The sequence below is a fragment of the Henriciella aquimarina genome (assembly GCF_002088975.1).
Classification (GTDB): Bacteria; Pseudomonadota; Alphaproteobacteria; order Caulobacterales; family Hyphomonadaceae; genus Henriciella; species Henriciella aquimarina.
Genome location: NZ_NCST01000003.1, coordinates 1 through 40,593, shown reverse-complemented (window position 1 = coordinate 40,593; position 40,593 = coordinate 1). Strand labels below are relative to the sequence as shown.

The 40,593-nt window shown below is 64.8% G+C and carries 42 protein-coding genes, 2 pseudogenes and 1 riboswitch; of the genes and pseudogenes, 18 read left to right on the top strand and 26 right to left on the bottom strand.

The window, feature by feature from the left end; translation table 11 throughout:
- Window positions 1–776: pseudogene (locus tag B8784_RS00735) on the top strand (penicillin-binding protein 1C); the annotation flags it as partial.
- Here B8784_RS00735 and B8784_RS00730 read toward each other — a convergent pair.
- A complete protein-coding gene (locus tag B8784_RS00730) occupies window positions 773–1,168 on the bottom strand; it encodes a GFA family protein (protein WP_084395718.1) in 396 nt (131 codons plus the stop codon). The pseudogene B8784_RS00735 and the gene B8784_RS00730 sit on opposite strands and share 4 nt — an antisense overlap.
- 9 nt (window positions 1,169–1,177) lie before the next feature.
- Window positions 1,178–3,811 carry a hypothetical protein gene (locus B8784_RS00725; protein ID WP_084395717.1) on the bottom strand — a complete coding sequence of 878 codons (2,634 nt, stop codon included), beginning with the start codon at window positions 3,809–3,811 and terminating at the stop codon, window positions 1,178–1,180.
- Between the two features lie 261 nt (window positions 3,812–4,072).
- Between B8784_RS00725 and B8784_RS00720 the strand changes: the two genes are divergently transcribed.
- Window positions 4,073–4,867, top strand: coding sequence for a sterol desaturase family protein (locus B8784_RS00720; RefSeq protein ID WP_233355908.1), 795 nt, complete (start codon window positions 4,073–4,075; stop codon window positions 4,865–4,867).
- Here the strand turns inward: B8784_RS00720 and B8784_RS00715 are convergent.
- From B8784_RS00715 to B8784_RS00700, 4 genes are all read right to left on the bottom strand, one after another.
- Entirely contained in the window at window positions 4,864–5,559 is a 696-nt protein-coding gene (locus B8784_RS00715; RefSeq protein WP_084395715.1) for a TlpA family protein disulfide reductase, read from the bottom strand. The genes B8784_RS00720 and B8784_RS00715 overlap by 4 nt on opposite strands.
- A 115-nt stretch (window positions 5,560–5,674) precedes the next feature.
- Window positions 5,675–5,998, bottom strand: a complete 324-nt coding sequence (locus B8784_RS21800; RefSeq protein ID WP_084395714.1) for a hypothetical protein — start codon at window positions 5,996–5,998, stop codon at window positions 5,675–5,677.
- 31 nt (window positions 5,999–6,029) lie between these two features.
- Window positions 6,030–6,356, bottom strand: coding sequence for a hypothetical protein (locus B8784_RS00705; protein ID WP_084395713.1), 327 nt, complete (start codon window positions 6,354–6,356; stop codon window positions 6,030–6,032).
- 44 nt (window positions 6,357–6,400) lie between these two features.
- Window positions 6,401–7,609, bottom strand: a complete 1,209-nt coding sequence (locus B8784_RS00700; RefSeq protein ID WP_084395712.1) for an acetyl-CoA C-acyltransferase — start codon at window positions 7,607–7,609, stop codon at window positions 6,401–6,403.
- 145 nt (window positions 7,610–7,754) lie between these two features.
- Here B8784_RS00700 and B8784_RS00695 point away from each other — a divergent pair, with 145 nt between their 5' ends.
- Entirely contained in the window at window positions 7,755–8,117 is a 363-nt protein-coding gene (locus tag B8784_RS00695; protein ID WP_084395711.1) for a DUF4112 domain-containing protein, read from the top strand.
- Window positions 8,118–8,179: 62 nt separating this feature from the next.
- Window positions 8,180–8,698, top strand: coding sequence for a DinB family protein (locus B8784_RS00690; RefSeq protein WP_084395710.1), 519 nt, complete (start codon window positions 8,180–8,182; stop codon window positions 8,696–8,698).
- On the opposite strand, the gene B8784_RS00685 is transcribed toward B8784_RS00690, so the two are convergent.
- Window positions 8,685–9,149, bottom strand: coding sequence for a hypothetical protein (locus tag B8784_RS00685; protein WP_084395709.1), 465 nt, complete (start codon window positions 9,147–9,149; stop codon window positions 8,685–8,687). The genes B8784_RS00690 and B8784_RS00685 overlap by 14 nt on opposite strands.
- A gap of 12 nt (window positions 9,150–9,161) precedes the next feature.
- The gene (locus B8784_RS00680; RefSeq protein WP_084395708.1) at window positions 9,162–9,545 is read right to left on the bottom strand and encodes a DUF6152 family protein; all 384 of its coding nucleotides are present in this window, start codon (window positions 9,543–9,545) and stop codon (window positions 9,162–9,164) included.
- A 158-nt stretch (window positions 9,546–9,703) separates the two neighbouring features.
- Between B8784_RS00680 and B8784_RS00675 the strand changes: the two genes are divergently transcribed.
- The gene (locus B8784_RS00675) at window positions 9,704–10,096 is read left to right on the top strand and encodes a VOC family protein (RefSeq protein WP_084395707.1); all 393 of its coding nucleotides are present in this window, start codon (window positions 9,704–9,706) and stop codon (window positions 10,094–10,096) included.
- 103 nt (window positions 10,097–10,199) lie between these two features.
- Here B8784_RS00675 and B8784_RS00670 read toward each other — a convergent pair whose 3' ends face one another.
- Complete coding sequence (locus tag B8784_RS00670) at window positions 10,200–10,502, bottom strand: CC_3452 family protein (RefSeq protein ID WP_143435223.1); 303 nt, start codon at window positions 10,500–10,502, stop codon at window positions 10,200–10,202.
- Window positions 10,503–10,768: 266 nt separating this feature from the next.
- Here B8784_RS00670 and B8784_RS00665 point away from each other — a divergent pair, with 266 nt between their 5' ends.
- The 7 genes from B8784_RS00665 to B8784_RS00635 all read left to right on the top strand — a co-directional run bounded on the left by B8784_RS00665 (window position 10,769) and on the right by B8784_RS00635 (window position 18,749).
- Window positions 10,769–12,079: an acyl-CoA dehydrogenase family protein gene (locus B8784_RS00665; protein ID WP_084395705.1), complete on the top strand. Its 1,311-nt coding sequence runs from the start codon at window positions 10,769–10,771 to the stop codon at window positions 12,077–12,079.
- An 87-nt stretch (window positions 12,080–12,166) separates the two neighbouring features.
- On the top strand, window positions 12,167–13,366 hold the full coding sequence (locus B8784_RS00660; RefSeq protein ID WP_084395704.1) for a vWA domain-containing protein: 1,200 nt from the start codon (window positions 12,167–12,169) through the stop codon (window positions 13,364–13,366).
- Window positions 13,367–13,452: 86 nt separating this feature from the next.
- A riboswitch (glycine riboswitch) is annotated at window positions 13,453–13,547 on the top strand.
- Between the two features lie 188 nt (window positions 13,548–13,735).
- Window positions 13,736–14,890: a glycine cleavage system aminomethyltransferase GcvT gene (gene gcvT, locus B8784_RS00655; protein ID WP_084395703.1), complete on the top strand. Its 1,155-nt coding sequence runs from the start codon at window positions 13,736–13,738 to the stop codon at window positions 14,888–14,890.
- 11 nt (window positions 14,891–14,901) lie between these two features.
- Window positions 14,902–15,297 carry a glycine cleavage system protein GcvH gene (gene gcvH, locus B8784_RS00650; RefSeq protein WP_084395702.1) on the top strand — a complete coding sequence of 132 codons (396 nt, stop codon included), beginning with the start codon at window positions 14,902–14,904 and terminating at the stop codon, window positions 15,295–15,297.
- Window positions 15,297–16,640 carry an aminomethyl-transferring glycine dehydrogenase subunit GcvPA gene (gene gcvPA / locus B8784_RS00645; protein WP_084395701.1) on the top strand — a complete coding sequence of 448 codons (1,344 nt, stop codon included), beginning with the start codon at window positions 15,297–15,299 and terminating at the stop codon, window positions 16,638–16,640. Before gcvH ends, gcvPA begins: the two co-directional genes overlap by 1 nt.
- Entirely contained in the window at window positions 16,641–18,212 is a 1,572-nt protein-coding gene (gene gcvPB, locus B8784_RS00640; protein ID WP_084395700.1) for an aminomethyl-transferring glycine dehydrogenase subunit GcvPB, read from the top strand.
- A gap of 249 nt (window positions 18,213–18,461) precedes the next feature.
- Window positions 18,462–18,749, top strand: coding sequence for a hypothetical protein (locus B8784_RS00635; RefSeq protein WP_199288568.1), 288 nt, complete (start codon window positions 18,462–18,464; stop codon window positions 18,747–18,749).
- An 89-nt stretch (window positions 18,750–18,838) separates the two neighbouring features.
- Here the strand turns inward: B8784_RS00635 and B8784_RS00630 are convergent, their stop codons facing one another.
- The 8 genes from B8784_RS00630 to B8784_RS00595 form a co-directional block, all read right to left on the bottom strand.
- Window positions 18,839–19,432 (bottom strand): F0F1 ATP synthase subunit B family protein, encoded by a 594-nt coding sequence (locus B8784_RS00630; protein ID WP_084395699.1) that lies wholly within the window; start codon window positions 19,430–19,432, stop codon window positions 18,839–18,841.
- A 9-nt stretch (window positions 19,433–19,441) separates the two neighbouring features.
- Window positions 19,442–19,984, bottom strand: a complete 543-nt coding sequence (locus B8784_RS00625; protein ID WP_084395698.1) for a F0F1 ATP synthase subunit B family protein — start codon at window positions 19,982–19,984, stop codon at window positions 19,442–19,444.
- A gap of 91 nt (window positions 19,985–20,075) precedes the next feature.
- The gene (locus tag B8784_RS00620; protein ID WP_084395697.1) at window positions 20,076–20,312 is read right to left on the bottom strand and encodes a F0F1 ATP synthase subunit C; all 237 of its coding nucleotides are present in this window, start codon (window positions 20,310–20,312) and stop codon (window positions 20,076–20,078) included.
- A 116-nt stretch (window positions 20,313–20,428) separates the two neighbouring features.
- Complete coding sequence (locus B8784_RS00615; protein WP_084395696.1) at window positions 20,429–21,199, bottom strand: F0F1 ATP synthase subunit A; 771 nt, start codon at window positions 21,197–21,199, stop codon at window positions 20,429–20,431.
- Window positions 21,199–21,594: an AtpZ/AtpI family protein gene (locus B8784_RS00610; RefSeq protein WP_158085531.1), complete on the bottom strand. Its 396-nt coding sequence runs from the start codon at window positions 21,592–21,594 to the stop codon at window positions 21,199–21,201. The genes B8784_RS00615 and B8784_RS00610 overlap by 1 nt, the downstream gene beginning before the upstream one ends.
- 127 nt (window positions 21,595–21,721) lie before the next feature.
- Window positions 21,722–25,183 (bottom strand): chromosome segregation protein SMC, encoded by a 3,462-nt coding sequence (smc, locus tag B8784_RS00605; RefSeq protein ID WP_084395694.1) that lies wholly within the window; start codon window positions 25,181–25,183, stop codon window positions 21,722–21,724.
- A 22-nt stretch (window positions 25,184–25,205) separates the two neighbouring features.
- Window positions 25,206–26,030 carry a DsbA family protein gene (locus B8784_RS00600; protein WP_158085530.1) on the bottom strand — a complete coding sequence of 275 codons (825 nt, stop codon included), beginning with the start codon at window positions 26,028–26,030 and terminating at the stop codon, window positions 25,206–25,208.
- 67 nt (window positions 26,031–26,097) lie between these two features.
- On the bottom strand, window positions 26,098–26,643 hold the full coding sequence (locus B8784_RS00595; protein WP_158085529.1) for a DUF721 domain-containing protein: 546 nt from the start codon (window positions 26,641–26,643) through the stop codon (window positions 26,098–26,100).
- A 19-nt stretch (window positions 26,644–26,662) separates the two neighbouring features.
- On the opposite strand from B8784_RS00595, the gene B8784_RS00590 reads away from it, so the two are divergent.
- Complete coding sequence (locus B8784_RS00590) at window positions 26,663–27,724, top strand: A/G-specific adenine glycosylase (RefSeq protein ID WP_084395691.1); 1,062 nt, start codon at window positions 26,663–26,665, stop codon at window positions 27,722–27,724.
- 152 nt (window positions 27,725–27,876) lie between these two features.
- Here B8784_RS00590 and B8784_RS00585 read toward each other — a convergent pair whose 3' ends face one another.
- Entirely contained in the window at window positions 27,877–29,610 is a 1,734-nt protein-coding gene (locus B8784_RS00585) for a cation:proton antiporter domain-containing protein (RefSeq protein ID WP_084395690.1), read from the bottom strand.
- Between the two features lie 166 nt (window positions 29,611–29,776).
- On the opposite strand from B8784_RS00585, the gene B8784_RS00580 reads away from it, so the two are divergent.
- On the top strand, window positions 29,777–30,376 hold the full coding sequence (locus B8784_RS00580; protein ID WP_084395689.1) for a LysE family translocator: 600 nt from the start codon (window positions 29,777–29,779) through the stop codon (window positions 30,374–30,376).
- Between the two features lie 19 nt (window positions 30,377–30,395).
- Here the strand turns inward: B8784_RS00580 and B8784_RS00575 are convergent, their stop codons facing one another.
- The 4 genes from B8784_RS00575 to B8784_RS00560 form a co-directional block, all read right to left on the bottom strand.
- Entirely contained in the window at window positions 30,396–31,481 is a 1,086-nt protein-coding gene (locus B8784_RS00575; RefSeq protein ID WP_084395688.1) for a site-specific DNA-methyltransferase, read from the bottom strand.
- Between the two features lie 204 nt (window positions 31,482–31,685).
- Window positions 31,686–32,819, bottom strand: a complete 1,134-nt coding sequence (locus B8784_RS00570; RefSeq protein WP_084395687.1) for a PA0069 family radical SAM protein — start codon at window positions 32,817–32,819, stop codon at window positions 31,686–31,688.
- 97 nt (window positions 32,820–32,916) lie between these two features.
- Window positions 32,917–33,330: a BLUF domain-containing protein gene (locus tag B8784_RS00565; RefSeq protein WP_084395686.1), complete on the bottom strand. Its 414-nt coding sequence runs from the start codon at window positions 33,328–33,330 to the stop codon at window positions 32,917–32,919.
- An 85-nt stretch (window positions 33,331–33,415) separates the two neighbouring features.
- On the bottom strand, window positions 33,416–34,021 hold the full coding sequence (locus tag B8784_RS00560) for a TIGR04282 family arsenosugar biosynthesis glycosyltransferase (protein WP_084395685.1): 606 nt from the start codon (window positions 34,019–34,021) through the stop codon (window positions 33,416–33,418).
- A gap of 63 nt (window positions 34,022–34,084) precedes the next feature.
- Between B8784_RS00560 and B8784_RS00555 the strand changes: the two genes are divergently transcribed.
- Window positions 34,085–34,651, top strand: coding sequence for a hypothetical protein (locus B8784_RS00555; protein WP_143435222.1), 567 nt, complete (start codon window positions 34,085–34,087; stop codon window positions 34,649–34,651).
- On the opposite strand, the gene B8784_RS00550 is transcribed toward B8784_RS00555, so the two are convergent.
- Window positions 34,648–35,331, bottom strand: a complete 684-nt coding sequence (locus tag B8784_RS00550; protein WP_084395683.1) for a TIGR04283 family arsenosugar biosynthesis glycosyltransferase — start codon at window positions 35,329–35,331, stop codon at window positions 34,648–34,650. The two genes, B8784_RS00555 and B8784_RS00550, sit on opposite strands and share 4 nt — an antisense overlap.
- 116 nt (window positions 35,332–35,447) lie before the next feature.
- Between B8784_RS00550 and B8784_RS00545 the strand changes: the two genes are divergently transcribed.
- The gene (locus tag B8784_RS00545; RefSeq protein ID WP_084395682.1) at window positions 35,448–35,924 is read left to right on the top strand and encodes a hemerythrin domain-containing protein; all 477 of its coding nucleotides are present in this window, start codon (window positions 35,448–35,450) and stop codon (window positions 35,922–35,924) included.
- 139 nt (window positions 35,925–36,063) lie between these two features.
- Here B8784_RS00545 and B8784_RS00540 read toward each other — a convergent pair whose 3' ends face one another.
- Window positions 36,064–36,861: a uracil-DNA glycosylase gene (locus B8784_RS00540; RefSeq protein ID WP_084395681.1), complete on the bottom strand. Its 798-nt coding sequence runs from the start codon at window positions 36,859–36,861 to the stop codon at window positions 36,064–36,066.
- A gap of 95 nt (window positions 36,862–36,956) precedes the next feature.
- Here B8784_RS00540 and B8784_RS00535 point away from each other — a divergent pair, with 95 nt between their 5' ends.
- Together B8784_RS00535 and B8784_RS00530 are read left to right on the top strand one after the other, a co-directional pair.
- A complete protein-coding gene (locus B8784_RS00535; RefSeq protein WP_084395680.1) occupies window positions 36,957–38,639 on the top strand; it encodes an electron transfer flavoprotein-ubiquinone oxidoreductase in 1,683 nt (560 codons plus the stop codon).
- Between the two features lie 17 nt (window positions 38,640–38,656).
- Complete coding sequence (locus B8784_RS00530; protein ID WP_084395679.1) at window positions 38,657–39,280, top strand: hypothetical protein; 624 nt, start codon at window positions 38,657–38,659, stop codon at window positions 39,278–39,280.
- Here B8784_RS00530 and B8784_RS00525 read toward each other — a convergent pair.
- Entirely contained in the window at window positions 39,176–40,234 is a 1,059-nt protein-coding gene (locus B8784_RS00525) for a glycosyltransferase family 4 protein (RefSeq protein ID WP_084395678.1), read from the bottom strand. The two genes, B8784_RS00530 and B8784_RS00525, sit on opposite strands and share 105 nt — an antisense overlap.
- A pseudogene (locus tag B8784_RS00520) lies at window positions 40,231–40,593 on the bottom strand (4-(cytidine 5'-diphospho)-2-C-methyl-D-erythritol kinase); the annotation flags it as partial. The gene B8784_RS00525 and the pseudogene B8784_RS00520, both read right to left, overlap by 4 nt.

Genomic DNA, 40,593 nt, shown 5'->3' with positions numbered 1-40,593 from the left:
TGGCGCTGGGCGGGGCCGGGCTGACGGCGCGCGAGCTGGTCGTGATCTATGCCGCGCTCGGCGATGATGGTCATGCCAAGCCTCTCGTCTGGGATGCCGACAAGGAACCGGCGATGCACGAGGCCAAGGGCTACCGCCTGATGAGCCCGGACAGCGCGCACAAGATCCTGCGGATCCTCAAGAATGCGCCGACGCCGCCGGGCCGCATGCCGGGGCGGCTGACGGCGAATGCACCGCAGATCGCCTTCAAGACCGGCACCTCCTATGGCTTCCGCGATGCCTGGGCCGCCGGCGTGTCGGGCGATCATGCGATTGTCGTCTGGGTCGGCCGCGCGGATGGCGCGCCGCGTCCGGGCGCGACCGGGCGCACCACGGCGCTGCCCATCCTGTTCGAAGCCGCCGACCGGGCGGCCTATCATCTCGGCGGCAATGGCGGAGCGAAGACGCGGCTGATGAGTGACCGGGCCGCAGAGGCGAAAGGCGCGCTTGCCCGCTTCGAACGCGGCGGGGAGCGACCGCAGATCCTGTTTCCGCCGAAAGAGGCCGAACTCTGGTCGGGTGAGATCAATGGCAAGCCGGCCCGGCCCTTCGTGCTGGCCGGGCGCGGCGAAGGCCCGCTGCGCTGGTATATCGACGGAGAGCCGTGCCCGACCGACGATTCCGGCGCGCCCGTCTGGGCCCCGGACCGGTCCGGCTTCTATGAGGTGAGCGCGGTCGACCCGGCGGGCCGCGAGGCGAGCGTGCAGGTGCGCGTCATCGGCGCTTCGGCCGGCTAGGGCCGTCCGGGCAGGTCGTTGAGATCGTCCAGCCAGGAGAGGCGCCGGCGCATCCAGATCTGGTAGGTTGGTGCGATCCGTTCCGGTTCATCGAGGCAGCCGATCAGCAGGCTGATCAGCGCGTCGCCGGGCTCGAATGTGCAGAGCGAGGTGCCGCAGACCGAACAGAAGCCGCGCTCGATGCCGGGCGAGGATTCATACCAGGCGGGTTCCCCTTGTTCCCATTCAAACCCTTCGACGGGAAAGTTCACGAAAGCGGCCGCCGGCGCGCCGGTGGCCTTCCGGCAGGTCTCGCAATGACACCAGTGGGGCGACTCCCAGGGGCCGGTCGCGCGGAACCGGACGGCGCCGCAGAGACAGCCGCCCGGATAGATCCCGCCAGAGCCAGCCATCCCTGCCGATCAGGTCCAGGGGTTGAAGCGCGTCTTCGGACGGGCCGGGGCCTGGTCCTGCTCGGCTGTCTGCTCTTCCTCGCGATTGTCATTGTCGACATGGGAGAGAGCGTGCTCGGGCTCTTTCGGCGCTTCCTGCGGCGAGACCGCATCGAGATCCTCATCGGAAACGCTGGCCTCGACATAGCTGTCATCGCTGCCGGGCTGATTGTCGAGATTGGTCACATCCGGAATGTCGCTCGAGGAGTCCTCGCCATAATCGGTGGGATAGTCTTCGGTCGCATCGATGAGGACAGGGCCCGGCGTGACGGCTTCCGACGGTTGCTGCGTGCCGGCCGGCTTGGGTGAGCTTGGCGTGAAGCCTGTCGCGGTGGCACCGAAGCCGAGCCCGGCGCTGAGCCCGCTGAGCGAGAGCGTGCGCGGCTGGGCCGGTTCCGGCTCAGCCGTCGGGGCGTCCGGCGTGGGCGTGGAGAAGGCCGGTTCGACCGGGGCCTCTGCCGCCGGGGCGTCAGGCGCTTCGGGGGCCGGTGCCTCTTCCGTGCTAGCCGCAGCCGCCGCTGGTGTCTCTTCATAGGTGAGCGGCGTCTCATCTTCAGGCGTGACCGCCGCCGGGGTCTCTTCAACCAGGCTGGCGGACGCAACGGTTTCCTCAACCGGGGTGTCCTCGGCCTGGACCGGCTCGGGGTTTTCCGCCACGGCCGGCTCATGGCTCACTTCCGGCGCCTGCGCAAAGGCGGGCGTTTCGTCCGGGGCCGCCGGTTCGAAGCCCGTGGTGGACGGCTCTTCGGCGGCCTGCGTGGGTTCAGCAAAGCTCGGCGTAAACTCTGTCGTCGGCTCGGCTTGGGGATCGGAAAGGACCGTCTCGCCGGGCAGGTCGTCCATGGCGAACTCTGTGTCCGTCTCAATGCCTTGTTCCGTGTCCGCTTCCGGCTCCGGCGAGGAGGGCATCGACATCATGGTCGCCGCCGCTCCGATCTCGGAGTCGACTTCCGCGTCGGCCGGGGCGTCCTCGGAGGCTTCGGCGCCAACGGCTTCGAGACCGGCCGCGCCGAAGGGCACATAGCGCACGACATTGTCGGCTTTGGTTTCGGCTTCAGCCGTAACCGGCGTTTCTTCGCGAGGCTCTTCGGTCTCCGCCGGTTCCTCGGCGGCGGCTGCCTCAACCGGGGCGAGCGGAGGCTCGCTGGGTGTCGTCTCCGGCGCGGGGGCGGCCTCTGGCGTTTCGGTCTCGGTGCCGAGCGTGCTCCATGAGGGCGCCGGGCTGTAGGTCTGGGTGTCTTCAGCCGGAACGTCCGGGGCCGGTTCGTTCAGCTCGCCGGCGTCGCTTGCGGACGCGGTCTCTTCCTCGCTCGTGGCTTCGACCGGTGTGTCCACCGGCTCTTCGCTGGCGGCTTCGACGGGCGTTTCGAAGTCCGGCGTGGCCGCTTCGATCTCGGCTTCCGCTTCGGCCTCATCCACGGCCGGAGCGGCCGCTTCCGGGGCGAGCTCGTTCGGCGCCTCGGCACCAAACGGTGTGTAGGACATGGGCGGCACAGCATAGGACGGGTTGAGCGACGGGGCCTCATCCGCTTCGCTTGCGCTCGCCTCGGCGGCGTCTTCTGTCTCTTCCGTGTCCGTTTCGGCCTCAAAGGCCGGCATGGTTTCGGCTTCCGCCTCTGCCGCGGCCGGCGCGTCATCCTGCTCGGCCTCGGCAGCCGGTTCCTCGGCGGGCGTTTCCGCCGGCGCCACCGTGGCGGCCTGGATGTCGGTGCCGTTTACCTCGTCGGCGAGACGGGCCACCGCGCCGCCGACATCTTCGGCGTCGTCATCGTCTTCCTCGGTCTCATAGGCCATGGAGACGGGCGTTGTGTCGCTGGCGGTCTCGTCGTCGTCTTCAGAAGCTTCGTCAGCGGCGGCGAAAGCCGTCTCTTCGTCTTCTTCCGGTTCGACCAGCGCCGTTTCGGGCACGCTTACATCGACGAGGTCCTCATCGGAATCCGTCGTTTCAAGCGTGTCGTCCGTGCTCTCGGGCTCGACGGCTTCGATCTCTTCCGGCTGCAGGGCGGTGGTGTCATCGCCGGCATCCTCAATCTCGTCCGGGGCCGCCCCGGTGACCGGCAGAACCGTCTCGTCGGCTTCACCCTCTTCAACCGGCTCAGCCTGCGTTTCGGCTTCGGCCTCGGCTTCGACAGGCTCGCTCGTCTCCGCGTCGGTTTCGCTCGCTTCGGCTTCAGCTTCCGTTACCTCGGTGTCGGACTCGCTTTCGGCAGCCGCCGCTTCGGCGGTGTCTTCTTCCGCCACTTCAGGCTCGGCGGTCTTGGGCTCAGCGGCATCATCCGAGAGACCGGCCAGCAGCGTGTTGATCGCGGCTTCCGTGCCGCGCGCCTCGCGGCAGGCATCGCGGGCAATCGCCGCGACGAGATCGCCATAAGTGCCGCCTTCGGCATGCGGCGTCGCGTTCAGCACGGTGGCGCTGGCATCCTCGAGCGCCTTGCCGGCTTCCGTCGACAGCAGGATATGCGGCGGTTCGGGCGTCAGGCGGACGGCATAGCCTTCCGTCGAATAAAGGACATCCCCATTATCCTTCTCGATCCAGTCGATCTTCTTCTGCGCCGTCATGGCGGCGAGGCGATCAATCAGCTTTTGAGTGGATGGATGAAGCATCTGGCAGATCCAGTCTCTTTTTTCGGTTACAGGTCCGGCTTTTCGTCTAACGCCTCAGACGCGAATGATCAAAGTGTCGAGGCGGTGAGAAATGTGAAATTGTGGTCACAACACACAATCCGGGCAGGCCTGTGGCAAGGGCTGAATTTTCTTTGCGCAGGCACAGTGTCGTTAGGCGGCCTTTGAAGGCTGCCGCGCCACCCCAGATAAGTGCAGGAAAGGAAAAGACAAAACCCTGTGAGTCCCGACCTGATCATACGGATGAGCGTCTTTCTTGGCGTGTTTGCGACGCTTGTCGTGATGGAAATCCTGTTTCCGCGCCGCCGGCCCGGCCTGTCACGATTGCAGCGCTGGCCGGGCGCGGGCGTGCTTTTCATCACCGGCGCCGTGCTGGGGCGTCTCGCGGTGCCCGCCGGACTGGCAGGCCTAGCGCTATGGGCAGACGGGCAGGGGATCGGCCTGTTCAACCTCGTGGACGCGCCGGTCTGGCTGGTCGGTCTGGTCTCGCTGGCGCTGATGGACCTCGCTGTCTGGGCCCAGCATCTCGCCATGCATGCCGTGCCGGTGCTGTGGCGGATGCACCGGGTTCACCATGCCGACCCGCATATCGATGTGGTGACCGCGCTCCGGTTTCACCCGGCCGAGATTCTCGTCTCGCTTGTCTGGAAGGCGGGGGTCGTGATCGCCTTCGGCATTCCGGCCTGGGCGGCGTTCACCTTTGAAATCGCGCTCAATGCCTTCGCGCAGTTCAACCATGCCAACTGGGCGCTGCCGCAGCCGGTCGACCGCGTCCTGCGCCTGCTCGTCGTCACGCCGGACATGCACCGCGTGCATCATTCGACCGACCACGTTGAATCCAATCGCAATTTCGGTTTCTGCCTGTCGGTCTGGGACCGGCTGTTCCGCCTTTACAAGGCGCAGCCGGCGGCTGGCCATGAGAGGATGGAGATCGGCCAGGCCGACTGGCGCACGGCGAAGGATCAGGCGCCGCTGGCGCTGCTGACACAGCCACTCAAATCCCCGCACCCGCCGTCGCGGGCGGCGCCGGATCGCTAGGTGTTGTCCTCTTCCGGGGCTTCGTCCTGCGCGGCGTTATATTCGCGCTTCACCTCGGCAATGTCCTTCAGGAAATCCTTGACCGGTTCGCCATTCTCGGCGGCCGACAGTTCCGAGCGGAAGCCCTGGACCGTCCGGTCGGGCGCGACGATGAGATAGCTTGGCGTCCACCGGATGGAGAGCGTCTTGCGGATCGAGGCATCCGGATCGAGCAGGGTGGGGAAGCTATAGCCCTTCTCCTCGAAATAGGCCTCGACCGAGCCATAGCGGCCATAGGCCTCGTCGACGCGCTTGGCGCTTGGCGGGGTGTGGATGGAGAGGAAAGCCAGGTCCGGATCCTGCGCGATCGCACTCGCCAGCGCGGCGACATAGGGCGCATCGGCCATGCAGTCGCTGCACCACAGGCCCCAGACCTCGATCACCGTCCACTGGTTTTTGAGTTCCTGCGTGGAAAAGAGCGGCCCGGCCACCATGGTGCCGGAAAAGTCCGGGATCGGCTTGCCGAGATATTCATAGGTGAAGGGCCGGCCATAATCGTCGCGGGGGACGTCGCCCGGCTCGGTTTCGGCGGAGGCCGGCACAGGGGTTTCCGGCGTGATGAAGCCTGTCGCCTTCTCGGTATTGGTCGTGTCGCCGCCGCCGCAGGCGGTGATCAGCGCGAGGGCGGATGTGGCAATCAGGGTGCGGATCATGGAATAAGGCTCTGTTTTTTCTCTGTCATCAGAAAAACTAGGAGCCTGTTTCCATGAAAAAAGCCCCGGCGCATGGGCCGGGGCTTAACTGTCTGATTAGCTGAGGTAACAGCCCTTAGCTGCCAGGCGCGCGCGTGCGAAGGGCATCGCGCTGGATGTCGGACGTATAGCCCTGGCTCGCACTTGTCCTCGCCGCCCACATGGCGCGGGTGGCGCAGACGCGTTTCGGGATGGTCGAGCCGATCTGGTCTTCGCGCCGGCAGACCTCTTCATCGGGGTCGAGCCCCTGCGCCTTGAGGTCAGCCCGGATTTGAGGTGTGACCTGCACGACCTGGGCGCCGTTGGACAGGGTGGCCCTCTGGCCGGACTGCCCATTGGTGCAGCCCGCTGCGATCAGGCCGAGACCGGCCAGGCCGGCAGCGAAGAAGGATACTTTCATTCAAGTGTCTCCAGTGAAGAAAAAAGACGGCTCAGGTGCCTGCATTCGGGTCGCGGGTGCGCAGGGCATCACGCTGGATGTCAGACGTGTAGCCCTGGCTTGCACTTGTCCTCGCCGCCCACATGGCGCGGGTGGCGCAGATCCGCTTCGGAATCGTTGATCCGATCTGATCCTCGCGTTTGCAAACCTCTTCATCGGGGTCGAGCCCCTGTTGTTTGAGATCTGCCCGGATTTCAGGCGTGACGTGCACGATCTGCGCCCCGTTTGACAGGGATGCACGCTGGCTGGCCCCATTGGTGCAGCCACCAGTAATGAGGCCGAGCGCCATGACGCCGGTGAGAAAGGCCAACTGTTTCATGAAGGTCTCCGGTGAGCGGGTGCTGACCCGAAAGCCTACATGACCTAGCTGTAAATCTCAAATAGACCGGCCGCGCCCATGCCGCCGCCGACACACATGGTCACGACGCCCCATTTGGCGCCGCGCCGGCGGCCTTCGAGCAGGATGGAGCCGGTGCAGCGCGCGCCGGTCATGCCGAAGGGGTGGCCGATGGAGATCGAGCCGCCATTGACGTTGTACTTTTCCGGATCGATGCCGAGACGGTCACGCGAATAGAGGCACTGGCTGGCGAAGGCTTCGTTGAGCTCCCACAGGTCGATATCGTCGACCTTCAGGCCATGACGCTCCAGCAGGCGCGGCACGGCGAAGACCGGGCCGATGCCCATCTCGTCCGGGTCGCAGCCGGCGACGTTGAAGCCGACGAACCGGCCGAGCGGCTCGAGATTGCGCTTCTTGGCCTCGGCGGCTTCCATGACGACGACGGCGGCAGCGCCATCCGACAGCTGCGAGGCGTTGCCGGCGGTGACATACTTGCCTTCCTTGACGACCATGCCGCCGGAGAAGACCGGCTTCAGGCCGGCCAGCGTCTCATAGGTCGTGCCCGGACGGTTGCAGTCATCCCGGTCGGCGACGACGTCCTGGAAGGTCTCTTCGCCGGTTTCCTTGTTCACCAGCTTCATGCGGGTGTTCAGCGGCACGATTTCCTCGGCCATCTTGCCCGATTCCTGGAAGGCGGCGGTGCGGCGCTGGCTCTCGGCGGAGTACATGTCCTGGGCTTCGCGGGAAACGCCATACCGGTCGGCGACGATCTCGGCGGTTTCGATCATGGTCATCCAGATCGCCGGCCATTCCGACATCAGCTTGTCTTCGGTGTAGCGGTAGGTGTTCATGTGGCCCGAGCGTGAGACGAGCGACAGGCTCTCCACACCCCCGCCGATGGCCATCGTCGCACCTTCATTGATGACGGTATGGGCCGCGTTCGCGATGGCCTGCAGGCCGGAGGAACAGAAGCGGTTGATCGTGGCGCCAGCCGTCGAGGAAGGGCAGCCGGCCCAGAGAGCGGCGTTGCGCGCGACGTTGTGGCCGGTCGCACCTTCCGGCTGGGCCGAGCCCAGGAAGACGTCCTCGACCTCTTTCGGATCGATGCCCGCGCGGTCTATGGCGCCCTTGATGGCGTGGCCCGACATGGTGATGCCATGGGTATCGTTGAGGGCGCCGCGGCCGGCTTTGGTCAGCGCGGTACGCGCGGTTGAAACAATGACAGCTTCTCTCATGTCTGGTCTCCTCCGGGATGAGCCTTGGTTATGTTGCGCGGCAACCTAGCGGCGGCAGGGAAAATAGGCCAGCCCCTATCATGCGGCGTTTTGTGCTGCAGAATGTGGGTGGAACCTGCCGCCGCCACAGGAGCTATTTCTTCAGATGAAACAGACGCATGAGACTGAACGAGAGACGACCGACATCGACAAGCTGGCCCGGCTGCTGGACTCGCAGTTTCGCGTGCCCGGCACGCAGATGCGCTTCGGGCTGGATGGCCTGATCGGGCTTATCCCCGGCATCGGTGACGCCATCTCGGGCGGGCTTGGGCTCTATATCGTCAAACGGGCGCGCCAGGAGGGGGCGTCGGGCTTTCTCATTCTGCGGATGCTGTCCAATCTGCTGATCGACACGATCCTCGGCGCCATCCCGCTGGTGGGCGACCTGTTCGACTTCGGCTTCCGCGCCAATCTGAAGAATGCCCAGCTCCTCCAGAAACACCTCGACAAGCGCCATGCCGGCGGTTGAGGGGCTGGCGGAGCGGTCCTCGGTCTCTTAAATTCGGGGCCGGTCTATCGAGGGGATTTTCCATGATCGGGGTCGAGCATCCGCGTCTCATGGCGCGCTATAATCGCTGGCAGAACACCAGTCTCTACGAGGCTGCCGATACCCTGTCCGATGCCGGGCGGCGCAAGGACCGGGGCGGCTTCTTCCGCTCCATTCACGAGACGCTGTCGCACATTCTCTGGGCCGACCAGATCTGGCTGTCGCGCTTCGGCGCCTGCGAGGCACCGGATGTGGGTATTGCGGACTCGCCGGCCTTCCATGCCGACTGGACCGGGATGAAGGCGGCCCGCCAGGCGATGGACGAGACCGTCCTGACCTGGGCCGACAGCCTGGACGAGACAACGCTCGCCTCTGATCTCACCTGGTTTTCAGGCGCCGCACAGGCTGAAGTGTCAAAGCCGGTCTGGCTGCTGGTCACGCATATCTTCAACCATCAGACGCATCATCGCGGCCAGGTCCATGCCATGCTGACCGCGGCAGGGGCAAAGCCGGACGATACCGACATCTTCCTGATGAAGGACGAGACCTTCAGGTCCCGGTAAACGCAATCAGGCGGCCACAGATAAGGGCCGCTACCCAGCAACCGAGCGATGCCGCGCCGAGCAGTGTGCGCGCAGGGCCCTGTTCACGCTTAAGGATGCCGGCCCATTGAGCGCCAAGCGCGATGCCCGTCCCCAGAGCCACAAAAAAGAGTTTGATCTGGAAGGCCGGATTGGCGGCGTATTCGGCGGGGCGAACCGAGAACAGGAAAAAGCCGGTGATCACGGCAAGGCACAGCCCGGCCATGGCAACCTGCGGCAGCACATGTGTGAGCGGCTCAAGCGGCGCCCGTTTCCACATGCCGAGCAGTCTCAGGTCGAGCGGGACGATGGCGCCAACGATCAGGCTGATGCCGAGAACGTGTGCCGTGCTGGCTGCGGCATATCCCCAGCGCGAGCCGCGCATGTAATCTGCGACCGGCGTCTGTGCGATGAGTTCGAAAAGGGCGTTCACGCTGACGGAGTGTCAGTCGCGGTCGGGATAGAGCGCATGCTCTTTGCCGTCGATGAAGACCCGTTCTGCCTTCAGGAGGCGCTCGCCTTCCTGGCTGGACGGTTCGCCGACAATGCGCAGCTCGCTGCCGGGGGCATAGTCTTCGTCCGTCAGGCCGGCGCGGTCATTGCGCCAGGGCTGACCGACTTCAATCGTCCAGATCTCGCCATCGACATCGAGTTTCAGTTCTCCATGAGGATTGCCGAGGCTGGCTTCCGTGACGGTCCCGGTCACGTCCATGTTCTCTCCAGTCGTCCAGGACCAGCCATGGTGGGCGAGCGCGGGGGCGGCGAAGAGGGTGGCGGTGGCCGCACCGGCGATGAGGGCGCGGAAGTGGGAAAGGGCGTTCGGTTTCATCGGGGATATCCTTGCTCAGTTACTGAGCAAACGCCTGCCTCGGCAGGCCGGTTCCACTTCGCCCGAGGCCGTCTGGACAATCCGCTTTCGAAGATGGCTGGCGCATTTCCGATTTTTGACGCACATTCTTTTTTCAACTGGAGAGGGGAAAGGACGTCATGTCCAATATCATTGGTGTCGGTGGCATTTTCTTCCTGTGCGAGGACCCGGACGCGACGACCGCCTGGTATCGCGATGTGCTGGGGGTCGGGATGAATGAATATGGCGGCTTCGACTTCCTGCATGAAGCCTCGGCCAGTGCCTATCCGACCGGCGCGCGTACCGTGTTTGCGCCCTTCCAGGCCGGGAGCGACTATTTCAAGCCGTCCAATCACGACACCATGTTCAACCTCATGGTCGACGATCTGGAGGCGGTCCTGAACCGCATCGAAGCGGCCGGGGTGGCGCAGACCCAGCCGCGCGAAACCTATGACTATGGCAAGTTCGCCTGGATCATGGACCCGGACGGGCGCAAGGTCGAACTCTGGGAGCCGGTCGAATCCGGGCTGTAGCCGGCGCGGCCCGACCCTGCGCTAAACCGGGTTGCCAAGAAAAAAGGCCGTTCTCATGAGTGAAGAACGGCCGGAGTGTTCAGAGAGTGAGACGAAAGTTCACTTATCGTTTCGCTGACTTGTTGCACTCGGCAAGGTCTTCCGCCGAAAGGCTTTCCTTGTCATTGCTGAAGCCAGCAAGCTCGCCAACTTCCGAGGCGACCTTCTTGCAGGTCCGCACCGTGACGGTGCGGCGGTTCAGTTCCGCCACGCAAGTATCCTGATTGCAGTCCCACAGGGCCTTGGCGGCGATGATGCGCTCCGAGGAGTCCTGGGGCTGGGCAAGCTTGGCGGTGAAATTCGTGCCGGCCAGGGCCGGCAGGGTGAAGACGGCGGCAGCCGCCATGAGGGGGAGGAAACGGGACATGGGAGGAAACCTTCTCTTACAGGCTTTTGGCGTGGCGTGTTCATCTTGTCTTTGGCCACACTCTCATTCTATGAGTGCTGAATAATTTGTCAATCGTTCAGTGTTAAGAAAATTTCTATAGCTTTTCCGGCGTCGGCCTGATGGCGCGGGGCGAAAAAACTTTGTCCGCTTGACGCAACGGCGCTGATTGAAGCGCTCCGGCTGCCCGGTATCCTCGCCTGCAAGGACAAGACAGCATCCTCAAAGGACAAAAAGGGAGGCCGCCCATGGATTTCAACATCCCCAAGGAGATCGCCGACTATCTGGTCGTGCTCGACAATTTCATCGAAGAGAAGATCAAGCCGCTCGAGCAGAAGGACGACAATATCCGCTTCTTCGACCATCGGCGCGAATGGGCGCGGACCGACTTCGAGAATGGCGGCATGCCGCGCCCGGAATGGGAAGAGCTGCTGACCGAGGCCAAGAAGCTCGCCGACGAGGCCGGTCATCTTCGCTATGCGCTGCCGAAGGAATTCGGCGGCCAGGATGGCACCAATCTCGGCATGGCTGTCATCCGCGAACACTTCGCCCGCATGGGGCTCGGCCTGCACAATGACCTGCAGAACGAGCACTCCATTGTCGGCAATTTCCCGCAGATCCTGATGCTGCGCGACTTTGCCCGCGATGACCAGAAACACCTCGCCGAGGCCGCGCTGAAGGGCGAGTTCAAGGCCTGCTTCGGCCTGACCGAGCCCAATCACGGCTCCGACGCCACGCATATGGAAACCCGCGCGCAGCGGGCCAAGAAAGACGGCCGGGATGGCTGGCTGATCAATGGCGAGAAGATGTGGATCACCGGCATGCACGTCGCCTCCCACATCATGCTGTTCTGCCGCACCAGCGGCGAGGATGGCGACGCGAAGGGCATCACATGCCTGATCGTGCCGGCCCGTGACCCGGCCATCGAGATCGACGAGTATATGTGGACCTTCAACATGCCGACCGACCATTGCCGGTTTCGCATCAAGGATCTCTGGGTGCCGGAAGATGCCGTCTTCGGCCCGCCGGAAGGCGGCCTCGCGCTTGCCCAGCACTTCGTTCACGAAAATCGCATCCGCCAGGCGGCAAGCTCCTGCGGGGCGGCGATGTTCTGCATCACCGAGGCGATCAACTATGCCAATGAACGCCGGCCCTTCGGCAAGGCGCTGTCGCACAATCAGGGCATCCAGTTCCCGCTCGTCGAACTGGCGACCCAGGCGGAGATGCTGCGCCTCCTGATCTTCAAGACGGCCTGGCAGATCGACCAGATGTCGAAGCCGGATGTCGCCATCTATCTCTCCGACAAGGTGTCGATGTGTAACTATTACGCCAACCGCCTCTGCTGCGACGCGGCCGACCGGGCGATGCAGGTGCATGGCGGCATGGGCTATTCGCGCCACAAGCCGTTCGAGCACATCTACCGCCATCACCGCCGCTACCGGATCACCGAAGGCTCCGAGGAGATCCAGATGCGCAAGGTCGCCGGCCACCTGTTCGGCTTCATGGGCCCCAACAAGGGCAAGAACCGCAACGAGCCCTTCGACTTCGCAATCCGGTAAACTCGCGCATCAGGCGAAATTGGCACAAGGTTTGCTCTTGTTCCGGGAAAGGCCGCTGTGTGGCCGGTTTTGGGACGGGGCAAATCGATGTGGGACTTCATTCGGGATTTCCGCCGCGACGAAAAGGGCGTCGCGGCTGCCATCTTCGCGCTTGTGGCGGTGGCGATCTTTCTGGTGGCCGGGTTCGCGTTGGACATGCAGCGTACGGTGACGGCCGAGACACGGCTCCAGGCTTCGCTCGATGCCGCCGCGCTGGCCGCCGCCAAGACGCTCGAGAATGCCTCGGCCAGTGACGAGGAGATCCGGGCCGTCGCAGTCTCGGCCTTTGCCGCCGACATGCTGACCGCCAATACCGATGTGCACTGCGCCGATCCGACGGTTACCATCGACCGGGACGGGGGCCGCGTGAAGGTCGCCTCCGGCTGCGATGTCGAGACGACCTTTGCGTCGCTGATCGGACGCGATGCGGTCTCTTTCGAGGACCATGCCATGGCGCGTGCGGCGATCACCGAGCTCGATGTCGCCTTCATGCTGGACGTTTCCGGCTCGATGAAGGGCAGCAAATTGAATGCGCTCAAGACCTCTGCCAGCGATGCCATCGACCTGCTAATCAATGACACGACCGGTGACCGCGTCCGCGTCGCCTTCAACACCTATGCGACCTCGGTCAATGCCGGTGAGTATGCCGAAAAGGTCATGAAGCTGCCCTCCTGGATGCCGGCGAAGACCTGCGTTTCCGAACGGGCGGGCAGTGCGGCCTGGAGCGATGACGCCCCGGGGCTTGGTACATGGCTCGGCCTTGATGCCTGGTCGTGCCCGAGCTCGTCGATCGAGCCGCTCACCTCGGACGCCGCCGCGCTGAAGGCCGGGATCGACACGTTGACGGCCGGTGGCAACACCGCCGGTCATCTGGGCGTCGCCTGGGCCTGGTATCTCATTTCGCCGGAGTGGGCCGATATCTGGCCGGCCGCTTCGCGCCCGCACGCCTATGGCGCGCCGAACACCAAGAAGGCTGTCGTCCTGATGACCGATGGGGTGTTCAACACGGCCTATGTATGGTCGCTCGGCGACAGTTCGAGTCAGGCAAAGAAGCTCTGCGAGGAAATGCGCGGCAGCGACATTCTCGTCTATGCCGTCGCTTTCGATGCACCCAAGAGTGCACAGGACACGCTGAAGGCCTGTGCCGGCGACGCCGATCGCTATTTCGAGGCCGAGGATGGCGACGAGCTCAATGCCGCCTACAAGGCCATTGCGAGCCAGCTCACAAACCTTTCACTGACCGAATAGGCTTTGGGCAAAGCCGGTCTCTCGCAGCCGGGATCAAGACTTTGCCTTGCCGAAAGCGCGATTCCAAAATAGATATGGTGTCAGTAACGCATCTCCCCGGGAGAGAGTGGGCCGTCAAACGCCCGCCGCCGAAGGCGCAACCGCCCCGGAAACGCTCAGGCAGAAGGACCGGGAGAGAGTACAAAACGCTGGAAAGAGGCAGATGCGGGTCATGTTTCGCATCGCAGGCCTCGCCGAAGGAGCAAGTTCTTTCAACGCCCCAATGACCGGGCAAGGTTGAAGGACGGAATCTCTCAGGCGCCGAGACAGCGGGGGCGGTCACTTCCTCGATAGGCGAGGGCTGGTGGCCGTTGATCCCCGAGAGGCGCCATGGCGGACCAGATAACAGACGATCTCAAAAAGACCCCGCTGCACGGGCTCCATGTTTCGCTGGGTGCGAAAATGGTCCCGTTCGCCGGCTATGACATGCCGGTGCAGTTCGAGGGCGTGAAACCCGAACATCTCTGGACGCGCACACAGGCCGGCCTGTTCGATGTCTCGCATATGGGCCCGTGCTTCCTGACGCTGGCCGAAGGTGTCAGCGACAAGGCCGAAGCCCATGACAAGATTGCCGCGCTGATCGAGGAACTGGTGCCGAGCGCCATCTCCACGCTGAAGCCCGGCCAGGCGCGCCTGTCGGTGCTGCTGAACGAGAATGCCGGCATCCTGGATGACCTGATCATCACCCGCCTGCCGGACGAGCATCAGAACGGCCGGCTCTACATCGTCGTCAACGGCGCGGTGAAAGAGCAGGACTGGGCGCTCTTCGAAGAAAAGCTGAAGGGCCGCGCGGTGCTCCAGCGCGCCGACAATGGCGTGCTGATGGCGCTGCAGGGGCCGAAGGCGGCCGAGGTGCTGGAAAGCTATTTTCCCGGCTGCGAGGATCTCAAATTCATGCGCTGCATGCTGGCCGCCTGGGACGGGGGCGAATGCATCGTCAGCCGCTGCGGTTATACCGGTGAGGACGGCTTCGAGATCATGATCCCGGCCGATGCCGGCCACAGTCTTGCGGTCAAGCTGATCGAGGATGAGCGCGTCAAACCCATCGGTCTCGGCGCGCGCGACAGCTTGCGCCTGGAAGCCGGGCTCTGCCTCTATGGCCATGACATGGACGAGACGCGCAATCCGGTTGAGGCCGACCTGCAATGGGTGATCCAGAAATCGCGCCGCGAACGCGCCGACTTCCCGGGCGCGGAAATCGTGCTCGAAGCCCTCTCCAACGGGCCGAAGGAAAAGCGCGTCGGCATCCGCCCGCTCGAACGCGCCCCGGCCCGCGAAGGCACCGAGATCCATGTGAAGGGCGAGCCTGTCGGCGTCGTCACGTCCGGCGGCTTCGGGCCGAGCGTCGATGGCCCGGTGGCCATGGGCTATGTCCGCGCCGATCTCGCGGAACCGGGCACCCCTGTCGAGCTTATGGTGAGAGGGAAACCGCGCGCCGGTGAAGTCGCCGCGCTCCCCTTTGTCGAACACAATTACAAACGTTGAGGACCAGCCAGATGACGCAACATTTTACCCAGCAAGTCACCTTCTACACCGAAGATCATGAGTGGGTGACCGTCCACGGCGATCTCGCCACGGTGGGCATCACGAAATACGCCGCCGACCAGCTCGGCGATGTCGTTTTTGTCGAGACACCCGAGGTCGGCAAGACCGTGAAGAAGGGCGACGAGATGGCCGTCGTGGAAAGCGTGAAAGCCGCTTCCGACGTCTACGCGCCGCTCTCCGGCGAGGTGATCGACGCCAATGGCGAGCTCGCCGACGCGCCGGAAAAGGTCAACGAGCACCCTGAAACCGAAGGCTGGTTCTGTGTCATCAAATTCTCCGATGGCGCCGAGACCAAGGGCCTGATGGACAAGGATGCCTATTACGAATTCTGCAAGGGACAAGCCTGATGCGATATCTGCCGCTCACGCCCGAAGACCGTAAAGCCATGCTGGCCACGATCGGCGCGGACTCGGTCGATGCCTTCTATGCCGACGTGCCCGAAGCCGTCCGTCTGGGCGGCAAGGTGGCGGGCTTGCCCGACCATCAGGGCGAGCTGGCCGTCGAGCGGCATATGGCGGCCCTTGCGGGCAAGAACCGCGTCGCTTCCGATGGTCGCTTCTTCGTCGGCTGCGGGGCTTACAAGCACCATGTGCCCGCCAGCGTCGACCACATCATCCAGCGCTCGGAATTCCTGACGACGTACACGCCGTACCAGCCGGAAATCGCACAGGGCACCCTGCAGACCCTGTTCGAATTCCAGAGCCAGGTGGCCGCGATGACGGCGATGGATGTCGCCAATGCCTCCATGTATGACGGCTCGACGGCCTGCGCCGAGGCCGCCATCATGGCGTGCCGCGTCACCAAGCGCCGCCGCGTCGTGCTCTCGGGCGGCCTGCATCCGCATTATGCCGCGGCCACGCGCACCGTCTGCGAGGCCCAGGGCATCGAAGTGGTACAGCTGCCGCCGGCCGTGGACGACGAACTGGCGCTCAAGGACGCTGTTACCGACAAGACGGCCTGCGTTATCGGCCAGAGCCCGAACGTCTTCGGCACGGTGACAGATCTCTCGCCGGTCTCCGAAGCCGCCCATGCCGATGGCGCGCTGATGGTGTCTGTCTTCACCGAAGCCGTCTCGCTCGGCCTGGTGACGCCGCCCGGTGAAATGGGCGCCGACATCGCCGTCGGCGAAGGCCAGTCCATCGGCAATGCGCTGAACTTTGGCGGGCCTTATGTCGGCCTGTTCGCGACGACGAAGAAACATGTCCGCTCCATGCCGGGCCGGCTGTGCGGCGAAACGGTCGATGCCGACGGCCAGCGCGGCTTCGTGCTGACGCTGTCGACGCGCGAGCAGCATATCCGCCGCGACAAGGCGACGTCCAACATCTGCACCAATGCCGGGCTCTGCACGCTCGCCTTCACCGCGCACATGACGCTGCTCGGCGACAAGGGCTTCACGCAATTGGCCGAGCTCAACCATGAGGCGGCCTGCGCGCTCGCCGATGCGCTGGAAGAGGTCGACGGGGTCGAGATCCTCACCCCGCGTTTCTTCAACGAGTTTGCCTTCCGCGTGCCGGGCAATGCCGAGGCCATCCTCGCCCAGCTCGACGAGCTTGGCGTGATCGGTGGCGTGCGCGCCTCCCGCATCCTCCCGGGCAAGGGCATGGACAATGTCATCATCACGTGCGCCACCGAGTGCACGACCGAGGACGACATCAAGGCCTATGCCGACGCGCTGAACGAGGTGCTGTAAATGACCATGAATTCCCAGGGCCGTTCCACCACGCCAGACGAGGCGATCCCCATGTCAGAGATTCAGACCGTTTCCGGATCCCGCGGGCTGCAGCAGCGCGAGGACCTGATCTTCGAAACCGGCAGCACCGGCAAGACCGGCGTCGACCTGCCCAACCCGAAAGGGACGAAGTCCCGGCTCGGCAGCGTCACCCGCAAGCGCCCGACAGACCTGCCGGGCCTGTCGGAGCCGGAGACGATGCGCCACTATGTGCGTCTCTCGCAGAAGAACTACGCCATCGATCTCGGCCTCTTCCCGCTCGGCTCGTGCACGATGAAGCACAATCCGCGGCTGAACGAGAAAGTCGCGCGCATGCCGGGCTTTGCCGACATTCACCCGCTGCAGCCGCAGGCGACCGTTCAGGGCGCGCTGGAGCTGATCGACCAGCTGGCCACCTGGCTGAAGACGCTGACCGGCATGCCGGCCGTCGCGATGAGCCCGAAGGCCGGCGCGCATGGCGAGTTCTGCGGCATGATGGCGATCCGCCGGGCGCTGATCGCCCGCGGCGAAATCGAGACGCGCACCCGCGTGCTCGTCCCGGCGTCTGCCCACGGCACGAACCCGGCGACAGCCGTGCAGTGCGGCTTCAAGGTCGATGAGATCAAGGCCGACGAACGCGGCCGCGTGAACATGGAAGACTTCAAGGCGAAGCTGGAAGACAGTTCCGACATTGCCGGCATCATGCTCACCAATCCGAACACGTGCGGCCTGTTCGAGACCGACATCATGGAGATTGCCGACCTCATCCATGAGGCGGGCGGCTATTTCTATTGCGACGGCGCCAACTTCAACGCCATCATGGGCCGTGTGCGTCCGGGCGATCTCGGCATCGACGCGATGCACATCAACCTGCACAAGACCTTCTCCACGCCGCATGGCGGGGGCGGGCCCGGCGCCGGGCCGACCGTGCTGTCGGACGCGCTCGCCGATTATGCGCCGGTACCGTTCGTCGTGAAGGACGAGGACATCTACAGCCTGGTGGAAGAGACCGAAGGCGAGGGCGAGGAGGCCTTTGGCCGCCTCTGTGCCTTCCATGGCCAGATGGGCATGTTCACCCGCGCGCTCGCCTACATGCTGAGCCACGGCGCCGACGGCCTGAAACAGGCCGCCGAGGATGCCGTGCTCAACGCCAACTATGTGCAGGCGCGTCTCAAGTCCACGATGACGGCCGCCTTTGACGGCTATTGCATGCACGAGGCGCTGTTCTCGGACGCCTTCACCGCCGAAGGGATCGACACGCTCGACATTTCCAAGGCGCTGATCGACGAGGGCTACCACCCGATGACCATGTATTTCCCGCTGGTCGTCCACGGGGCCATGCTGATCGAGCCGACCGAGACCGAGTCCAAGGCCGAGCTGGACCGCTTCTGCGACGCGCTGGGCGCGATTGCGGAACGGGCCAAGGCAGGCGACGAAAGCCTCAAGGGCGCGCCCTATCTCGCCCCGATGCGCCGGCTCGACGAGACCCAGGCCGCGCGCAAGCCGGTCCTGCGATGGACCCCGCCAGAGCCGGACCGGATGGCCGCCGAATAAGGCCTCTCCAGATCGCTATATCCCGTGTCACGCCGGCTCCCCTGGGGCCGGCGTGATTGCTTTGCGGAACAGGTCTTGCCAGCTGCGGATTGCTTGGAAAGAATGAATCCGAGCGGTCTTTCGCCCGAAATTGATCACAATCAGGGCTTCATCTGGTAATGCAGTCAGATAGCTGGATATTCCCGGATATCGAAGCCATATCCTGAGCCGGAAGACGAAAGAGAGACCAGATAAGAGGAGCGTCGGCGCGTGCCACTACAGACTGTCACCACTGGCCTTCGCGCCCTTTTTCGTCAGGTTCTCGCGGTTACCGGGCTCGGCATGATTGCGCTCGCCATTCCGGTGGCCTTCCTGACGCCGGTCCTGCCGATCGGCCTGCCGCTGGCCATTCTGGGTGTCATCCTGCTGGGGCGTAATGCGATCTGGGGCAAGCGCTGGATGGAGAACCGGATGGCGCGCCATCCGAGCCTCGAGCGCTTCGCGCCGAACTGGCTGATGAAGCTGGTCTTCGGGCGCGACAAGAACCCGACGCGATAGGCGCGCTCTTCTTTCGAAAACCCAAACAAGAAAAAGCCCCGCCGTTTAAAGGGCAGGGCTTTTACAAATTCTGACTGTCAGGCGGAGCCCTAGTTCAGCGACTTCTCGATCTCGTTGAGCGCTTCGGTGAACATATCGCCGCGCTTGGGCGAATTGGCGATGATGTCCTTGGCGGCGCGCGTGGCGGCATCGGCAGCCGTGCGGCGCACATCCTCAGCGGCTTCGGCCTCAGCGCGGGCGATGCGGGCTTCGGCCTGGGCCTCGCGGCGGGCGACGCGCTCTGCGAGGTCCTTACGGGCCTGCTCGACCATCAGCTTGGCATCCGCCTTGGCCTGCTTGACCATGGCTTCGGCCGTCTGGTCGGCTTCCTTCTGCTTGCGCTCGGCATCGGCCAGCATGGAGGCGGCTTCCTCGCGCAGGGCGCGGGACTCGTCCAGCTGCTTCTGGATTTCCGAGGCCCGGTCATCGAGCGACCGGCCGACGAATTTGAAGGCGCCCATGGCCGCAGCGATGGCGATGAAGATCACGAAGGCCGCGGCGGCGACATTGGTCGTCGGGTCCAGGAAGGGCGCGACGATGTGATAGAAACCGCTGCCGGCCTCGTGTCCGCCTTCCTCGACCGCCAGGGCAACCGGGGCCGCAAGCGTGGCGAGAAGGGCCGTGGTAAGAAGACGTCTCGTCATGATGATCTCCTAGCCTTTCGTTGCCCGGTCGACGGCGGCCTTGGCGTCGGCTTTGGTTGCCTTCACGCCAAAACGGCCGAGCATGGCCTGGGTCGCCTCGGTGGCGATGGATTCGACATTGGACAGGGCTTCGGCGCGGACCTTGCGGATACGCGTCTCGGCTTCGTCCAGGCGGGCGGAGAGCTGCTCGTCCACCTTGCGCGATTCCTCGGCGATTTCGGCCTCGACCTTGTCGCGCGCCTTGTCGGCGGTTTCGCGGGCCTTGGCGCGGGCTTCGGCAAGATGCTGTTCCTGCTTCTGCTTGGCTTCCTTGGCCTGTTCGTCGAGGCGGGCCGCCTCGTCGAGGGCATCGGCAATCGTGTCACCGCGCTTCTCGATCACGCCGCCCAGCTTGGGCAGCACGAACCGGGAGAGGACGATGTAGAGACCGCCAAAGAGGATCACCAGCCAGAAGAGCTGGGACGCAAAGTGCGACGGATCGAAGGGCGGGAAGGATGCACCTCCACTGCCTTCGGCATTCGGCGCGGGAGCGGCAAGAGACAGGAACATCATGGAGTCAACCTTGATGGCAGCACGTCAGAAGGGAAATGGCCGGCCCGTCTACCATCGGGTGCGGGCCAGCCGAAGTCGAAAGTCTGAAACCTCAGACCACGAACAGGATCAGGATGGACACCAGGAAGGACAGAATGCCGAGGGCTTCCGACAGGGCCATACCGATGAAGAGGTTGCCGGTCTGCTGCGGGGCAGCCGACGGATTGCGCATCGCGGCGTCGAGGAACGAGCCGAAGATGTTACCCACACCGATGGCGGCACCGATCATGCCCAGCGTGGCGAGGCCTGCACCGACATATTTGAGGCCGAGAGTGATATCGCCGTCCATTTCGAGATCTCCTTTAGGAAAGACTGATATTGGTTTGGTGCCCGTGAAGCCTGTTCGTGCGGGCGCGTCAAGTGTTGTGGCGCGGCCATGACGGGCCGCACCGGCGAAACAAGTCCTTAGTGAGCGGGGTGAAGCGCGTCGTTGATGTAGACGCAGGTCAGGATTGCGAAGACATAAGCCTGCAGCCCGGCCACGAGGAATTCCAGCGCATTGAGGGCGATCCCCATGCCAAAGGCAAGCGGCGCGATCACGATATAGGCTCCGCCCAGCGAAGCGAGCGTGATGGCAAAGCCGGCAAACAGCTTCAGCATGATGTGTCCGGCCAGCATGTTGGCGAAAAGACGCAGCGCCAGGGTCACCGGACGGGCGACGAAGGAGATGACCTCGATCGGCACCAGGAGAATGTAGATCGGCCACGGCGCGCCGGCGGGCGCAAACAGCTTCAGGAATTTGAAGCCGTTCTTGTAGAAGCCGTAGATGAGCACGATGGAAATGACGAGCAGGGCAAGCGCGCCGGTCACGATCAGGTGGCTGGTCGTGGTGAAGGCGTACGGGATCATGCCCAGCATGTTCGCGAAGAACACAAAGAAGAAGAGGGTGAAGATGAAGGGGAAGAATTTCAGCCCTTCCTCACCGGCCGCGCCGCGAATCATGTCGGCGACGAAGCCATAGCCGATCTCGGCGATGGACTGCATGCGGCTCGGCACCAGCTTGCCGCGCGAGGCGGCCATGCCGAAGAAGGCCACGATCAGCACGCAGCCAAGCAGCATGTAGAAAGAGGCGTTCGTGAAGGACAGGTCGAGTCCGCCGATCGGACCGATCTCGATCAGCTTCTTTACCTCGAACTGGTGCATCGGGTCGGCGATCTGCCGGAAGGAGAGATTCATCAGCCCTTTGTCCCGTCGTTCTCCGGCCCGTCATCCGGGCCCGTTGCGTCTGTGTTTCCTGCCGCCGTCAGCTGGCGATAGGCGCGTATAACATTAAGGATTCCGGCTGCAAGGCCGAATCCCAGCATGGCGAGCAATCCCCAGGGCTTTGTGCCGAAGAAGTGGTCGATCACGAGACCGAACATAATCCCGACAAAGACCGATGCCCCGAACTCTGCCCCATAGCGGAGCGCCTGCGCACCGGCCGAGACCGACCCGTCCATGTCTGCTTCGCGCCGCGCCTTCTCGGCGTCTCTCGATGCCCGTTCAGCCTGGGCTTTCGCGATCCGTTCGCTGAGATCATTCCGCTCTGGACCGGCCATGTGAGACGCCTGAATGCCGCTCGAAACCGACATGGGGAGGACCCCCTGCCATTTGCGCCGGAAGCTATTTGAGGCCATGACCCAAGTCAAGCCGCAGTATGGCCGTGTAGGGCCTTGAAATTATTGATCTTAATTAGTTTTCCGTATTTGACGCAGCGCCTTACTCGGCTGCGACGAGCTCTTCGGCGGCATCGAGATCGACCGAAACCAGCTTCGAGACGCCTTTTTCGCGCATGGTGACGCCGAACAGGCGGTCCATCCGGCTCATCGTCACCGGATTGTGAGTGATGACGATGAAGCGTGTATTCGTCTTGCGTCGCATCTCGTCCAGCAGGCGGCAATAGCGGTCGACATTCGCATCGTCCAGCGGCGCGTCGACCTCGTCCAGCACGCAGATCGGGGCGGGCCGTGAGAGGAAAACCGCGAAGATCAGCGCGGTCGCCGTCAGCGCCTGCTCGCCGCCAGACATCAGGCTCAGCGTGCCGAGCCGCTTGCCCGGCGGTTGTGCCATGATTTCCAGGCCGGCCTTCAGCGGATCCTCGTCATCGACCAGGCGCAGCTCGGCCTCGCCGCCGCGGAAGAGGGTGGTGAACAGTGCCTTGAAGTGTTCGTTCACCCGCTCGAAGGCTTCCAGCAGGCGCGCGCGGCCCTCATCGTTGAGCGCGGCAACGCCCTCGCGGAGCTTCTCGATAGCCCGCAGCAGGTCATCCTTCTCGACAGCCTGCGCGCCCAGACGCTCGGCGAGTTCGTCGGCTTCGGCCTCGGCTTCCATGTTCACGCCACCCAGCTGGTCGCGGTCGCGGCGCAGGAAATCGAGCTGGCGCTCGGCCTCGGACGGCTCAAGCGTTTCCAGCTCCTCTTCGTCGATCCCGGCCTTTGCGAGCGTCATCAGCCCTTCCGGCATGCGCTGGAACTGGGTGCGCGCGGTCTCGACCGCATCCTCCAGCCGGCCCTCGGCATTTTCCAGGCGCACCTTCGCACCGGCGAGCGATTCGCGCGCTTCCATCGCCGCGCTGGATGTCTCGCGGGCATGGGTTTCGCTTTCGCGCAGGCTCGCTTCCTTCTCGGCGAGCCGGTCGGCAGCCTGTTTGCGCTCTTCCTCGAATTGCGCGACGCGCTCGGCCAGTGCATCGATCTCGCCCTGCATCTCTTCCGGTTTGGAGCGGGCGCGTTCGGCCTCGCCGGCGGCTTCGGCGCGGCGCTTGAGCATGTCGTCCAGGCGCTGCTCGCTATTGGCGAGCCGGGTGGTCCAGCGCTCGACATCCTTCTGGAAGCCCTCGCGCCGGGCAATCGCCTGCTCGCGGTTGCGCGTGATGTCGGCGAGCCGGCCCCGGCACTCGGTCTCGTGCTCGCGGGCCTGGCGCAGCTGTTCGCGCGCGCTCTCGGACGTTGCTTCCAGCCGTTCCAGCTCGGTGTCGTCGCCGCCGATGGAGACCAGCGACAGCGATTCTTCCACCCCGCGCAAATCCGATTCGACGCGGGCGAGCGCTTCGCTGGCCGATTCGCGTTTGACGTCCGCGCGCTCGAAGGCCTGCTTGGCTTCGGCCGTGGCCGAGCGCGCGCGATTCAGCTCTGCGGTCTTGGGCGAGACCTGGCGGCGGGCGTCTTTCAGATCGTCTTCGGCGGTGATGCGCGCGGCCTTGGCCTCCGAGAGGGCCGCGGCAGCCTCAGACAGCCTTTCGCGCGCCGGGCCGATTTCGCCCTGGGCGTCTTCCAGCCGGGCCTGCTGGGCCAGCCGTTCGGTGGCAGAGACCGGCGCATCGGGGGTACGGGTAAACCCGTCCCAGCGCCAGAGATGGCCTTCGGTCGTGACCAGCCGCTGGCCGGGCTTCAGCTCGCCAGCGAGCCGGGGCCCGTCTTGCGGGCTGACCACGCCGCATTGCGACAGGCGCGCGGAGAGCTCGCCGGGCGCGTCGACAAAAGTGTGCAGCGGCTCGGCACCGGCGGGCAGAGCATCGGTCTTAACCTCGCGCCCGGCCCAGTAGAGCGAGGAGTCGGTCTGCGTGGAGGCCTGCAAATCATCGCCCAGCGCGGCGGCGACAGCCTTTTCATAGCCGTCGCGTGTGCGCACCCGGTCGATCACCGGCGGGGCCTGCGGGCCTTCGGCTTTCTTCAGGAGGCGCTGAAGCCCGCCAATTTCGGACTCCAGCGTGCGCACGGCCTGATCGGCCTCGTCCTTCGGCGCCTGCGCCTCGGCTTCGCCCTCGCGGGCTTCGGCGAGCGCGGTTTCCGCGGCATCGACGGCGCGCTCGGCATCGTGAACCGCCATTTCGGCAGCTTCCTCGGCCTGCTGGGCCTCGGTCAGTTTCGTCTGAAGGGCCGCCGTGTCCGGCATCTCGGCCAGCTGGCGTTTCAGCCGCTCGGCATCGGCTTCGAGGCCGGCCTTGCGGCGGCGCTGGGCTTCCGCGCTCGCCTCGGCGGCCTGACGCTCGGCCTTCATGGCGGCGAGCCTGGCAGAGACCTCGTCGGCCGCCGCCTGCGCGTCGTCGAGCGCGGTGCGGGCGGCCTCGAGGTCGGCCTTGGCCTTCTGCTCGAGCTCTTCATTGGCCTGCGGATCCTCGGTCGGCAGGGCGGCGAGATTGTCTTTCGCTTCTTCCAGCGCCTGCTCGGCCTCGTCCTTCTGGGCCTGCTCGCGCTGGATATCGTCCATCAGGCGGCGGGCTTCGCTCTCATGACGCGCCAGCAGGTCGGCGGCGTTCTTGCGCTCTGTCTCCAGCCGGGCGAGGTCGATCCGGGCCTGGCCGAGTTTGCCGGAGACCACCGATTCCGCGTCGCGCAGGGGCTGCAGGCCTTCACCGGCCTCGATCCGTTTAGTCTCGGCGACAGCCGCTTCCCGCGAAAGCTGCTCGACTGCATTGCGGCAGCGGGCAAGCTCTTCCTCGGCCTGCGCCTTGGCCTGTTTGGCGGCTTCCCATTTGAGGTGCGCGAGGAAGGCTTCCAGCGCGGAAATCTTCTCCGACAGTTCCTTGTATTTGCGTGCCTTTCTGGCCTGGCGCTTCAGGCTTTCCAGCTGGCGCTCGACTTCCGCCGAGACTTCCGACAGGCGTTCCAGATTGGTCTCGGCACCGCGCAGTTTCAGCTCGGCCTCATGGCGGCGGGAATTCAGCCCCGAAATGCCGGCAGCCTCTTCGAGGATGCGGCGGCGGTTCTGCGGCTTGGAGCCGATGAGTTCGGAAATCTGGCCCTGGCGCACCAATGAGGGGGAGTTTGCCCCCGTCGAGGCATCCGCGAAGATGAGCTGGATATCCTTGCCGCGCACGGTGCGGCCATTCAGCTTGTAGGTCGAACCCGCGCCCCGTTTCAGCCGGCGCTGGATTTCCAGCACGTCGGAAGCATTGAATTCCGGCGGGGCGGTACGCGCGGTGTTGTCGAGAACCAGCGTGACCTCGGCCAGTTCGCGGGCCGGGCGCTGCTGCGAGCCGGAGAAGATCAGGTCGTCCATCTCCCCGCCGCGCATCGCCTTGGCCGAGCTTGCGCCCATGGCCCAGCGAAGCGCTTCGAGGAGGTTGGACTTGCCGCAGCCATTCGGTCCGACAATGCCGGTCAGGCCGGGAAGAACCGGAATTTCCTGCGGCTCGACAAAGGATTTGAAGCCTGCAATGCGCAGCTCTGTAATGTGCAAAGCAGGCTCCCCTGTGTTGGTGTTACTCCGGTGTCGGCTCTTCTGACGCCGGTTCGCTCGTTCCTGTATCGCCGGATTCGGCGTCCATGTCGCTTTCGCCTGCAGCGGCGGGCGTTTCAGCCGGGTCAGAGGTCTCCGTCGGCGCCGTCGTTTCGCTCTCGGCAGCCGCCGGTTCGGCCGCAGGCGCGTCCTCGCCGAGCGCTTCATTCAGCGCGGTCTGCATGCCTTCCCAGGTGCGCCACTGCGTGCCGTCCGGCTCCTCGCCATTGATGAAGACGGTCGGCGTGCCGGTCACGCCGGCATCCTCGCCCTGGCCGACAGCCGCGGCGATGGATTTGCGAATGCCGGAATCCTGCAGGCACTGGTCGAAGGCGGCCGGATCGGTGATGCCGTGATTGGCCGCGATCTGCTGCAGGGCGGCTTTCACCTGGCCGCCATCGCGCGCGATGCTGATGATCGCCATCTGGCGCTCGAACAGCTCGTCGAGCACGTCGAAATACTTGTCCTCGCCGGCACAGCGGGCAATGGCGAAGCCGGCGACCGTGATATTGGCCGGGGCCGTCGGGAATTCGCGGAACACGAACTTCACCTTGCCGGTCGAGACATATTCCTCTTTGACCTTGGCGATCACGTCATTCTTGAACTGCAGGCAGTGCGGGCAGGTCCAGGAGGCGTATTCGACCAGCGTGACCGGCGCATCTTCCTCGCCGATATACATGTCGCCCGTCGCAGCGCCGTCTGTATTCGCCGATGAAGAATTGCCATTGCCTTCGCCCGCGGCGCCGCAGGCGGCCATGGCGAGAAGGGACGCAGCGAGAACAGCTGTGCGGCGTGTGATGGCTCTCATAGTCATAACCTTTTCTTAAGAGATTGAGTCGGAGTGGTTTCCAAGGGGTTAACGGCGCCAGGGGCGCTCATGACTCGGTCCGGGTGAGCACGGCTTCGCCGAGGGCGAGGACCGCCTTCTTCAGCTCGCTATCCTCTATCCCGGAAACGGAGTGTTGCAACTGTTCGCGCTCTTCAGCCGACAGCGGGCGCCTGCGCCGGGGCGGGGCAGGCTGGCCGCCACGCGTCAGCGGGCCCTGCTTCAGGCGCACCTCGCGGATGTCGCCGCCCAGCGAGACCGAGACCCGCTGGCGGATCGTCTCGGACTGGTGCTGCACCATGGTCGCGGCCGCCGGAATGCATTTCAGCGTCAGCACGCGGCCCTTACCCTTGCCGCTGGCGCCGATCTTGTCGGGTTCGCAGACCTTGGCGAGCTGCTCGCCGACAATATCGGCCCATAGCAGTTTCAGCCGGCCGATGGCCGGGCCTTTTTCAGGCAGCTTCTTGCGGGCAAGCTTCATCGCCGCGGCCCCGAAAGAGTTCGGCAGCGGCCGCACAGGACGGGCGCGCTGATAGCGCAGCGCGACACGCGCGCGGGCTTCTTCCAGCGGATCGAGACTTGACCTTGTGACCATCCTCACAATTGTGCACCGCATGCGATCACGTGGAAAGGCCGCAAATGCGGTTTCACCAGAGTTTGAAGACCTGCCAGCCGCGCTGCTCGACTGGTATGCGCGCCATGCCCGCGATCTGCCATGGCGGGTCGGGCCGAAGGCGCGCGCGGCCGGGGCGACGCCGGACCCGTACCGGGTCTGGCTCGCCGAGATCATGCTGCAGCAGACGACCGTGCCGCATGCGGCACGCTACTTTCATGCTTTCACCGAGCGCTGGCCCGCCGTGGATGACCTTGCCGCCGCCGAGGATGGCGATGTCATGGCCGCCTGGGCGGGGCTTGGCTATTATGCCCGCGCCCGCAACCTGCTGAAATGCGCGAGAGAGGTCGCTGCTGCCGGGGCATGGCCCAAGACTGAAAAGGGCTTGCGCGAGCTGCCGGGCATCGGGGCCTACACTGCCGGCGCCGTCGCCGCGCTCGCTTTCGGAGAACGCGCGCCGGCTGTGGACGGCAATGTCGACCGGGTGTTCGCCCGGCTTCTGGCGGCCAAGGGCGAGTGGAAGGAGGAGAAGGCACGGATCGCTGCCATCGTGCGCGATCTCGTGCCCGGAGACCGGCCCGGCGAATTTGCCGAAGCGCTGATGGATCTCGGCGCCACCATCTGCACGCCGAAGCGGCCGAACTGTCTCATATGCCCGGTCCGTCCGTGGTGTGCCGCCCATGCCGAGGGCGAGCCGGAGCGCTATCCGGTGAAGCCGGCGAAGAAGGCCAAGCCGAAACGCAAGGGCGAGGTGTTTGCCGTCTTTCGCGGCGATGACGTGCTGGTCGAGCGGCGCCCGGACAAGGGCCTGCTCGGGGGCATGCTGGCCTTGCCGACGACGGAGTGGAAAGAGGCGGGCGATGTCAGCCGTCCCGTCTGGGCGGAAGAGGCAGGTGAGACGCTGGGCGAGGTTCGCCACGTCTTCACCCATTTCGAATTGCGGCTGGATGTCATCCGCTTCAGCCTCGAGGCCGCGCCGGACGGATATGACTGGATGGAGGCCGGGACGGCCGCCGACGCCTTTCCGAGCGTGTTCGCCAAGGCGCTGAAGCTGGCGGTTTGAACGCCTGACGATTGAGGATGCCTTGCCACGGCTTGGCCGTGGCACCCATCTCCTGACCGCGCACCAGGCTCAGACGGCAGCAAATGGCCCCCATGGATAAACCATGGGGAGGCCCCCGCTGTGGCGCCGATCTTGCCTGAGGCTTCACGCTTCTAGCCCTCGGAGGCCTTGCGGTATTCCTCGTCGCGTTCCGAGCCGATCAGGTCGCGCACCGTCTCATTGGCATAGCCGAACTCCTGCAGGGCCCGGCCCGCCAGCTGCAGCCCGGCCTCGATAGCGTCCGGAATGACGAAGGTCGCGCCGGCCCGGCGCAGCGCCTGGCCGTGTTCGGCGTCACGGGCGCGGGCAAAGACCGGTACGGTCGGCCTCAGCGAGCGGATAGCGCGCACCATGGCTTCCGCGCTCGCCGGATCGTCCACGGTAACAACGAAGAGCGAGGCGCCGTGCGCGCCAGCGACTTCGAGGATTTCGCGGCGGGCGGCATCGCCGAGCGAGACCTGCCAGCCTTCCTTGCGCCCGCGCTGAACCGAGTGAAAGCCGCGCTCGAGGATGACGATATCGGCCTGTTCCTCGTGCAGGATGCGCGCAATCGTATGGCCGACCCGGCCGAAGCCGGCGATGATCACATGGCCTTCCCGGTCGGAGAAATCGGTGTTTTGCAGCGTCTCCGGCTCCGGCGTCTTCATCCGTCTGGCGAGCGAGACGCCGAGCCGGGAGGTCAGCGGGATCAGCAGCATGGAGAGCCCGGCAATCGCGCTGACGGGCGTGGTGAGCTCCGGCGTCAGGATGCCGGCGCCGGCGGCGGCCGCCATGATCACGAAGGCAAATTCCCCGGCGGGCGCGAGCAGGAAGGCACTTTCGGTGGCCACCGGCGCGGGCCCGGCAAAGAGGCGGCAGGCGACCCAGGAGACGAGCGCCTTCATCAGGAGAAGGCCGGCCAGGCCGCCGAGCACGATGGGCGCCATCTCGGCGATGACGACGAGATCGATGCTCATGCCGACCGTCATGAAGAAGATGCCGAGCAGGAGGCCCTTGAACGGATCGAGGTCGACTTCGGTCTGGTGGCGGAATTCCGTTTCGCCGAGCATCAGCCCGGCCAGGAAGGCGCCGAGGGCGACCGACAGGCCAGCCATGCCCGTCATCACTGCAGCGCCGATGACGGTGAACAGCGTCAGCGCCATCAGGAAATCGCGTCCGCCATAGCGCGCGGCCAGCCGGAAGACGTGCTGCAGCACGAAGCGCCCGGCAATGACGATGGCGGCCACCGTCAGCAGCCCTTCGAACAGCGCCCGGATCACGGTCTGGACGATGTTCACACTGTTTTCAGGCGAGAGGAAGCTCACGAAAATCAGGATCGGGGCGACGAGGATGTCCTGGAAGAGCAGTACGCCGAAGGCGGTGCGCCCGGCCGGTGTGGCGGCGCGGTGCTCGCTTGTCAGCACCTGCATGACGATGGCCGTCGACGAGAGCGCGAGCGCCAGCCCGATCACCGCGGCGGCCTGCGCGCTCACCCCGAAGGCCCAGAGCACGGTCCCGGTCACGGTCGCGCCGAGGATGGCCTGCGTGCCGCCTGCGCCGAACACGACGCGTTTCATGTCCCAGAGCTTCTCGAAGGACAGCTCAAGGCCGAGCAGGAAGAGCAGGAAGAGCACGCCGAGCTCGGCGAAGGGGGCGGCGGCTTCCGGGTCGGAAACGGTCACGAATTGCAGCGGCGCCCAGAGATGTTCGAAGGTGCCGAGCCCATGCGGGCCGAGCACGACACCGGCAATCAGGAAGCCGGCGACGGCCGGCAGTTTCAGGGCCCGGAAGGCCGGCACGATCACGCCCGCGGCAAACAGAAAGACGAGAACGTCCTTCAGAAAGATTTCCTGGCCTTCGTGCCCCATGCCGTGTGCGTCCTTCTGTCTGCCCAGGGTGTCGTGTGCTCACCATAGGCGGTCTCTCCTGTGGCGTCAGCCTTTGTCAAAGGGAAGTTGGCCAACCGCAAGATTCGGGTCGCTTGCCCGGGCTGAAAGCGCAAGACCTGCCTCGGATCCGATCTTGAGGTACCCGATGTTCGAGCTGACCGCAGCCCTGATCGTCTTTCTGTTTCCGCTGGCCTACAGCCCCGGGCCGGGGAACATGTTCTTTGCCGCCAACGGCGCCCGCTTCGGGCCGGCGGCGACCGTGCCGGCCAGTCTGGGCTATCACGTCGCGACCCTGCTGGTGACGCTGGCCATCGGGTTCGGATTCGAGACGACGCTGGAGCGCTCTCCCATCGTCTTCCAGGCCATCAAATGGGCCGGTTCGGCCTATGTGCTTTATCTCGCCTGGAAACTGTTCCGGGCCAGCGCCATCGACACGGTCGGCGAGGCCCGTCCGGCCGGGGTGTGGGGCGGCGCGGTCCTGCTGCTGCTCAATCCGAAAGCCTATGTGATCATCGCGCTGATGTTCAGCCAGTTCCTGGAAGCCGCAGCCGCGTCCGGCAAGCTCCTGGCCGTCGGCTGGATCAGCAGCGTCTTCACCCTCAACAATCTGCTCGCCTTCACCCTCTGGACGCTGCTCGGCGGCCAGATCGCGGCGCTGTTCAGGGATGAGGCCCGGGCCCATCTCCTGAACAGGGTATTCGGCAGCGTGCTCGCGCTCGTCGCGCTGTGGATGATGTTTGGCTAGCCGTTTTGCCGGGCGGGGATCAGTTCAGACCCATTTCCTGGCGGTAGCGCCGGCGCAGCAGGTCGATCGGGGCGAGGTCGCCCTTTGGCGATTCATAGTGCCAGAAGGTCCAGCCATTACAGGCCGGGGCTTTCATCACATGTGCGCCGAGCCGGTGGATCGAGCCGGAGGCGTCCCCGGTCGCCAGGCTGCCATCGACGCGGATGCGGGCGAAATGGCGCTTCTTGGGCGACCAGAGCCGGTCGCCGGGTTTCAGCCAGCCATTCTCGACCAGCGCGCCGAACGGCACGCGCGGCAGGGCCTTGGCGCCTTTCTGGGTCTCGAGCGCCTCGCCATTGAGCGGCGTAATCGCCTTCAGCCGGGCGCGCGACAGGCGGACATAGGCCGGGTCCTGCTCGACGCCGACATAGTCGCGCCCGAGCATCTTGGCCGCAGCCGCCGTCGTGCCGGTGCCGGAGAAGGGGTCGAGGACCACATCGCCGGGATTGGTTGTCGCCAGCAGGACGCGCTTCAGCAGCGCTTCGGGCTTCTGCGTGGGGTGCGCCTTCTTGCCGGTGGCGGTGTCCTTCAGGCGTTCGGAGCCTGTGCAGAGCGGGATCGTCCAGTCAGACCGCATCTGCTTGTCTTCATTGAAGGCTTTCAGCGCATCGTAATTGAAGGTGACGCGCGACTTTTCCTGCTTGGCCGCCCAGATCAGCGTCTCGTGGGCGTTCTGGAAGCGCGTGCCCTTGAAGTTGGGCATCGGGTTCGATTTCAGCCAGATCACGTCATTCTGGATCCAGAAGCCGGAATCCTGGAGGATGGCGCCGACGCGGAAGATGTTGTGATACGAGCCGATCACCCAGATCGCGCCGTCATCCTTCAGCACGCGGCGGCATTCGGTGAGCCACTGGTGGGTGAACAGGTCATAGGCGTCGAAACTGTCGAACTGGTCCCAGGCATCGTTGACGCCGGCGACCGCCGACTGGTCCGGCCGTGTCAGGCCGCCGCCGAGCTGCAGGTTATAGGGCGGGTCGGCAAAGACGAGATCGACGGATTTATCCGGCAGGCGCGACAGGACATCGACGCATTCACCTTCCATGATCGTGTTGCGGATCAGCTCCATGACGTTTTCAGCCCCTCTACTCGAATCAACTTGAACCCCCATCCGGCCCCGATTTGGTTTCTGCTTCGTTACGCAATGCCCCTGACAGCTGCAGCCGGACTGCGCATGCCGCTCATTCCGCAACCGTAACGATTTTTCGGGCCTGTGGACAAGTCTGTGGAGAAAACTCGGTGTTTCCTGTGGGCTGACTGTGAAAGGACAGGCTCAGACGTCGAGCAGCATCTGGCCGTTTCGGCCTTCCGAGGGACGGAAGAGGTCGGTGCGCAGGCGCGGACGGGGTGTGTCGAGGCGCAGCCGCCGGATCGCCTTCTGGAAGCGCTGGGCGATGAAGCGGGCATGCGGTCCGCGTCCGGTGCCACGCTCGAACCAGTTGGAATCATAATCCTGGCCGCCGCGCATCTCGCGCAGCTGGTTGATGATGCGCGCGGCCCGGTCGGGATAGTGCTGCACCAGCCACTCATGCACGATGTCCTTCAGCTCATAGGGCAGGCGCAGGATGACATAGCCCGCCCCCGAGGCTCCATGCTCGGCAGCCGCTTCCAGCAGGCGCTCCATTTCCGGTTCGTTGAGGGCCGGGATGATGGGCGCCGTCATGGCGATGACCGGAATGCCGGCATCGGAGAGCGCGCGGATCGTTTCCAGCCGGCGGTGCGGAGCCGCGGCCCGCGGTTCCAGGCGCCGGGCCAGTTTCGGGTCGAGCGTCGTCAGCGAGACACCGACCCGGGTAAGCCCCTTCTCGGCCATGGGCGCGATCAGGTCGATATCACGCTGGATCAGCGCCGACTTGGTGAGCAGGGTGACCGGGTGATTGTGCTCGGACAGGATCTCCAGGAAGGTCCGCGTCAGCCGCAGGCGGCGTTCGATCGGCTGGTAGGCGTCGGTGTTCATGCCGAGTGCGAGCGGGCGCACGACATAGGAGGGGCGTGACAGCTCCCGCCGCAACAGGGCCGGGCCGTCGGGCTTGAAGAACAGCTTGCTCTCGAAGTCGAGCCCGGCCGAGAGGCCCTGATAGGCATGGGTGGGCCGCGCGAAACAGTAGACGCAGCCATGCTCGCAGCCACGATAGGGATTGATCGTGCGGTCGAAGGGGATGTCCGGCGAGCGGTTATAGGTGATGATCGTCTTCGCGGTCTCGCGCGTCAGCGTCGTTTCCAGGCGGTCTGCTTCATCCTCGACCGTGCCCCAGCCATCATCGAAGGCAAACCGGGTCTCGCGCTCATACCGGCCGGTCTGGTTTGAGATCGCGCCCCGGCCCCTGTGTTCGAAGCGTTCCTCAACCCCGGCCGTGTCGACCAGGGTTACGCGGCCTTTCGGCGTGAGTTTCTGTGTCTGCCTCATGGGGACAGAGACAAGCACAGTCGTCAGAACAAAACAAGAACGCTTTGAGCAAAGCCTGTGGATGGCCCGGCCCGTTCACTGCCCGGCGCGGGATGTTCTAGGCGCGCATCGTGTTGAAGCTGACGAGGATGTTCCGGTAATAGTCCGGCAGGCCGGCTGGCAGGAACAGGCTGAGGTCGGAGGACAGGGTGATGCCGTCCGGCAGGGGGGCGACCGGGCATTCGACCGTGTTCAGCGTCATGGGCGACTCGTCGAAGCTGCGCCGCGTGCCGCTTTCGCGCATGATGGTGACGATGTGCCTGTGGCGCGAGTCGTCGCAGATCCGGTCGAAGAGCGCCTCGACTTTCTCTTCCGGGCCTTCGAGAATCTGCAGGAAGCTCACTCCGTTGAACATCAGCGTTCCGGTGATGGCGGACGCGGCATTGTTCCGGATGGCAGCTTCCAGAATGTCCTGGAGGTCAGTCGCCGTGAGTTCTTCAGCGGCGGCACTGACATAAGCAAGTCGGTACATTCAGATGACTTTCATTAGCGTTATGCGGACTTGGTCCGAACCGGGACGGAGCGTCGATAACCTAAATCAACAGAGCTGCGTTGGGTTAATGGGATGACTGATTATTAAAGACTTTCCAGTCTTTCCCGGTGTCGATGTCAAGCAGCCGGGGCAGCAGGGAAATATGAGCCCGCGCGGGCAGGTTCGACCAGACATCCTCCATGGCATGCGGGCCCGACCAGCGGACATCGTCGAAAATGTGCCGGTCGCGCAGGCTGTGGCTGAGCCCGAGTAGCCAGAAGCCGCCATCGTCGGCTGGTCCGAAGACGGCGCCATTATGCGACAGCAGTCTGACCGCCTCGCGGATATGCCGCCGGCGGATGCCCGGCGCGTCGGTGCCGATAAAGAGAACCGGCCCGTGCGGCGCGGCTTCCATAGCGGCGCCCATACGGTCGCCAAGATTGCCGCGGCCCTGCGCCGTCCGTTCCAGAGAGGCGGGCCAGAGCCCGCCCAGCGTTTCGCCGACCGCATTGTCCGGGGTGATGCAAAGCCGGGTCTCCCAGCCGGTACCGCGGGCCGCCTGCATGGTTTTCGCCAGGGCGAAACGGGCGATCCGGCGGGCTTCGGCACGCCCCACATCCTTGGCCAGACGCGTCTTGGAAAGCCCCATGCGGGGCGGTTTGGCAAAGATCAGCAAGGTCGGTTTGGTCATGTAAAAGCCATCAATCGCGGGTCAGCTTGTCTCTATCTGAACGCATATGGGTGGGAATGGATCATGATGACACGTTTGACTGCACGGATTTTACCGCTCCTGGCAGGGCTCGCCCTGACGGGCTGCTTTGTGTCCGAGACGCCGCTGATCGAACCGGAGGCGGCGGTGCTGCCGGCTGAGGGCGGCCTTGTGGTCTGCCTCGAGGCGGAAGACCCGTGCCTGACGCTGATGCGCCAGGATGACGGCTATCTCGTCGAGGCCCCGCGTGAGGAAGAGGGCGACCTGCATGTCCGCTTCGCGCCGCTGATCCAGGCGGGCGGGCGCCAGGTCTTCATCGCCGAAGCCGGTGTGCAGACCGAGGACGGCACTTTCTACATGTACGGCCTCGCCCGGCGCATGCTGGAGCCGGATGCGCGCGGCGCGACCCTGCAGGTCGCCGGGCTCGATTGCGAGGAGCTGGACGAGACCGCGCTGGCCGGCTTCGAGGCGGGTGGCGGCCGTGTCGAGACCGACAAGATGACAGAATGCCAGCCGGCCTCGCTCGACCAGCTCAAATCGGTCCTGCTGGCGGCCCATCGCGAGGGGCTCGCCACCGATGCCTGGTGGCAGGCGCATGGCGAGGATCTCTAGCGATAGGCCCTGGCCAGCGTCTCGGGCGAGGCGCCCATCAGGTAGCGGGTGATCAGCCAGGCATTGGCCCAGCTGCGCTTGCGCCAGCCATCGCGCTCATACTTCGCCGCCGAGGTGCGCGCTTCCGCCGAGAGGAAGGCCAGCCGCTTGCGCCCGATGGCCTGCACGAGGCGCACATCCTCCAACAGCGGCACGTCGTCATAGCCGCCAACGGCGTCATAGAGCTTGCGCGAGACGAGCAGGCCCTGGTCGCCATAGGGCAGGGCAAGCCAGCGCGCGCGCCGGTTGGCCCGGGCCGCGATCACTTTCGCCATCGGCGCATCGGAGCGGTAGGCGAGCGTGAAGACCGCCGCCTTGTCCGGCCGGTCTGCCAGGTGTCCGGCGACCCGCTCGGCCCAGTCGCGCGAGAGCACCGTGTCGGCATGCAGGAAGAGCAGCCAGTCGCCGCGCGCGGCCTCTGCCCCGGCGATCAGCTGTTTCGCACGGCCAGGCGCGCCGGTGAGCACATTGGCCCCGGCGCCTTCGGCGATGTCGCGAGTGTGGTCGTCCGAGCCGCCATCGGAGATGACGAGTTCACGGATCAGACCGGCTTCCAGTCCCGGCATCAGGCTGTCGAGACAGGCCGGAAGACTGGCTTCGGCGTTGAGCGTCGGAAGGATGATCGAGATCGGTGCGGGCATGCTGGACCCTCTCTTAGTCCAAATCCGGGCCGCGTCGAGTGTGTCGAAAGGCCGGGAACGCCTTTGCCAGATCGGGCGTTTCAAGACACGTAATCCCGCAAGAAGGAACAAGGACTATGTCAACGATCTACGAGACCCTGAAACAGGACCATGAGCGCCACCGCAAGCTGCTCGCGACCATCGCCGATACGCATGGCGATTCCGAAGAGCGCCGGAAAGCCTGGGATGAATTCTATCATGATGTCAGCGCGCACGCCGCCGCCGAGGAAGAGACCTTCTATTCCAAGCTGATCGCCGATGAGGAAGGCCAGCAGGAAGGCCGCCACTCGGTCGCCGAGCACAAGGAGCTCGACGACATGATGGAAGAGCTGAACGAGACCGACTTCTCCTCACCGGCCTGGCTGACCAAGTTCAAGGACATGCGTCATCGCTATGAGCACCATATCGATGAAGAGGAAGAGGACATTTTCCCGGTCGCCGAGGACGTTATCGGCGAGGACGGGAACGAAAAACTCGGTGCGGCGTTTGAAAAACGTAAGGACGCTGAAATCGAGCTTGTCGAGGAAAAAGCCGAAGAGAAGCTCGAAGAGTAGACTTGGACAGGACTGGGAGCTGGACTGCACATCCGGCGGATGTCCGCCACAAAAAGCCCTCCGCGTTTCCCCTCGCGCGCCGATGGGCTTTCTCAAGAGCCCGACGTGTTACCCCTCCACGTCGGGCTTTTTCTTTTGTCTAAAGCGCCTCCAGCCGTGCCTGAATGTTAAGCAGGTCCCGCCAGGCGCGGCTTTTTTCTTCCGGCCGGCGCAGCAGGAAGGCCGGGTGGAAAATCGGGAAGAGCGGCCCGTCATAGCCGCCCGGTGTCTTCAGGACATGCTCGGTGCCGCGCAGCTTCATGATGCCGGTGCGTGATTGCAGGAGCGATTTCGCCGCCACACCGCCGGCCGCGATGATGAGTTTCGGCTGGCCGAGCTCGATCATCCGGTCGACGAAAGGCCGGCACAGCTCGAGCTCCTCATCGCTCGGATTGCGGTTTCCCGGCGGGCGCCAGTAATTCACATTGGTGATGAAGGTGTTCTCGGTGCGTGAAAGCCCGATGGCGGCCAGCATCTTGTCGAGCAGCTTGCCCGCCTTGCCCACAAAGGGCAGGCCGATCCGGTCTTCCTCGCCGCCCGGGCCTTCGCCGATCACCATGACAGGCGCGCCCTGCACCCCGTCGAACACGGCGGTCTTGCGCGCGGCCTCTTTCAGGATGCAGCCATCATAGCCCTCAATGGCGGTCTTCAGCGCATCCAGCGTGTCGGCGCCGGCGGCAAGCTCCTTGGCGTCATTGACCCAGTCTTCATGCGTTTTCTTGCGCAGATGGCGCGGCAGGCGCTCGGGCGGTACGGGCGGTGGAGCCGGTGCGGCCTTCGCGGTCTCTTCGGCCGCCTTTTTCCAGGCGCGCATCTGGGTCTCGTCGGCCTCGACGCCCATCTCGGCCCACCAGTCGGTGAGGGCCTTTAACGCAGGGGAAGAAGAAGTTTGGGACATTCAGACCTTTGGCATTCAGCGGATTCGACTGTAGACCGGAGGCAGAGCATGTATAGGGCAGGCGGACAGACACCGCCATAGCTGGGAGTATTTGTATGGCCGAGGCAGTAGAACGCGAATCGATGGAGTTCGACCTTGTGATCGTCGGGGGCGGGCCAGCCGGGCTCGCCGCAGCGATCCGGGCGAAGCAGATCGCCAATGAAGCCGGTGACGAACTGGAAGTCGTCGTGCTGGAAAAGGGCGGCGAGATCGGGGCGCATATCCTTTCGGGTGTCGTGGTCGACCCATCCGGGCTCGACGCGCTGATTCCGGACTGGCGGACACGCGATGACCGTCCGCTGAAGACGGAAGTGACCGGCGACAAGTTTGTCTGGCTTGGGCCGAAGGGCTCGATGGACATCTCCTGGCTGCCCATGCCGGGCTATATGAAGAACCATGGCAACTTCACCGGCTCGCTCGCCAATGTGGCGCGCTGGCTCGGCCAGGAAGCGGAAAATCTCGGCGTCCAGGTCTTCCCCGGCTTTGCGGCTTCAGAGCTGGTCTATGGCGATGACGGCGAAGTGAAGGGTGTGGTTGCCGGCGTCATGGGCATCGGCGCCGATGGCAGCCACAAGCCGGACTATGAGCCGGGCATGGAGCTGCTCGGCAAATACGTGCTCTTCGCCGAGGGCGCGCGCGGTTCGCTGTCGAAGGAGCTGATCCGGAAATTCGATCTCTCCGAAGGCCGGGAGCCGCAGAAATACGGCATCGGCCTGAAGGAGCTCTGGTCGGTCCCGGAGGAGAATTTCAAGGAAGGCTATGTCCAGCACACGCTGGGCTGGCCGCTCGACGACAAGACCGGCGGCGGCAGCTTCCTCTACCACTTCCGCGATGGCGGCGAGCCCTATGTCTCGCTCGGCTTCGTGGTGCACCTCAATTACAAGAACCCCTACCTCTCGCCCTATCAGGAGCTGCAGCGCTGGAAGCACCATCCCGATATCCTGAAGCATATCGAGGGCGGCAAGCGCGTCGGCTATGGCGCTCGCGCCATCACCGAGGGCGGCTACCAGTCCCTGCCGAAGCTCACTTTCCCGGGCGGCGCGCTGATCGGCTGTTCGGCCGGTTTCGTCAACGTCCCGCGCATCAAGGGCAGCCACAACGCCATCCTGACCGGCATGATGGGGGCCGAAGCCGCCATCGCCGCGATCAAGGAAGGCCGCCAGGGCGATGAGCTGATCGCCTATCAGGAAGCCTATGAAGACTCCTCGGTGCGCAAGGAGCTCTATCTCGTGCGCAATGTGAAGCCGCTTCTGTCGAAGATGGGCACGGCCGTGGGCACGCTCATGGGCGGTGTCGAGATGTGGACCACCAAGCTCTTCGGCGGCTTCTCCTTCTTCGGCACGATGGGCCATGGCAAGACCGACGCCCAGGCGCTCGAGCCGGCGGCCAAGCACAAGCCGATCGAGTATCCCAGACCCGACGGCAAGATCAGCTTCGACAAGCTGACCAATGTTTCCTTCACCAACACCAATCATGCCGAGGACCAGCCGGTCCACCTGATCGTGGAGGACATGGAGCTGCAGAAGAAGTCCGAGCATGACGTCTATGCCGGCCCGTCGGCGCGCTATTGCCCGGCCGGTGTGTATGAATGGGTCGAGGAAGACGGCAAGGAGCCGCGCTTCCAGATCAACGCGCAGAACTGCATCCACTGCAAGACGTGCGATATCAAGGATCCGAACCAGAACATCACCTGGACGACGCCGGAAGGCGGCGGCGGTCCGGCCTATCCGAACATGTAAGGAGCGGCTGCGGCCCGATGGCGGACGATATTCAGAGTTTCGAGTTCAAACCGGCCCTGATGCGGGGCCGGGACAACTGGACACTCGACGGCGGCTTCCTGACCAAGAATGGGGAGCTGTTCTGCGATCTCGGGCGGATCGAGTCCGCCCGGTTTGCCGAAATGGCCTCGCAGCGCGTCTACACCGCCTGGCTGGATCTTTACCAGGGCGATGGACGCCACCGGATCGCCTGCAATCTCCGCCGGCCGAGCGAGCACAATCAGCAATTCATGTCGCTGGCCGCGAGCGTGCTCGAAAATCTTGCCGCGCGTGAGCCGGATATGCCGGTGGCCTTCGGGGCCGGGTCGGGCGTGCGCTGGGCCATGTTCCTGATCGGTCTGCTGGCCGGGCTGTTCGGGCTCGGCCTGTGGGCCTCGGTCGCTATGGGCGGCACGGCGCAGGACGAGACCCTGTTCGTGCTTCTGTTCGGCGGGCTGTTCGTCGTCTTTGGGGCAGGGCTTGGCTGGGCCTACCGGCCCTGGGCCCCGCCGCGCATGCTATCGGCCAGCGCCGCCCGCGACCTTGTGCGCCGTTTCGCGGCGAATGCCGGTCCACAGAAAGGCAAAGACCAAGGCGAAGACCCAGAACAGGACAAAGGGTAGCGCCCCGCCGCCGGCCGTCGCGACAAAGGCGGCGACCGCACAGACCGCCGACAGCCCCCACCAGATGAGCGCCACCTCGATATGGCTCCAGCCGGCCTGCAGCAGTGCCTGATAGGCGTGATCGCTATGCGCCTCGAACCAGGCGTCGCCGCGGCGCGCGCGCAGGACCAGCGTCATCAGTACGTCGGCCAGGAAGGGCAGGGCGAGCAGCGCGACGGTCCAGACCGGCAGCCCTGAAACCAGGCCCAGCGCCGCAAACAGGCCGCCCAGGCCAAACGCTCCGGCATCGCCGGCATAGAGCGTGCCGCGCAGATTGTGCATGAGGAAGGCGGCGATCGCGGCAAGGATCGCGGCCAGCCCCGGCGGGAACGGCATGTCGGCATGCGCGCCATAGGCCGCGCCCAGCCCGGCAAACATGATCGCCAGCGAACCGGTCGCGAGCCCGTTCGAGCCGTCCATGAAGTTCGTGGCATTGGTGAACACCAGCAGCCACAGCGCCGAGCCGGCAAGTGTAATGGCCGGCAGGGTGACATTGCCGAAGGGCGAATCGAAGGCCGGTGTCGCGACCCCGAAAAACGGCGCGATCACGCAGACAGCCGTAACAAGCAGGAGCTTGGTCACCGCGCCCATGCCATTGATGTCGTCGCCCGTCCCGATCAGGGTCAGCGCCCCGCTTGTCAGCAGCGCGGCCACGACCGCGGCATGATGGCCGGGCAGCCAGTCGGGCGTGATCAGCTCGGGCGTCAGCGTGTGGGCCATGCCGGCGGCGGCATAGACAATGGCAATCGCGGCCATGACACCGAAGCCGCCAAGGCGGGGCACCGCGCTTGCCTGCTGCTTGCGTCCGCCATCGGGGGCATCCACCACCCCGGTCTGCTTCATCAGCACACAGCCATAATAGGACAGCAGAAACGCCAGAACGGCGGTGACGATGAAAACCGGATAATCAGTCATGGCTGACGCGTACCGTTGAGCAGAGTCGGCGCAATCCACCAGTCCGGATGGGCCGATTTCAGAGCGTCGCTCGCGGTCTTGAGGTCATGGCGGGTTGGGAACACGCCAAAACAGGTCGCCCCGGAGCCGGACATGCGGGCCAGCGCACAGCCGGGCCGGGCCCGCAGCGCTTCCAGCGCGTCCCCGATCTCCGGCACCAGCTTGAGGGCCGGCGCTTCGAGATCGTTGCGCGTTTTGGTGCCGAGCCAGTTTGCCAGGCTGCCGGCCGTGCGACCGGGCGGAATGTCCAGCGCCTCGAGCGCTTTCGGCGTATCGGTGCGGTCATAGGCCTGGAAGATCGGGCCGGTCGGGCAGGGCAC

Coding starts and splice junctions, on each gene's coding strand:
- B8784_RS00625 (WP_084395698.1), bottom strand. CDS start 19,984: ATGATGTTCCTGTCTCTTGCCGCTCCCGCGCCGAATGCCGAAGGCAGT.
- B8784_RS00700 (WP_084395712.1), bottom strand. CDS start 7,609: ATGAGAGAAGCTGTCATTGTTTCAACCGCGCGTACCGCGCTGACCAAA.
- B8784_RS00630 (WP_084395699.1), bottom strand. CDS start 19,432: ATGACGAGACGTCTTCTTACCACGGCCCTTCTCGCCACGCTTGCGGCC.
- B8784_RS00705 (WP_084395713.1), bottom strand. CDS start 6,356: ATGAAACAGTTGGCCTTTCTCACCGGCGTCATGGCGCTCGGCCTCATT.
- B8784_RS00670 (WP_143435223.1), bottom strand. CDS start 10,502: ATGTCCCGTTTCCTCCCCCTCATGGCGGCTGCCGCCGTCTTCACCCTG.
- B8784_RS00570 (WP_084395687.1), bottom strand. CDS start 32,819: ATGAGGCAGACACAGAAACTCACGCCGAAAGGCCGCGTAACCCTGGTC.
- B8784_RS00575 (WP_084395688.1), bottom strand. CDS start 31,481: ATGGAGCTGATCCGCAACACGATCATGGAAGGTGAATGCGTCGATGTC.
- B8784_RS00580 (WP_084395689.1), top strand. CDS start 29,777: ATGTTCGAGCTGACCGCAGCCCTGATCGTCTTTCTGTTTCCGCTGGCC.
- gcvT (WP_084395703.1), top strand. CDS start 13,736: ATGGCGGACCAGATAACAGACGATCTCAAAAAGACCCCGCTGCACGGG.
- B8784_RS00660 (WP_084395704.1), top strand. CDS start 12,167: ATGTGGGACTTCATTCGGGATTTCCGCCGCGACGAAAAGGGCGTCGCG.
- B8784_RS00690 (WP_084395710.1), top strand. CDS start 8,180: ATGATCGGGGTCGAGCATCCGCGTCTCATGGCGCGCTATAATCGCTGG.
- gcvH (WP_084395702.1), top strand. CDS start 14,902: ATGACGCAACATTTTACCCAGCAAGTCACCTTCTACACCGAAGATCAT.
- B8784_RS00730 (WP_084395718.1), bottom strand. CDS start 1,168: ATGGCTGGCTCTGGCGGGATCTATCCGGGCGGCTGTCTCTGCGGCGCC.
- B8784_RS00675 (WP_084395707.1), top strand. CDS start 9,704: ATGTCCAATATCATTGGTGTCGGTGGCATTTTCTTCCTGTGCGAGGAC.
- B8784_RS00540 (WP_084395681.1), bottom strand. CDS start 36,861: ATGTCCCAAACTTCTTCTTCCCCTGCGTTAAAGGCCCTCACCGACTGG.
- B8784_RS21800 (WP_084395714.1), bottom strand. CDS start 5,998: ATGAAAGTATCCTTCTTCGCTGCCGGCCTGGCCGGTCTCGGCCTGATC.
- B8784_RS00595 (WP_158085529.1), bottom strand. CDS start 26,643: ATGGTCACAAGGTCAAGTCTCGATCCGCTGGAAGAAGCCCGCGCGCGT.
- B8784_RS00600 (WP_158085530.1), bottom strand. CDS start 26,030: ATGAGAGCCATCACACGCCGCACAGCTGTTCTCGCTGCGTCCCTTCTC.
- B8784_RS00550 (WP_084395683.1), bottom strand. CDS start 35,331: ATGCCCGCACCGATCTCGATCATCCTTCCGACGCTCAACGCCGAAGCC.
- B8784_RS00615 (WP_084395696.1), bottom strand. CDS start 21,199: ATGAATCTCTCCTTCCGGCAGATCGCCGACCCGATGCACCAGTTCGAG.
- B8784_RS00665 (WP_084395705.1), top strand. CDS start 10,769: ATGGATTTCAACATCCCCAAGGAGATCGCCGACTATCTGGTCGTGCTC.
- B8784_RS00530 (WP_084395679.1), top strand. CDS start 38,657: ATGGCGGACGATATTCAGAGTTTCGAGTTCAAACCGGCCCTGATGCGG.
- B8784_RS00695 (WP_084395711.1), top strand. CDS start 7,755: ATGAAACAGACGCATGAGACTGAACGAGAGACGACCGACATCGACAAG.
- B8784_RS00565 (WP_084395686.1), bottom strand. CDS start 33,330: ATGTACCGACTTGCTTATGTCAGTGCCGCCGCTGAAGAACTCACGGCG.
- B8784_RS00590 (WP_084395691.1), top strand. CDS start 26,663: ATGCGATCACGTGGAAAGGCCGCAAATGCGGTTTCACCAGAGTTTGAA.
- B8784_RS00585 (WP_084395690.1), bottom strand. CDS start 29,610: ATGGGGCACGAAGGCCAGGAAATCTTTCTGAAGGACGTTCTCGTCTTT.
- B8784_RS00725 (WP_084395717.1), bottom strand. CDS start 3,811: ATGCTTCATCCATCCACTCAAAAGCTGATTGATCGCCTCGCCGCCATG.
- gcvPA (WP_084395701.1), top strand. CDS start 15,297: ATGCGATATCTGCCGCTCACGCCCGAAGACCGTAAAGCCATGCTGGCC.
- B8784_RS00610 (WP_158085531.1), bottom strand. CDS start 21,594: ATGTCGGTTTCGAGCGGCATTCAGGCGTCTCACATGGCCGGTCCAGAG.
- B8784_RS00555 (WP_143435222.1), top strand. CDS start 34,085: ATGATGACACGTTTGACTGCACGGATTTTACCGCTCCTGGCAGGGCTC.
- B8784_RS00525 (WP_084395678.1), bottom strand. CDS start 40,234: ATGACTGATTATCCGGTTTTCATCGTCACCGCCGTTCTGGCGTTTCTG.
- B8784_RS00720 (WP_233355908.1), top strand. CDS start 4,073: ATGAGCGTCTTTCTTGGCGTGTTTGCGACGCTTGTCGTGATGGAAATC.
- gcvPB (WP_084395700.1), top strand. CDS start 16,641: ATGACCATGAATTCCCAGGGCCGTTCCACCACGCCAGACGAGGCGATC.
- B8784_RS00620 (WP_084395697.1), bottom strand. CDS start 20,312: ATGGACGGCGATATCACTCTCGGCCTCAAATATGTCGGTGCAGGCCTC.
- B8784_RS00535 (WP_084395680.1), top strand. CDS start 36,957: ATGGCCGAGGCAGTAGAACGCGAATCGATGGAGTTCGACCTTGTGATC.
- B8784_RS00560 (WP_084395685.1), bottom strand. CDS start 34,021: ATGACCAAACCGACCTTGCTGATCTTTGCCAAACCGCCCCGCATGGGG.
- B8784_RS00715 (WP_084395715.1), bottom strand. CDS start 5,559: ATGATCCGCACCCTGATTGCCACATCCGCCCTCGCGCTGATCACCGCC.
- B8784_RS00545 (WP_084395682.1), top strand. CDS start 35,448: ATGTCAACGATCTACGAGACCCTGAAACAGGACCATGAGCGCCACCGC.
- B8784_RS00680 (WP_084395708.1), bottom strand. CDS start 9,545: ATGAAACCGAACGCCCTTTCCCACTTCCGCGCCCTCATCGCCGGTGCG.